The sequence below is a fragment of the Fictibacillus sp. UD genome, from assembly GCF_043558025.1.
Lineage (GTDB): Bacteria > Bacillota > Bacilli > Bacillales > Fictibacillaceae > Fictibacillus.
Map to the genome: position 1 here is coordinate 1 of NZ_JARUHH010000009.1, position 57671 is coordinate 57671.

General features: G+C 38.6%; 60 protein-coding genes, 2 pseudogenes and 2 riboswitches (1 of these 64 running past the window's edge). Of the genes and pseudogenes, 29 read left to right on the forward strand and 33 right to left on the reverse strand.

What is annotated here, in order from left to right; translation table 11 throughout:
• Together P8610_RS14035 and P8610_RS14040 are read right to left on the reverse strand one after the other, a co-directional pair.
• Window positions 1–175 (reverse strand): annotated as a pseudogene (locus tag P8610_RS14035) (hypothetical protein); the annotation flags it as partial.
• Window positions 176–196: 21 nt separating this feature from the next.
• Window positions 197–802 carry a polysaccharide deacetylase family protein gene (locus P8610_RS14040; protein WP_394604918.1) on the reverse strand — a complete coding sequence of 202 codons (606 nt, stop codon included), beginning with the start codon at window positions 800–802 and terminating at the stop codon, window positions 197–199.
• 131 nt (window positions 803–933) lie between these two features.
• Between P8610_RS14040 and P8610_RS14045 the strand changes: the two genes are divergently transcribed.
• The 4 genes from P8610_RS14045 (at window position 934) to P8610_RS14060 (ending at window position 4940) form a co-directional block, all read left to right on the forward strand.
• Entirely contained in the window at window positions 934–1824 is an 891-nt protein-coding gene (locus P8610_RS14045; protein WP_394604919.1) for a PucR family transcriptional regulator, read from the forward strand.
• Window positions 1825–2143: 319 nt separating this feature from the next.
• Window positions 2144–3241: an ABC transporter ATP-binding protein gene (locus P8610_RS14050; RefSeq protein WP_394604920.1), complete on the forward strand. Its 1098-nt coding sequence runs from the start codon at window positions 2144–2146 to the stop codon at window positions 3239–3241.
• 270 nt (window positions 3242–3511) lie between these two features.
• A complete protein-coding gene (locus P8610_RS14055; RefSeq protein ID WP_394604921.1) occupies window positions 3512–4294 on the forward strand; it encodes a transporter substrate-binding domain-containing protein in 783 nt (260 codons plus the stop codon).
• Window positions 4287–4940: an amino acid ABC transporter permease gene (locus P8610_RS14060; protein WP_394604922.1), complete on the forward strand. Its 654-nt coding sequence runs from the start codon at window positions 4287–4289 to the stop codon at window positions 4938–4940. Before P8610_RS14055 ends, P8610_RS14060 begins: the two co-directional genes overlap by 8 nt.
• 33 nt (window positions 4941–4973) lie before the next feature.
• On the opposite strand, the gene P8610_RS14065 is transcribed toward P8610_RS14060, so the two are convergent.
• Window positions 4974–5225, reverse strand: a complete 252-nt coding sequence (locus P8610_RS14065) for a hypothetical protein (RefSeq protein WP_289496950.1) — start codon at window positions 5223–5225, stop codon at window positions 4974–4976.
• A 68-nt stretch (window positions 5226–5293) separates the two neighbouring features.
• The gene (locus P8610_RS14070) at window positions 5294–5488 is read right to left on the reverse strand and encodes an alpha/beta-type small acid-soluble spore protein (RefSeq protein WP_066239924.1); all 195 of its coding nucleotides are present in this window, start codon (window positions 5486–5488) and stop codon (window positions 5294–5296) included.
• Window positions 5489–5659: 171 nt separating this feature from the next.
• Between P8610_RS14070 and P8610_RS14075 the strand changes: the two are divergent.
• Window positions 5660–5970 (forward strand): annotated as a pseudogene (locus P8610_RS14075) (ArsR/SmtB family transcription factor).
• Window positions 5971–6265: 295 nt separating this feature from the next.
• Here the strand turns inward: P8610_RS14075 and P8610_RS14080 are convergent.
• Window positions 6266–7783, reverse strand: coding sequence for an aldehyde dehydrogenase family protein (locus P8610_RS14080; protein ID WP_394604923.1), 1518 nt, complete (start codon window positions 7781–7783; stop codon window positions 6266–6268).
• Between the two features lie 145 nt (window positions 7784–7928).
• Between P8610_RS14080 and P8610_RS14085 the strand changes: the two genes are divergently transcribed.
• From P8610_RS14085 to P8610_RS14100, 4 genes are all read left to right on the forward strand, one after another.
• Complete coding sequence (locus tag P8610_RS14085; RefSeq protein ID WP_394604924.1) at window positions 7929–8723, forward strand: SDR family NAD(P)-dependent oxidoreductase; 795 nt, start codon at window positions 7929–7931, stop codon at window positions 8721–8723.
• 190 nt (window positions 8724–8913) lie between these two features.
• Window positions 8914–10152, forward strand: a complete 1239-nt coding sequence (locus P8610_RS14090; protein ID WP_394604925.1) for a DUF2157 domain-containing protein — start codon at window positions 8914–8916, stop codon at window positions 10150–10152.
• Window positions 10145–10666, forward strand: a complete 522-nt coding sequence (locus P8610_RS14095) for a GDYXXLXY domain-containing protein (RefSeq protein WP_394604926.1) — start codon at window positions 10145–10147, stop codon at window positions 10664–10666. The genes P8610_RS14090 and P8610_RS14095 overlap by 8 nt, the downstream gene beginning before the upstream one ends.
• Window positions 10667–11035: 369 nt before the next feature.
• On the forward strand, window positions 11036–11368 hold the full coding sequence (locus P8610_RS14100) for a hypothetical protein (protein WP_394604927.1): 333 nt from the start codon (window positions 11036–11038) through the stop codon (window positions 11366–11368).
• A 30-nt stretch (window positions 11369–11398) separates the two neighbouring features.
• Here P8610_RS14100 and P8610_RS14105 read toward each other — a convergent pair whose 3' ends face one another.
• Window positions 11399–12718 carry a protoglobin domain-containing protein gene (locus tag P8610_RS14105; RefSeq protein ID WP_394604928.1) on the reverse strand — a complete coding sequence of 440 codons (1320 nt, stop codon included), beginning with the start codon at window positions 12716–12718 and terminating at the stop codon, window positions 11399–11401.
• 165 nt (window positions 12719–12883) lie between these two features.
• Between P8610_RS14105 and P8610_RS14110 the strand changes: the two genes are divergently transcribed.
• Complete coding sequence (locus P8610_RS14110) at window positions 12884–13036, forward strand: hypothetical protein (protein ID WP_197468147.1); 153 nt, start codon at window positions 12884–12886, stop codon at window positions 13034–13036.
• A gap of 91 nt (window positions 13037–13127) precedes the next feature.
• Here the strand turns inward: P8610_RS14110 and P8610_RS14115 are convergent, their stop codons facing one another.
• From P8610_RS14115 to P8610_RS14170, 12 genes are all read right to left on the reverse strand, one after another.
• Window positions 13128–15152, reverse strand: a complete 2025-nt coding sequence (locus P8610_RS14115; protein ID WP_394604929.1) for an ABC transporter ATP-binding protein — start codon at window positions 15150–15152, stop codon at window positions 13128–13130.
• A gap of 2 nt (window positions 15153–15154) precedes the next feature.
• Window positions 15155–16912, reverse strand: a complete 1758-nt coding sequence (locus P8610_RS14120; RefSeq protein WP_289496961.1) for an ABC transporter ATP-binding protein — start codon at window positions 16910–16912, stop codon at window positions 15155–15157.
• Window positions 16913–17513: 601 nt separating this feature from the next.
• Window positions 17514–18182 (reverse strand): ABC transporter ATP-binding protein, encoded by a 669-nt coding sequence (locus P8610_RS14125; RefSeq protein ID WP_394604930.1) that lies wholly within the window; start codon window positions 18180–18182, stop codon window positions 17514–17516.
• 7 nt (window positions 18183–18189) lie between these two features.
• Window positions 18190–19224 (reverse strand): ABC transporter permease, encoded by a 1035-nt coding sequence (locus P8610_RS14130; protein WP_394604931.1) that lies wholly within the window; start codon window positions 19222–19224, stop codon window positions 18190–18192.
• A 164-nt stretch (window positions 19225–19388) separates the two neighbouring features.
• The gene (locus P8610_RS14135; RefSeq protein ID WP_394604932.1) at window positions 19389–20768 is read right to left on the reverse strand and encodes a sensor histidine kinase; all 1380 of its coding nucleotides are present in this window, start codon (window positions 20766–20768) and stop codon (window positions 19389–19391) included.
• Window positions 20768–21445 carry a response regulator transcription factor gene (locus tag P8610_RS14140; RefSeq protein ID WP_394604933.1) on the reverse strand — a complete coding sequence of 226 codons (678 nt, stop codon included), beginning with the start codon at window positions 21443–21445 and terminating at the stop codon, window positions 20768–20770. Before P8610_RS14140 ends, P8610_RS14135 begins: the two co-directional genes overlap by 1 nt.
• 441 nt (window positions 21446–21886) lie before the next feature.
• Window positions 21887–22354 carry a 6,7-dimethyl-8-ribityllumazine synthase gene (gene ribH / locus P8610_RS14145; RefSeq protein ID WP_066239884.1) on the reverse strand — a complete coding sequence of 156 codons (468 nt, stop codon included), beginning with the start codon at window positions 22352–22354 and terminating at the stop codon, window positions 21887–21889.
• A gap of 17 nt (window positions 22355–22371) precedes the next feature.
• Entirely contained in the window at window positions 22372–23565 is a 1194-nt protein-coding gene (locus tag P8610_RS14150; protein WP_394604934.1) for a bifunctional 3,4-dihydroxy-2-butanone-4-phosphate synthase/GTP cyclohydrolase II, read from the reverse strand.
• Window positions 23566–23576: 11 nt separating this feature from the next.
• Window positions 23577–24227, reverse strand: a complete 651-nt coding sequence (ribE, locus tag P8610_RS14155; protein ID WP_394604935.1) for a riboflavin synthase — start codon at window positions 24225–24227, stop codon at window positions 23577–23579.
• A 191-nt stretch (window positions 24228–24418) separates the two neighbouring features.
• Window positions 24419–24566: riboswitch (FMN riboswitch) on the reverse strand.
• A 55-nt stretch (window positions 24567–24621) separates the two neighbouring features.
• Window positions 24622–25989, reverse strand: coding sequence for a TrkH family potassium uptake protein (locus P8610_RS14160; protein ID WP_394604936.1), 1368 nt, complete (start codon window positions 25987–25989; stop codon window positions 24622–24624).
• A 113-nt stretch (window positions 25990–26102) separates the two neighbouring features.
• Window positions 26103–27173, reverse strand: a complete 1071-nt coding sequence (locus tag P8610_RS14165) for a hypothetical protein (RefSeq protein WP_394604937.1) — start codon at window positions 27171–27173, stop codon at window positions 26103–26105.
• Between the two features lie 91 nt (window positions 27174–27264).
• A complete protein-coding gene (locus tag P8610_RS14170) occupies window positions 27265–27993 on the reverse strand; it encodes a TIGR02206 family membrane protein (RefSeq protein WP_394604938.1) in 729 nt (242 codons plus the stop codon).
• Between the two features lie 119 nt (window positions 27994–28112).
• Between P8610_RS14170 and P8610_RS14175 the strand changes: the two genes are divergently transcribed.
• Together P8610_RS14175 and P8610_RS14180 are read left to right on the forward strand one after the other, a co-directional pair.
• Window positions 28113–28736 (forward strand): YhbD family protein, encoded by a 624-nt coding sequence (locus P8610_RS14175; protein WP_394605005.1) that lies wholly within the window; start codon window positions 28113–28115, stop codon window positions 28734–28736.
• 21 nt (window positions 28737–28757) lie between these two features.
• Complete coding sequence (locus tag P8610_RS14180; RefSeq protein WP_394604939.1) at window positions 28758–29543, forward strand: polymer-forming cytoskeletal protein; 786 nt, start codon at window positions 28758–28760, stop codon at window positions 29541–29543.
• Between the two features lie 147 nt (window positions 29544–29690).
• Here P8610_RS14180 and sugE read toward each other — a convergent pair whose 3' ends face one another.
• Window positions 29691–30014, reverse strand: coding sequence for a quaternary ammonium compound efflux SMR transporter SugE (gene sugE / locus P8610_RS14185; RefSeq protein ID WP_289496973.1), 324 nt, complete (start codon window positions 30012–30014; stop codon window positions 29691–29693).
• A 50-nt stretch (window positions 30015–30064) separates the two neighbouring features.
• Window positions 30065–30167, reverse strand: a riboswitch (guanidine-I (ykkC/yxkD leader).
• A gap of 117 nt (window positions 30168–30284) precedes the next feature.
• Between sugE and P8610_RS14190 the strand changes: the two genes are divergently transcribed.
• Genes P8610_RS14190 through P8610_RS14205 form a run of 4 tightly spaced genes read left to right on the forward strand, consistent with a single transcriptional unit; the run spans window position 30285 to window position 34320 of the window.
• Complete coding sequence (locus P8610_RS14190) at window positions 30285–31778, forward strand: spore germination protein (protein ID WP_394604940.1); 1494 nt, start codon at window positions 30285–30287, stop codon at window positions 31776–31778.
• Window positions 31779–31807: 29 nt separating this feature from the next.
• Window positions 31808–32953, forward strand: a complete 1146-nt coding sequence (locus tag P8610_RS14195; protein WP_394604941.1) for a Ger(x)C family spore germination protein — start codon at window positions 31808–31810, stop codon at window positions 32951–32953.
• A 17-nt stretch (window positions 32954–32970) separates the two neighbouring features.
• Window positions 32971–33201: a hypothetical protein gene (locus P8610_RS14200; protein WP_394604942.1), complete on the forward strand. Its 231-nt coding sequence runs from the start codon at window positions 32971–32973 to the stop codon at window positions 33199–33201.
• Between the two features lie 15 nt (window positions 33202–33216).
• Window positions 33217–34320, forward strand: a complete 1104-nt coding sequence (locus P8610_RS14205; RefSeq protein ID WP_394604943.1) for a GerAB/ArcD/ProY family transporter — start codon at window positions 33217–33219, stop codon at window positions 34318–34320.
• 4 nt (window positions 34321–34324) lie between these two features.
• On the opposite strand, the gene P8610_RS14210 is transcribed toward P8610_RS14205, so the two are convergent.
• Window positions 34325–35239 carry a LysR family transcriptional regulator gene (locus P8610_RS14210; protein WP_394604944.1) on the reverse strand — a complete coding sequence of 305 codons (915 nt, stop codon included), beginning with the start codon at window positions 35237–35239 and terminating at the stop codon, window positions 34325–34327.
• Window positions 35240–35645: 406 nt separating this feature from the next.
• On the opposite strand from P8610_RS14210, the gene P8610_RS14215 reads away from it, so the two are divergent.
• Window positions 35646–36881, forward strand: a complete 1236-nt coding sequence (locus P8610_RS14215) for an MFS transporter (RefSeq protein ID WP_394604945.1) — start codon at window positions 35646–35648, stop codon at window positions 36879–36881.
• Here P8610_RS14215 and P8610_RS14220 read toward each other — a convergent pair whose 3' ends face one another.
• Together P8610_RS14220 and P8610_RS14225 are read right to left on the reverse strand one after the other, a co-directional pair.
• On the reverse strand, window positions 36882–37247 hold the full coding sequence (locus tag P8610_RS14220; protein WP_394604946.1) for a hypothetical protein: 366 nt from the start codon (window positions 37245–37247) through the stop codon (window positions 36882–36884). It lies immediately after the preceding gene.
• Entirely contained in the window at window positions 37228–38436 is a 1209-nt protein-coding gene (locus tag P8610_RS14225) for an MFS transporter (RefSeq protein WP_394604947.1), read from the reverse strand. The genes P8610_RS14220 and P8610_RS14225 overlap by 20 nt, the downstream gene beginning before the upstream one ends.
• 157 nt (window positions 38437–38593) lie before the next feature.
• Here P8610_RS14225 and P8610_RS14230 point away from each other — a divergent pair, with 157 nt between their 5' ends.
• Window positions 38594–38956, forward strand: coding sequence for a winged helix-turn-helix transcriptional regulator (locus tag P8610_RS14230; protein WP_394604948.1), 363 nt, complete (start codon window positions 38594–38596; stop codon window positions 38954–38956).
• A 118-nt stretch (window positions 38957–39074) separates the two neighbouring features.
• The gene (locus P8610_RS14235; protein ID WP_394604949.1) at window positions 39075–40532 is read left to right on the forward strand and encodes a flavin monoamine oxidase family protein; all 1458 of its coding nucleotides are present in this window, start codon (window positions 39075–39077) and stop codon (window positions 40530–40532) included.
• Between the two features lie 294 nt (window positions 40533–40826).
• Here P8610_RS14235 and P8610_RS14240 read toward each other — a convergent pair whose 3' ends face one another.
• Together P8610_RS14240 and P8610_RS14245 are read right to left on the reverse strand one after the other, a co-directional pair.
• Window positions 40827–41339, reverse strand: coding sequence for a DinB family protein (locus tag P8610_RS14240; protein ID WP_394604950.1), 513 nt, complete (start codon window positions 41337–41339; stop codon window positions 40827–40829).
• Window positions 41340–41465: 126 nt separating this feature from the next.
• Window positions 41466–42956 (reverse strand): LysM peptidoglycan-binding domain-containing protein, encoded by a 1491-nt coding sequence (locus P8610_RS14245; protein ID WP_394604951.1) that lies wholly within the window; start codon window positions 42954–42956, stop codon window positions 41466–41468.
• A 369-nt stretch (window positions 42957–43325) separates the two neighbouring features.
• On the opposite strand from P8610_RS14245, the gene P8610_RS14250 reads away from it, so the two are divergent.
• From P8610_RS14250 to P8610_RS14280, 7 genes are all read left to right on the forward strand, one after another.
• Entirely contained in the window at window positions 43326–44081 is a 756-nt protein-coding gene (locus P8610_RS14250) for a GTP cyclohydrolase II (RefSeq protein WP_394604952.1), read from the forward strand.
• The gene (gene ribD / locus P8610_RS14255; protein ID WP_394604953.1) at window positions 44074–45162 is read left to right on the forward strand and encodes a bifunctional diaminohydroxyphosphoribosylaminopyrimidine deaminase/5-amino-6-(5-phosphoribosylamino)uracil reductase RibD; all 1089 of its coding nucleotides are present in this window, start codon (window positions 44074–44076) and stop codon (window positions 45160–45162) included. Before P8610_RS14250 ends, ribD begins: the two co-directional genes overlap by 8 nt.
• A 12-nt stretch (window positions 45163–45174) precedes the next feature.
• Entirely contained in the window at window positions 45175–45753 is a 579-nt protein-coding gene (locus P8610_RS14260) for a 5' nucleotidase, NT5C type (RefSeq protein WP_394604954.1), read from the forward strand.
• A gap of 70 nt (window positions 45754–45823) precedes the next feature.
• Window positions 45824–46108: a hypothetical protein gene (locus tag P8610_RS14265; protein ID WP_289496991.1), complete on the forward strand. Its 285-nt coding sequence runs from the start codon at window positions 45824–45826 to the stop codon at window positions 46106–46108.
• A gap of 289 nt (window positions 46109–46397) precedes the next feature.
• Window positions 46398–47462 carry a GerAB/ArcD/ProY family transporter gene (locus tag P8610_RS14270; protein WP_394604955.1) on the forward strand — a complete coding sequence of 355 codons (1065 nt, stop codon included), beginning with the start codon at window positions 46398–46400 and terminating at the stop codon, window positions 47460–47462.
• A 10-nt stretch (window positions 47463–47472) separates the two neighbouring features.
• Window positions 47473–48951 (forward strand): spore germination protein, encoded by a 1479-nt coding sequence (locus P8610_RS14275; RefSeq protein WP_394604956.1) that lies wholly within the window; start codon window positions 47473–47475, stop codon window positions 48949–48951.
• Window positions 48952–49051: 100 nt separating this feature from the next.
• On the forward strand, window positions 49052–49921 hold the full coding sequence (locus P8610_RS14280; RefSeq protein ID WP_394604957.1) for a Ger(x)C family spore germination C-terminal domain-containing protein: 870 nt from the start codon (window positions 49052–49054) through the stop codon (window positions 49919–49921).
• 168 nt (window positions 49922–50089) lie between these two features.
• Here P8610_RS14280 and P8610_RS14285 read toward each other — a convergent pair whose 3' ends face one another.
• On the reverse strand, window positions 50090–50908 hold the full coding sequence (locus P8610_RS14285; protein WP_394604958.1) for an STAS domain-containing protein: 819 nt from the start codon (window positions 50906–50908) through the stop codon (window positions 50090–50092).
• 307 nt (window positions 50909–51215) lie between these two features.
• Window positions 51216–51353 carry a hypothetical protein gene (locus tag P8610_RS14290; RefSeq protein WP_394604959.1) on the reverse strand — a complete coding sequence of 46 codons (138 nt, stop codon included), beginning with the start codon at window positions 51351–51353 and terminating at the stop codon, window positions 51216–51218.
• A 206-nt stretch (window positions 51354–51559) separates the two neighbouring features.
• Here P8610_RS14290 and P8610_RS14295 point away from each other — a divergent pair, with 206 nt between their 5' ends.
• Together P8610_RS14295 and P8610_RS14300 are read left to right on the forward strand one after the other, a co-directional pair.
• Window positions 51560–51868 (forward strand): PadR family transcriptional regulator, encoded by a 309-nt coding sequence (locus tag P8610_RS14295; protein WP_394604960.1) that lies wholly within the window; start codon window positions 51560–51562, stop codon window positions 51866–51868.
• A 13-nt stretch (window positions 51869–51881) separates the two neighbouring features.
• Window positions 51882–53069 (forward strand): chromate transporter, encoded by a 1188-nt coding sequence (locus P8610_RS14300; RefSeq protein ID WP_394604961.1) that lies wholly within the window; start codon window positions 51882–51884, stop codon window positions 53067–53069.
• 69 nt (window positions 53070–53138) lie between these two features.
• Here P8610_RS14300 and P8610_RS14305 read toward each other — a convergent pair whose 3' ends face one another.
• The 4 genes from P8610_RS14305 to P8610_RS14320 form a co-directional block, all read right to left on the reverse strand.
• Window positions 53139–53276, reverse strand: coding sequence for a hypothetical protein (locus tag P8610_RS14305; RefSeq protein ID WP_394604962.1), 138 nt, complete (start codon window positions 53274–53276; stop codon window positions 53139–53141).
• A gap of 28 nt (window positions 53277–53304) precedes the next feature.
• The gene (locus P8610_RS14310; protein ID WP_394604963.1) at window positions 53305–54171 is read right to left on the reverse strand and encodes a permease; all 867 of its coding nucleotides are present in this window, start codon (window positions 54169–54171) and stop codon (window positions 53305–53307) included.
• Window positions 54172–54192: 21 nt separating this feature from the next.
• Entirely contained in the window at window positions 54193–54369 is a 177-nt protein-coding gene (locus P8610_RS14315; RefSeq protein ID WP_394604964.1) for a hypothetical protein, read from the reverse strand.
• Between the two features lie 98 nt (window positions 54370–54467).
• Complete coding sequence (locus P8610_RS14320) at window positions 54468–54770, reverse strand: ArsR/SmtB family transcription factor (protein ID WP_394605006.1); 303 nt, start codon at window positions 54768–54770, stop codon at window positions 54468–54470.
• A gap of 231 nt (window positions 54771–55001) precedes the next feature.
• On the opposite strand from P8610_RS14320, the gene P8610_RS14325 reads away from it, so the two are divergent.
• Entirely contained in the window at window positions 55002–55571 is a 570-nt protein-coding gene (locus P8610_RS14325) for a YdhK family protein (RefSeq protein WP_394604965.1), read from the forward strand.
• A gap of 214 nt (window positions 55572–55785) precedes the next feature.
• Here P8610_RS14325 and P8610_RS14330 read toward each other — a convergent pair whose 3' ends face one another.
• The 3 genes from P8610_RS14330 to P8610_RS14340 all read right to left on the reverse strand — a co-directional run.
• Window positions 55786–56871 (reverse strand): sensor histidine kinase, encoded by a 1086-nt coding sequence (locus P8610_RS14330; RefSeq protein ID WP_394604966.1) that lies wholly within the window; start codon window positions 56869–56871, stop codon window positions 55786–55788.
• Window positions 56864–57559: a response regulator transcription factor gene (locus P8610_RS14335; RefSeq protein ID WP_394604967.1), complete on the reverse strand. Its 696-nt coding sequence runs from the start codon at window positions 57557–57559 to the stop codon at window positions 56864–56866. Before P8610_RS14335 ends, P8610_RS14330 begins: the two co-directional genes overlap by 8 nt.
• Before the next feature lie 108 nt (window positions 57560–57667).
• Window positions 57668–57671 carry the end of an SDR family NAD(P)-dependent oxidoreductase gene (locus P8610_RS14340; protein ID WP_394604968.1) on the reverse strand. 812 nt of this gene lie beyond the right edge of the window, so 4 of the gene's 816 nt are visible here — the last part of the coding sequence; its start codon lies off the right edge, out of view; the stop codon is at window positions 57668–57670.

Below are 57671 nucleotides of genomic sequence, written 5' to 3' on the forward strand. Positions count from 1 at the left end.
CAGCTTGCAGCTTCAATAATTCATGTCGAACACCATGCATCGTCGTTCGCTCATAGTCTTCGGTCAAAGTCGTGAGCGGGGAATCGATCTCCCATTTTCCTGATGTTTGCAATCTATGCAGAGCTAAAATGGAATCTTTTCCTCCACTAAAAGATACAACAATTCTTTTCCTCATCCTTTTCCTCCAACCTCATCCTTATTTAGGAGGCAGTATAAACTGATAGCCCTCTTTTTTAAGTTCATATATTAAGTCATCCATTATCATAAGAGTTTGCTTTAGCTCGTGAAGCAAAATTACTGACCCATCTTCTGCATGATTCACGATGTTATGAACAATTTGATTCGGGTTGTTCTTAAGTTCCCAATCCAGTCCAGCTACCTCCCATAAAAAAGGAACCACATCTAATTCTTTTAGAACGTGCAATGTATCTTCGTTAAACTGGCCGAATGGCGGACGAAAGTATTTTATCTTTTGTCCGGTCAGGCTCTCTAAATGTTTTATATTGTTTTGAATATCTTGATGCTGGTCATAACGGCTAAGTCTCGTAAGGTCTCGATGACGCAGTGAATGGCCGCCTATCATATGCCCTTCTTCTAACACCCGTTTGCATGGCCGGTTTTTGTGCAGCAACCGTGACTGCCAAAAGAACAACGCCTGAACATCGTGTTTCTTTAATATATCTAGCAAAGGAACGAGTACCGAAGACGGTCCATCATCAAAGGTTAGGATAATAGACTTTGAACGCTGCTTGTCCCATTTATGTTTATTCGTCCATATCTCTTTATGCTCCCAGTCGTACACGACCGTAGAAGAAGTTACTCAAGGACACTTTTTCATGGTGTCTCCTCCCTTTTGTGAATCTGTTTGTTTAGTAAACCACTTAACATTGCTATAATGATAGCAAGCTTTTCCTTGAAAGGATATGAAAAAGGATGCTCGATAAGTTAAAGAAACATTACAGAAATTCTATAACAACGGACACCTCTCAGCAGTCAGGCTTTCTCTGGTTCATTACAGATGATGGAGCACCATTTGGCATTTCTCAATCTGCCATTTCCGATTCAGAGAGCCGTTTACTTCGGTCCATGTTTAATATATATGAAAATGATACAATACCTGCTTATTCTTCTGCACAGTTAAAATGGGAATCTATCTTACTCGGAAACGAATCAACTGATGAAGAAAGTTTCTACCGTTTTGTGCACTTTTTTAGCAAGCAGCCTATAACCGATTTCATTTCTTTTTCAGAAGCGGTTAACGGACTTTTTCCTGAAGATGCCGTCCTGCTGTTAAATAAAGACCACAAAGGCGGAGTCATTATTGAAACGTCCAAGCAGGAGTTTACCGACACGCCTTATGAAGCGCTTAAAGACATGCTTTCAACTGACTTTTATATCGATATTTCCGTATACATAGGTTCCTATCATCACCAGTTAGCTCATGCGAAAGAATCCTTCGAGCGTGAACAGCAGCAATTTATAGAAGTAAAAAATCAGCTGCTTCCAAAATCGGTGTATACGATAGCGGATGTGGTCCCTCAATTGCTTCTTCAATCCGCAAACCCCGTAGCAGAGAAAACCTTACATGCTTTATTAGCAGAGTGGGATGAGGAAGATCAAGAAACATTAAAAAGCATTAAAGTGTTTGCAGAATGCAACATGAATGTTTCGTTAGCAGCGAAAAAGCTATATATTCACAGGAATAGTTTACAATACCGAGTGGACAAGTTTTATGAAAAAACAGGAATTGATGTTAAACAGTTTAAAAATGCACTGACTGTTTATATGGCGATATTGTCTTATGAACACCATAGAAATTTATAACTTCTCTAAAGATTGTTGCTTTTAGTGGCATTCTGTTTCAATACCTTCTATGAAATTTGATTGGAGCGCAAGGTGCGAGACTCCTGCGGGATGAGTGGGACAGGTGAGACTCCTAATAGCGCAAAGCGCTAGGAGGCTCACCGCACACCCCGCGGAAAGCGAGCACCCTGGAGCGGAAATCAACACTTCCAAACCCTCTTTGTGCACATTGCATAAAGAGGTGTTTTTATTTTAGGCATGTCGTCCATTTACGATTGTGGTTATGAAAGCGTAAACTTAAAACATTAAGAAAACGTTTACATCGGAAGGGGATTTTACAATGGCAGAAATTAAATTAAATAACATCGTAAAACGATATGATAACAAAGTAACAGCTGTACATGATTTCAACCTTGATATTTCGGATAAAGAATTTATCGTATTCGTAGGTCCATCAGGTTGCGGTAAATCTACGACTCTTCGTATGATCGCGGGTCTTGAAGAAATCTCTGAAGGCGAACTTGTAATCGACGACCGTGTTGTAAACGATGTTGCTCCAAAAGATCGCGACATCGCAATGGTTTTCCAAAACTATGCACTTTACCCTCACATGAACGTATATGACAACATGGCGTTCGGACTTAAGCTTCGTAAATTCAGCAAAGAAGAAATTGATAAGCGTGTGAAAGAGGCTGCTCGTATTCTTGGCCTTGAGCAATACTTAGACCGTAAACCAAAAGCTCTTTCAGGTGGTCAGCGTCAGCGTGTTGCACTAGGACGTGCGATCGTTCGTGATGCAAAAGTATTCTTGATGGATGAGCCGTTATCCAACCTTGATGCAAAACTTCGTGTTCAAATGCGTGCAGAGATTACAAAGCTTCACCAACGTCTGCAAACGACTACAATCTACGTAACGCATGACCAAACAGAAGCGATGACAATGGCAACTCGTATCGTTGTTATGAAAGACGGACATATCCAGCAAGTAGGATCTCCAAAAGAAGTATACGACACTCCAGAAAACATTTTCGTTGGTGGATTTATCGGAAGCCCAGCAATGAACTTCTTGAACGGAACGCTTGAAGATGGCTTCTTTAAAGTGGGAGACACGAAGATTGCAGTTCCTGGTGGAAAAATGAAGATTTTACAAGAAAAAGGCTATAACAACAAAGAAGTTGTTCTTGGTATCCGTCCTGAAGACATCCATGATGAGCCTCTATTCTTAGAGTCTTCTTCTAACACGAAGATCCAAGCGAAAATTGACGTTGCTGAATTGATGGGTGCTGAAACGTTCCTATACTCTACAGTGAGCGGACAAGATTTCATCGCACGTGTTGATTCTCGTACTGATATTCAAAACGGACAAAGCATCTCTCTTGCTTTTGACATGAACAAATCACATTTCTTCGACAAAGAAACTGAAATTCGCATTCGCTAATTTTTATGTTAAGCTCTGCCCTAATAGGCAGAGCTTTTTTTATGTGATACATTGATATTTTTATGTGATAACTCGTGATTTTTATATGATAATGCTTCAAAATTATGTGATCATCCCCCTTTTTTATGTGATCGTGTATACACACCTAAAAATCCCCTGTTAATTTTTACTTTATCGGGAAAAATGTTAAATGATTGACGAAACAGCAACTGGTTTATACAATTAATTCTATAAAAATTGTCGGGATTATCTCGATTAGGAGGACTTCATTTGAAAAAGACATTTAAATTTCTGTCAGCACTCGCCCTATCGGCTGTTCTGCTATCAGCTTGCGGAACATCTGATCAATCTCAAGATACAGGTTCAGATGCAGATAAAAAAGAACTAACAATCGGTACGGAAGCTACATATCCCCCATTCTCATACCGTGATAAAAAAACAAATGAAATCACGGGTTATGACGTAGAAGTTGCGAAAGAAGTAGCGAAACGTCTTGATATGAAACCTAAGTTCGTAGCTACCGAATGGAAAAACATGTTTACTTCACTTGATTCTAAACGCTTTGATCTTGTAGCAAACCAAGTAACCGTTACAGATGAAAGAAAACAAAAGTACGATTTTTCAACACCTTACACCGTTTCTGGCGGACAAGTAATCGTTAATAAAGACAACAAAGACATAAAAGGTATTGAAGACCTTAAAGGCAAAGTTGTTGGTACAACACAAGGAAGCAACTATGCGGCCGAAGCTGAAAAAGCCGGTGCAAAAACAAAGTTCTATAAAGGGGCTGCACAAGTTTTAACAGACCTTGATGTGAACCGCGTTGATGCTGCTATGAACGATCAGCTTTTTATTCTTACTGAGTTAAAGAAAACAGACTACAACGTTAAAGCAGTTGGCGAACCTTTCAACGAAAACGAAATGGCATTCGCATTCCGAAAAGATGATAAGAAACTTAGAGAAGACGTAGACAAAGCGCTTGAAGAAATGAAAAAAGACGGCACGTTGAAAAAACTCTCTGAAAAATACTTTGGAGAAGATGTAAGTGAATAACTTATCAGAAATACTGATCAACTCCCTCCCCTATCTTTTGGAGGGAGCTGTTTTTACTGTTGTTATCAGCCTTGTTTCTATATTAGGAGCGCTTATTTTCGGATTAGTTATCGCGTTATGCAGAATGTCATCGAATAAATTTTTATCGGGGTTTGCAAAGGGGTATATATCTTTCTTTAGAGGTACGCCATTATTAATTCAATTATTGATCCTTTATAACGGTTTTACTTTTATTTATGTACCAGAAGGATGGCAGGCAGCTCTCGCTGGACTCATTCTTCATTTTAGCGCTTATATCGCAGAATCTTATCGAGGAGCTATTCAATCGATTGAAAAAGGACAATGGGAAGCTGCTTTTTCTTTAGGAATGAACAAGTATCTTACGTATAAAGAAGTAATCCTTCCTCAAGCATGGAGAATTTCGATTCCATCTGTTTGGAACTCACTGATCGATATTGTAAAAGCATCATCATTAGCTTCTGTCATTACCGTACCAGAACTGACATTGATGGCCGACCAGATAAGTGCCTCACAGCTGATCGTCCTACCCGTGTTATTAGAAGCTGCAGTCCTGTACTGGATTTTAACCTCTTTACTTGACGGTCTTAGGGTATTAATTGAAAAACGAATCAGAGTAAGCCAATAAACTTCATGTCCTGCCACAAGGATATGAAGTTTTTTATTCCCATTCACCAATAAAGAAAAGCACCTCTTGATGACACGAATCACAATAAAAGACATGCGGGCACTGACTATCTTTAAAATCTGTAGGATATCCATCTTCCAGTTTAAGTTCATCTACTTCCATATATGGGCTATAATCATCAAAAAAATCACTTACTTTTCCTTGATCTTGAACAGCCCTCCCGCATTCGGGACATCGAACGTTTATCGTTTGAAAGTTATTGCATATCGGACACATCGCCATCATTTATCAGCTCCTAAAATCTTTAAAAAGGAGTGGATTCCTCCACCCCTTTAACCATCTTTTGACTTGGTTTAGCGATTTCCGCCGCTTAATTGCTGCTGTCCCATCGCTACCAAACGTTTTGTCATTTCCCCGCCAACCGAGCCATTCGCACGTGCAGTCGTATCTGGGCCAAGTGTAACACCGAACTCAGATGCGATCTCATATTTCATTTGATCGATTGCCTGCTGCGCTCCTGGGACTACTAATTTGTTTCTTCTTGCCATGTGTTTCACCCCCTTATACCTATTTTGTATCTCAGAGGTTTCTATATGCGCTTTGAATCCTGGCAATTTATAGCGTTGTTCCCACTCAAAATTTAAAAATGATTGGACCAATAGTTTATACTGATTTATAGTAAAGAAAATAAAACGGATGATATTGAAGAAGTTGGTGAAATGATGTCAAACGAATATGCCGTAGAAATGTTTAGAAAAACGATCCCTTTGTTTCAAGCACTAGGTGACCCTGTCCGGCAAGATCTTGTTTTGCTGTTAGCTGAAACAGATAAAATGAATGTCACAGACATAGCTAGTCAATCTCCTATGTCCCGCCCAACAGTTTCCCACCATCTAAAAATTTTGCGTGAAGCAGGACTTGTTGGAACTGAAAAAAAGGAAAAGAGATCTTTTATTTTTTAACGCTTGACCAAACCGTTGTACAGCTTAAACAGTTGATCAGCATTATTGAAGATGAATGTATTCTTTAATGGAATAAGAAGTTATTTTACAGGTATAAATTCCTATTTATAAAATGCTCTTCTCTAAAAAATGCTTGCTTTTGGTTTATCCTTTATCTCTTCCTTGGTAAGTTGATTGTAGTGCAAGGTGCGAGACTCCTGGGGGATTAGCGGGACAGGTGAGACACCTATGGGCGCAAAGCGGCGAGGTGGCTCACCGCACGCCCCCCGGAAAGCGAGCATCCTGAAACGGAAATCAGCTACTCACAAGAGCATCTTAGATCTGCTTTAAAATATAAGCGATTCAGCATGAGCTGAACCGCTTTTATTTTTTCCGAAGCTGCTTTATACCTGAACGCATAAGGGCAGCTAACTGTTTTTTATTTGAAAAGTATGCTTTAATTAGCGTTCTTACTTTCCCGTATTTATGCTCATACGGATACCAATTGATTTCTCGCTGCTTAATTCCTGTATCCTTCATCACTGACATTTGACGCGAAAATGTGTAAAGCCCTTCATCTCCATGATATCTGCCTGTTCCACTGCTTTTCACCCCGCCAAACGGCAAGTGTGGATTTGCAACAGATACTAATACATCATTGATGACCGCACTGCCTGTAACCAGTTTTGATGTTACGCGATTAGCTTTTGCTGAATCCTTCGTCCAAACACTCGCATTCAAACCAAACTCTGTGGAGTTCGCTTTTTCAATTACCTCTTCTTCTTTTAAGAATGTGATCACTGGCATAACAGGGCCAAAGGTTTCTTCAGTCACAACCTTCATATCGTCAGTGATATTCGTTAGAATCATTGGCTCGATATACATACTATCTCCCCAATGATCAGGATGCTTCCCGGTTAGCAATAGAGCACCTTTTTCAAGCGCATCTAACACATGATATCTGATGATCTCTTTTTGATGCGGAAAGGTTAAAGAACCTATGTCTTCACCCATTTTGAGTTTTTTCGTTTCTTCAACAAGTCTGTCAATAAATTCTCCGGAAATGCTTTGCTCCACATATACCCGTTCAATAGACATACAAACCTGCCCAGCATTCGTAAACGCACCCCAAACTGCGCCGTTTACCGCCCGTTTTATCGCGGCATCTTCAAATACGATCATCGGGTCCTTGCCGCCAAGTTCAAGCGTATGCGGAATAAACCGCTTGCTCGCTTCTACTCCGATCTTACGCCCTGTCTCAACAGATCCTGTAAAGAATATGCTGTCAGGTGTCCCTGAAACAAGTGCCTGTCCCAGCTCTTTTCCACCATGGGCCACCTGCAGAACATTCTTAGGAAGATTAACTTCCCTCGCAATTTTTTCAATTAAAAGCCCTATTGTCGGCGTTATTTCAGAGGGCTTTAAAATGACCGAGTTACCCGCGATTAAAGCTGAGATAACAGGTGTCATCGAAAGCTGAAATGGGTAGTTCCATGGGGAGATGACTAACACCGTTCCTAAAGGAAAATAATCCACATAAGAAGATTTCCCGACAAACAGAAGCGGTGTTGACACTCTTTTACGCTTTAATATTTTTGGTGCGCGCTTCTCATAATGCTGGATGATATCAATAACGGGCATTAAATCAGCAGTTAGAGCTTCTGTCTTAACCTTACCTGTCGCAGAACATATTTCATCCACGATTTCGTCCATGTTTTCTAAAAGGTGTTGCTTAATTTTCTTTAAAAAAGACATTCGTGTTTCCAATGAGCGAGTGGACCAAAATTGAAAGGCCGCTGACGATTTTTCGTACATTTCCGGGACCTGCATTTCTTCTGTCTCCAGCCACTGATCGATCGTTTCACCTGTTGCTGGATGCTTGGCCACTAATACATTTTTCATGGTGCGCACCTCCTTTTTCTAAATATTCATATATCTTTCATCATACCTTTTTTTACGCAAGTGTTGTTTATTTATTTTTTTGGATGTGTTATCATGTTGATATTCTTAAACATATAAACACGAAATATGAAGGGACGTTTTCCTTATGATAAATAACAATTCAGCTTTAAAAACAGCACTAATCACTGGAGCTTCAAGCGGAATAGGATTAGAGTTTGCGAACCTGCTCGCAAAAGATGGTTATCATGTCGTACTGACGGCAAGAAATGAGAAAAGACTTAGTGAGATTGCCAACGAGCTAAAAGCGAAACATGGTGTTGACGTAACGGTTTTAGCAAAAGATTTAAGTCTGACTGATGCTGCCGAAGAACTGACTGCAGAAATTTTGGCAAAGGGTTTAGAAGTCGATATTTTAATCAACAATGCAGGGTTCGCAGCATACGGACCCTTTGACGAAACATCATGGAAAGACGAAAAAGATATGATTCAAGTGAACATTACAGCCTTAACCACTTTAACAAAACACCTTCTGCCAGGCATGATTAGGCGCAACAGAGGTAAGATTTTAAACGTTGCCTCTACAGCTGCTTTTCAGCCAGGTCCGTTAATGGCCGTCTATTATGCAACGAAAGCATACGTGCTCTCTTTCTCAGAGGCGATTGATTACGAACTTCGCCATACAAACGTCAGCGTAACAGCGCTCTGCCCTGGAGCAACAGCGACTAATTTTGAAAAAAGAGCAAGCCTTGAGTCATCTCGATTGTTTCAATCAGGTGCAATGAATGCCCATGATGTAGCCTTATCCGGTTATAACGCACTATTGAAAGAAAAAGCTGTAGACGTTCCTGGATTTAAAAACAAAGCACTAGCTAACATCGTTCGTTTCTTGCCTCGAAAGACCGTCTTGAAAGTCGTACACTATGTACAAGATAAAAAATAAAATAGAAAATTTTAGGGAACAGCTCTATACAAGCTGTTCCTTTTTTCTATAACAAAAGGTTCGAATAAAATATTCATTTTATTTCTTGATATAGAAAATAACAGAGTGTAATATTACACTTAAAGAGAATATGATTAAAAGGACCTGTTTTTCATTAACCATACATATACATGAAATGAGGTGGGATAAAATGAACAAAAAATGGATGAGAAGCGAAGGACAAAAGTGGGTTGAAGACAATATCATCACGGATGATCAGCTTAATTTAATTGTTGCACGTTATCCTGATACAAATGACAAACGAAGAATAACAGGCATCTTACCCGTTTTAGCTAGTATTTTGATTGGAATTGGCATCTTATCTTTCATTGCATCAAACTGGGGTGAAATTCCCCCTCTTGCCAGACTGTCATTGCTCATCGTAATTATGCTCGGTTTTTACTACACAGGTGATCGCAGCTTAAAAGCCGGCAACGAAACTTTGGGGACTTCTCTTAACATTCTCGGTATCATCTCTTTTGGTTCCAGCATCATTTTACTTGGCCAGACGTTTCATCTAAATGCCGTTGATGCCCGTTTATTTGTTTTTTGGAGCTTACCTGCCGTATATTATTTGTTTAGAGATCGCAACAAATTATATTTCTTCCTCCTTTCTGTATTAACAGTCGGTGGACAGCTTTATGGCTTAAGTGAATTCCAAAGCTTTAGTTTTCTATTATTTGTGATTTTCCTAATTGGTGTTGGCGGTTTTGTTTTCCTTTATCCTACTAATAAAAAGTCGTGGATTTTCACTATCGGACTAAGTATTCAAGCTCTAATATTTATTATGGTTGAGGAGATCAACTTCCTCTGGTTCTTTCTATTCGGGTTCACGTTATTTACAGCCGGATTATGGGTCGAAAAGAGAGTGTTTAAACAGCCGTTTAATCGTATAGGGACACTGATTGGTTTTGGTTTTGCTTACGGATTGTATTTCATGCTAACAAATGACTTCTCATCTGATTTTGAACTGCCCGCTCCTTATGTGTTTCTTCCGTTATTGATTGTGATACTAGCCCTTTCAATTATAGGTAAACGCAAGGAGAACCTTTACATGCACGCATGGGAACTACTAATTTTCGTTCCATTTTTCTATCTTGTAAAAGTAGCGGATCCACTAGTGGTAGGTCTCGTTTATTTGATTGTTATGTTTGTCTATTCCGGTTTCAAGCTGGCTGAAGGTTATCGAAACGAGAACAGATCACAGATCAATTTTGGAATTGTACTGTTCTTGCTTGTTTGTCTAATGGGATACTTTAACCTAGCCTGGTCATTCATGCCAAAATCCGTTTTCTTCTTACTCGGTGGAATTCTGTTATTTATTCTTAATGCGTTTCTTCAGCGTAAGAAAATGCAGATTTTGGAGAACGGAGGACCGCATCATGACTAAAAGACGAGGCTGGATGATTGCTGCCCTTCTACAAGTTTTGTTTCTTGTGTTTATTGCTGGGAGTTATTACAGCATTGATTATTTTGGAAAAGATATAAAAATTAAAACTGTACCTGTCGATCCAAGAGATATTTTATATGGAGATTATGTAACGCTCCGCTTTGAAATCAGCAGGGTTCCCCTCTCAAGCTATAAGGGTGATTTAACTGAACTTGACCGTGGAGAACGGCATGCATATGTTGTACTTCAACCTGATAAAGAAGGATATTATGCTGTAAAGAAAGTGTATCCAGAAAAACCTGAAGTAAAGGATAACGAGGTTATCTTAACAGCAAAAGCTGAAAAGATCTGGGGTGAAAATTCCTTTGATCAGATTGAGCTTACTTATGGATTTGAGCGCTATTATGTTCAAGAAAATACCGGTAAGGAACTTGAAAAGCAAGCCAATGATATGGATGTTATTATAAGTGTTGCCCCTTGGGGAGCTCATAAGATAGTGGAATTAAACCCATAAAATGAGGAGACTCACAAAGTACTGAAAAGTCTTTGTGAGTCTTTTTTTGGAGTTCTGGGATGAGAATGTTGAATTATGTCGAAAATCGGATAAATAATTTTATACACGGAATTATCGTGGATTACCTCGTATAAAAGGATGATTACCTCGTAAAAAACTATGATTACCTCGTATAAATATTTTCGTGCACCACCCATATGGACAATGTAAAAAAACGTCTTTTCCAAATGCACATCCTCCCTTCTAAAGATTAAGGAAGCGACTTTCAAGATCAACAATGAATAAGAAAACAGCCATTATTAAAGAGCAATCATTTTTCCTCGGTTTAAGTTTACCGATTACGGGAAGATTGATAATGAGGTGAAAACTATGTCTGACACAAAAATTATCGATCTAAAAGATGTACTCAACGGGTGGACTGGCAGCCAGATCTCCATTCGCAAAGAAGAAACAGGCGATATTGATCAAATCAGAATCTCACTTACAGAAGCAACCTTTGAACAAAGAGACGCACACGATGACTATCTAGGAGATCACATATTATTTTTGCACGGAACAGCCTATGCAGCTGAAGATGGCGCCCAAGTCGAACTTCCTACAGTTACGTATGAGATTCCGATCGAGGGCATTAAAGACATTCGAACAGATGATGATATTGTTTCCTTTGAAACAAGCAGAGCTCAATATGTAATTAATAAATAAAAGAACTGATCCACTTGGATCAGTTCCTTTTTATTGCTGCATGCTTTTCGTCACGTCGGTAAGTGAATCAGCTGATACCGCAATCTGACCTACGGCATGACTCAATTCTTCAATTACTTCAGCCATCACTTCTACTTCTTTTTCCAGCTTACCGCTTCTGTCCGTACTCTCATCCATTTTCGAAAGAATGGCAACAAAGAAATCCGAAATTTCAGTTGCCTCTGATACACTATCGTTAATGTAGTGATGAATACTTTCAACAGATTGTGAAACGGCCTCTATTCTCTTATGTGTGTTCTTTACAAGTTCCGAAACGCCTGAAACAGACGTCTTCGTTTGATCCGCTAACTTTCGAACTTCATGAGCAACGACTGAGAATCCCTTCCCTGCTTCACCAGCTCTAGCCGCTTCAATTGCCGCATTAAGAGACAAAAGGTTTGTTTGTTCAGCAATTGCCGTTACGATATCTACCACATCATTAATCTTCACAGTGGCTTGTTCCAAGTTAATTAACTCTGCAGAGATTTGCTGTGATTGCTCTTTTACTTTTAGTATCATATTCTGATGGCCATCCAGTTTGCTCTTACCTGCTAAAGAGTTTTTGGAAACATCCGCTGCTGACTCTGCTGTATCTTTTGCAAAAACGACTACTTCATCTGCTTTAGACGTTAATTCTTGGAGTGCAGCACTCGTTTGTTCTGAGATGCTTGCCAATTCTTCTACTGAATCGCCAACAGATAAAGCAATCTGCTGTTTTTGTTCTTCATGTTTAGCTCTTTCTTTGATCTGCTCGAACTCGAATGCTTCAAGCACGATCTGCTGCTCAAAATTCAATAGCTTCGTTACTGCTTTAACAGCTAGCTGATAGTCATTTCGGTTTTCAATATGTTGATCCAATATAGACAAAAATGAAAGCAGCATGTCCTGAAACGAGCAAATATACCATTTAGGCTGTAAACCAATTTTAAAATGGATATGCGCAATCACTCTTCTTTGTTCAATGTATTCCAAATCAATGACTCCATCGAACATTTCTTGTATATGTTTGATTAACGTAACTTGCAGACGCTTAACCGAGCTGTGCTTCTGGATGATATCCATCAACCCTGGTACATGTTCAATGTTTCTATAAAATTGATTTACGATATTCGCTATGTTTTCAGAGATCAACGGCTTTAAAGAACGAATAATTGCCAAATCATCCGTCGTTAATGAAATCATATCCAGCTGTTTCTGCCACTCACTATCTGGTGACAATAAAATCTTAACCTCATCTTTATACCGGTCTGCTGAATTCTGAACAGCAGTTGCATTACTCTTTTTCGTAAGAATACTTAAAATCGAAGCCATGGTGGTTTCCTTCTCCCTGTTTTTCACTTGTTTTCATCCAAAATGAAGCAATTACATGCGACTTTACTCACATTTTGCATACTCATATGTTTTATCGACGTTATTAAGGGAATCTTTCACTAAACCAAAATAAATTCAAAAAAAATGATACGAGGAGTGGTTCACATGTGGAAAAAGAGATGGGCAGCTGGAACATTAGCAGCAATGTTAACATTAGGTGGATTAACTGCTTGCGGTGACGGCGTAGACCAAGACAACGGCGTTGATGACGGTCAACAAAATGACGAAATGGATGAGAAAAATAAAGAAGAAGGTTAAGATTAAAACACCCGTCTATCCAGTAAAGCTGGATAGCTCAGACTGAAATACAACTAATGAAAAAAGGAGCCAATCGGCTCCTTTTCTTCGTTTAGCTTACTGCTCGTGTTTCGGTCTTTCCTTGTTGAAGCTGATACATCTGGAAGTAACGTCCTTTTGTCTCCATTAATTCGTCGTGACTTCCACGTTCAACGATCACACCGCGATCAAGTACGAGAATCTGATCCGCACTCTTAATCGTAGAAAGTCTGTGCGCGATAATGAAAGTAGTTCTTCCGCGTTTCAATACATCCAGTGCGTCTTGAATCACTGCTTCTGTTTCTGTATCGATACTCGCCGTTGCTTCGTCTAGAATCAGGATTGCTGGGTTATAAGCAAGCGCTCTTGCAAAAGAAATCAATTGTCGCTGGCCGGATGAAAGTGTGCTTCCTTTTTCAATAACCGGTTCATCCAATCCTTTTGGCAAGTTATTAATAAAAGGCATGGCTCCTACATCTGTAAGTGCCTTTTCAACTTGTTCTCTCGTGATCTCAGGATTATCTAGGCTAACATTGGATGCGATCGTTCCTGAAAACAAGAATGGATCTTGCAGAACGATTCCCATATGCTGACGCAATTCCTGTTTAGAAAGTTCCATAATATCTTTTCCGTCAATGACGATCTTGCCTTGCTTAATATCATAGAAACGGAATAGCAAGTTCATGATTGAGCTTTTCCCGGAACCCGTATGTCCGACAAGGGCCACTGTTTCTCCTTGGTTCGCTTCAAATGAAATATTCTTTAACACAGGCTCTCCTTCTACGTAGCTGAAGGTAACATCCTGAAACTCTACATTTCCTTTGTAACGGTCGATCTCCGTTTCCGTAACTTTCTGTCCTTGCTCATCCATCAGCACGAATACTCTTTCAGCTGATACGAGTGCCTGTTCAAGCTGTGCAAGCTGGTTGACCATACCTGTTACAGGGTGGAACATACGGTTCAAATAATCAACAAAGGCATAAAGAACACCAATAGAAATGACAGAACCTACTCCCAGTGCCTGACCTCCAAAGTGCCAGATGAATGCCATAAATGCGAGGTTTTTCAAAAACAGTACAAGGTTGTGCCCTGTCATCGCATTTAAACTTAATAGCTTATTTTGAAAGGTAAAGTATTCTTTGTTCATCGTTTCAAATTCTTCAGTTGTTTCTTTTTGTCTCTTGAATGCTTGAATAATCGTCATACCGTTAATCGATTCGTTGATCATTCCATTTATATCACTTAAAGTGGAACGAATTTTATGATTGTATTTGGATGCAAACTTACGATATACGATGATCCATACAACAAGGATCGGTACAAGAATGAGACAGATCGTCGCCAGCTTTACATCAAGCAAGAACAACGCAATAAAAATACCCGTCAAATAGATGATTCCTGTAAAGAAGTTTGCTAGTACGTTGATAAAGAGCTCCTTAATCGCTTCTGTATCGTTCGTAATACGAGAAACGATCTTACCTGCTGGCTGATTATCAAAATAGGTGATGGCTACACGCTGTACGTGCGCGAACACATCTTGACGAATTTTTTTAATGACTAGATTAGAAGAACGCTGCAGCATATAGCGCTGTCCGTATTGAAAGAATGATGCAAATACCAGCAGTCCTAAATAAATCATTGTCAGCTTCATAATTCCTGCAATTTCAGGTTTATAAAAAGCAAATGTCTCGTTTGTACTTAATTCATCTGCTGGATACGTTTCTGATTTCCCTTTAAACGAAATCGTTACTTCTCCGTTTTTCGCTGTTCGTTCCCCGTCAAATGAAATTGGCTGTGGAACAACGTAATAATCGCGTTTTACTTGAATGACTCTTATTTCTTTTCCTTTATTTTCTCCTGAATCAAAATGATCGCTTCGTTTATACCAGTTCCCATCGTAATTCACTGCTGTTTTTTCTTCTTTATCCACTTGGTACCACGGTCTTTCAATCCCAAGAATATGGTCATCGATCATGGTCTTTGCGATAAATGGTCCTGTCAGCTCCGCTCCGATTGCAACGGTCAGCATCAGAAGTCCTAGAATAAAGTTCTTTTTAAAGTGAAGTGCGTATTGAAACAGGCGCTTTCCAACGTTCATGGCTACACCGCCTTATTATCATTTAAGTTTTGTTCGATTTGCTGGCGTTCGTGCTGCTCTTTATACCAGCCATCTCTTGCTATTAAGTCCTCATGTCTTCCTTCGTCTACAATCGCTCCATCATCAATAACGATGATCCAGTCTGCGTGTTCAACAGCTGACAATCGGTGTGTTGTAATAAATGTCGTCTTTCCGGCACGTTCTTTACGAATATTTCCGATAATCGCCGTCTCCGTTTTCGCATCAACAGCAGAAAGCGCATCGTCTAAAATTAAGATTTCAGGGTCTACGCACAGCGCTCGTGCAATGGATACACGCTGCTTCTGTCCGCCTGATAATGCCACACCTTTTTCACCAACAAGTGTGTTCAATCCTTCTGGCAGATATTGAACGTCTTTTCTAAAAGAAGCCATCTCCATCACATGGTTCAGTTTATCCTCATCTGCTAAACTATTGCCGAAAAGAATGTTTTCTTGAACCGTTTTGGAAAATAGAATAGCGTCCTGCGGCACATAGCCAATCCATCCTTGTAGATTTTCTAGCGCAATGTCTTCAATTCCAACACCTGAGAACGAGATCTTACCTTCTCCAGCTGGATACTCCCTTAGAAGCTGCTTGAGCAAAGTCGTTTTCCCGCTTCCCGTACGTCCTACAATTCCCAGGGTTCCCCCTTTTTTGACCGTAACATTGATGTTCTTTAAGTTATCAACTTCTGAAGACGGATATCGGAACGTTACATTTTCAAATGCAATCGTGCCTGGATCTTTTAGCGGAACAAGATCTTCTGCATTCTTAACGTCTGGTTCATATGACAGCGTCTCGTTTACTCGATCGAGTGACGCACTTCCGCGTTCCATAATATTGATTAGTTCCCCAATTGCAATCATCGGCCAAATCAGCATCCCGAGATACACGTTAAACGTTACAAGTTCACCGAGTGTAATCGTTTTGTGAAACACCATGTAAGCACCGTAACCTAAACCAATCAAGTAACTCATTCCTACTAGGACCTTTATAGTCGGTTCAAAAAGTGCGTCTATTCTGGAAACAGCCAAGTTCTTTTCAAATACATCATCTGTCACTTTATTGAAACGCTCTACATCTGCTTCTTCCTGTACATAAGCACGGATTACACGCACACCTTGAACGCTTTCTAAGACAGAATCGTTCATCTCACCAAAGGCATCTTGTGCAACGGTAAAACGCTGATGTACTTTTTTACCGTACTTTTTAATGATAAACGCGATAACTGGCAGTGGAATAAGTGCTGCAAACGTCAATTTCCAGCTGATCATGAACCCCATAACGAACAATATCGTCAGCATGAACAAACTTGAATCAACGAGCGTTAATATTCCGAATCCTGCAGTCATTGAGATCGCCTTCAGATCATTCGTTGCTCGAGCCATCAAATCTCCTGTTCTATTTTTTTCAAAAAAAGTAGGAGTCATCTTTAACAAGTGACGCATGAAGCTAGAACGCATCGTACGTTCAATAATAAAAGCGCCTCCAAAAAGCTGGTACATCCAGATATACATCGTGACGTACATCGAAATTAGAACTGCAACAAAGATTCCGAGCGTCTTCATCATATCTTCTCTTGTGATCGTACCCATATGAATGGAATCAATGATATTCCCAATAAGCTTTGGAGGGATGATCTCGATGATTCCTACTCCAGTGAGCAGCACCACGGCAATTGTGTACCGAATCCAATGCTTCTTAAAAAACCAAGCTAACTTACCTAAAACTGAAAACATAAATGTCTCTCCTCTCAATCTCTGTTACTTTTAAACAATCGTTTAACTGAGCTACCCAAAAAGTGTATGATCCTTGCGTTCTAACCACACGTTTAGCACTTCTTTTTTCATCTGTTTTCCTCCTAATTGTTAGTGATCTATTGCAAAAGAAGAGTGATTCTTCTAAGCAAACAAAAATAAAAAAGCATACCACTCGAAAGGCGATATGCTTTAATAACCATAAAAAAACACACGTCACGACTGGGGTGACCTGCGTACGAATATGTATGTAGATACGAAAAATGAATAGAAAGGAATCTTACATCTCTTCCGGCAGGCCATGATATGAAGTTGTAGAGTTGTTATCTAATACAATAGAGACCGCAATTTGAGTAACAATCATTACTTTCACCATGACACAACCATCCTTTCCATAATTTTGTAGTTTGTAACTTTGGTAATCTTAACACTATTCTAATAACTATGTCAATTGCTTTTCGATATGCATAAAAAAATTTAATTTGCTGTTTAATATATGCCTTTTGATGAAGAGTGGTGTGTCCAAATTTTTGAGTCAAGCTAATCACTAAAAAAGCAGCCATCACTAGACGGCTGCTGTAGTCTACAAAACCTTTCCATCACTCATTTTTATTATATGATCAACATAACAAAGCATTTCCTCGTCATGGGTAACCATTAGGGTAGTAATGTTCAATCTTTTTGTTAAATCTCGTATTAACGACATAACCTCTTTTGACTTTTTTGAATCTAAACTTGCAGTTGGTTCATCTGCAAAGAGAACTTTAGGTTTATGAATGATTGCACGAGCAATTGCAACCCTTTGTTTTTCCCCACCAGACAATGAAGAAGGATAAGCATTTTTACGATGTTGTAATCCAACTAACTTTAGAATGTTGTCAATTTCTTGTTGTTGTTCATGTTTCTTAATTTTAGATTCAGCAACATCCAGCATTAGTATTAGTTGTTCTACTACTGTGAGAAAAGGAACAAGATGTGCAGATTGAAAAACAAAACCAAACATTTTTGCTCGTATATTCCGCACTTGTTCAGAACTCATAGTAGTTATGTTTTTGCCTTCAAATATGACGTGTCCATCTGTTGCAGATTGAAGTCCTGCAGCTATTGTAAGAAGTGTACTCTTACCCGATCCTGATGGACCTACTAAAGCTGTTATCTCTCCTTCTTTAAGAGAGAGGTTGATTCCTTTTAATATTTCTTCCTTCACGTCACCATTAGTAAATGTTTTTCTAACGTTATCAATTGTAAACATTCCCCTATTAAACCTCCCCTTGTTGAATCGCTTGTAATGGTTCTACTCTTTTTATTTGTAAACCAGATAGTGTAGCTCCAATGAATCCAATGATTAGGAAGACAATAGACAATTGCACGGTGGTATCAGTCGTTAAACGAAAAGGCATGTCCTTAGGTGCAACCCTATTAAAGAATTGGCTAATAGTAACAGATAGAGAAAGTGCAATAAGTGTAATAAACAACATTTGAGTCCACATCATTTTATACAAATCACTTGTTTTTACCCCTATAGCTTTTAAAATTCCAAATAGCCCTATTTTTTGAACGTTCATCATATAGAAAAAGATACCGAACAGCATTCCACTAATTACAACTAAAAACCATACAATCAGATTTAAAGACGTTTGTTCTGCACTGTAGCTAGGAATTGTTTTAAGAAAATCACTATTCGAAAAAGATTGTAGACCATAAAATTGTTGAGAAGATTCTCCTCCTGGTATAAAGACTAGCTGCATTTCTTCAGAAGGGTAAATCTCTTTATAATTCTCCATACTTAGATAAGCTACAGGTGCATGGCTAAATTTCTTTTGATCCACGAAACCTTTTACAGTAAACTTTTCACTAGATTGATTATGAGTTAAGAGATCTCCAACTTTGATGCCATCATTCTCTAATGAACGGTCAAGTACAATTTCCCCGCTGTTTACATTTTCAAATAATTTTGAGTCGGTAGATGTAACAAAAGCCACGCTTCGTTGTTTCCCACTCTCATCGTTTAAAAAGCCCATCTGTATGGATAGTGCAACAGCATCTTTTTGTTGGTTTATTATTTTTTCTTGCATACCGTTGTCTATTCTCGATAAATTATAGGTTTCTTCTGCTTCTTGATTCATATAAAATTGGCCGCTGGGCAAGTCTTTTATTAATGCAGCATTATCTTGTGATAATCCATTTGCCAAACCTGAAATGATAAAAGTTAATAAACTAACTAGAAAAATGATTGAACCTAATATTGTGAACCGAACTTTATTTTTTAATATCTCTTTCCAAGCAACGCTCATAACATCTCCTCCATCTCTTGTTATATTCTTAGTCTATAGGTCGAATATGAACAGACGATGAATAACAAGTTACAAATCATTTGGAGGAAAGAATGCCACAAAAAAATGTCATTCATCACCAATGGATACCATGGGCAATGCCTGACACTTTTAATAGTATTTTTCTAACCAATAGGTAATTCAACAACAAAGGTAGTCCCTTGATTTTCTTTACTATTCACATCCGTATGACCACCATGCAATTCAACAATGGTAGCAACGATTGATAGACCCAGTCCGGTCCCTTCCACAGTTCTCGACCGTGCGATATCTGCACGATAAAAGCGATCAAAAATCCTTTCTAATTCCTTATTATTCATTCCTATTCCTGTATCTTCAAAGGTGATAAATAACGATTTTTCTCTTTCTTCAATCGATATTTCAATACTGCCATTAGGTTTGTTATATTTAATCGCATTCGTTAACAGATTATCCCAGACGGTATTCAATAAAGAAGGGTCACCGATATATTCTGTATCCGGAAGGGAATAGCGTAGCATAATCCCTTTCTCATTTATGAGCCATTGATAATTTCGGACCAGTTCTTTAATTTGCTGTGCAATATTGAATGGTTTTTTCTTTAAAACTTCTTCATCGCGATCTAGTGAGGCAAGAAGTAATAATTGTTTAGTTAGAGTAGAGAGCCTACTAATTTCACCGTTTATTATAGATATATAATGTGTTTTTTCTTTTGAATTCAGTGATTCTTTTTCCAACAGATTAGTGTATCCTTTTATATTTGATAAGGGTGATTGAATGTCATGAGAGATGTTGGATATAAATTCTTTTCTCATCTCATCCGATTGTTCTAACTTTCGCGACATATGTAAAAAGCTATGAGATAACTCCCCTAATTCATCACCACGGTTAATATCAAGTTCAACGTTAAAGTTCCCTTTAGAGAGTGATTTTGTGGCAACCGTTAACTTAGAGATTGGCTTCACTAAATATTTAGCACTGACCACTACCATCACAATACTTAACGTGATCATTAAGGCAAACAGCCAACCGAAAAGAATATGCATTTCATTAAAAAGCAACTTGATATCAGGCCTAATAAAAAGAGCATAGCTTTTTTCATCATGCTTCAACGGCACACCGATTGTGTTCTTTAATTCATTTGCAAAAAAGCCTGTCACAAATGTTTCTTTCGGAAAATGAAGAATACCATGATAAACATTACCGTTTAATACGTGTTCTTTAGTTGAAGCAGGTAGCATTTTATTACGAAAAGATGCTCCGAAATAGGATTCATCTCCAGAATTCTCTAATAAGTATATTTGATAGCCAATGGCTGAAAGGTTTTCAAAGTACTCCTTTAGATTGATACTTGGGTGTTCTTCAACAAAAGACACCATTTCTAGTGCGATTTTTGTGTTTTTTTGATTATTATAGGGTTTTAATTTTTGCTGATAGTATGTATTGGAGATAACAAAAGCTAATATACCACTCAAAATCATGATCCCTATAGTAATAACTACAAATTTTACGTAAAGAGACCTCATCATTTTGCCTCCTCCAGTAAATACCCGACACCACGTACTGTTTTAATTTGAAAATCATCTGTCAATTTAGAAAAACGTTCCCTTAATCTCTTTACATGAACATCTACAGTTCTTTCATCTCCTTCATAATCCAGACCCCAAATCTGTTCAATTAAGTGGTCTCGAGTAAACACTTGCATAGGGTTTGAAAGGAAAAAATACAACAATTCAAATTCCTTTAAAGGTAAAAGTATAGTTAAATCACCAATGTGAACTTCATAGCTCTTTTTGTTAATTACCGTTCGTCCTAAACAAACAACGGATTCATCTAATTGTCTATCGTAACGTCGTAATAAGGCTTTAATTCGAAAGAGTAATTCTTTCGGTTCAAAAGGTTTAACCAGATAGTCATCTGTTCCAGATAGAAAGCCCTTTTCCTTATCCTCAATTTGATTTTTCGCTGTTAATAAGACAATAGGAATGTCATAATTTTTTCGTATCTCTCTTGTTAATAGATAACCGTCCATATAAGGCATCATCACGTCCACAACTGCCAAATCACAATTCTTATTACGAAGGATGTTTAAAGCTTCTAAACCGTCTTGTGCTTGAAACACTTTATATCCTGCTTCAGTTAAATGAACATCTACAAGCTTTAAAATATTGATATCATCATCGACAATTAGAATATTAGTCATTATTAAATACTCCTATACTTTATCCGTTTAATTACCTATTACATATATTATGGATTATTCAACCATTAGTTGTAAGCACCATTAGTCTATACGATTTAAAATTTAATCACAAATCCTAGGAGTAAGCTGCCGATAGAAAATTCTACTAACCTTATTCACTCGGAATAAGTAGATTTCTTTTAAACAGAGATGTGCAGCATTTCCTACTAATAAAGCGCATTGTTTGTGCTAGCGGGATGTGCACAACCTAATAATTCTATAAATTTCCCACTTATTCCGGCGAGTTTCGCCTATATTACGGCGAGTTCTGCAATAATCCGGCGAATTTCCATCATATAGCGGCGAATCGACAATTATCGACGCTTGTCATCCTATCCCTCGCTTCCCATCCACAACAAAAACCCGCCACAAAAAGTGACGGGCTTCCACACACTAGCTTATTTATCCTAACTGACGAGTCAGATTTGCCATCTCAATCGCAGATACTGCTGCTTCCCAGCCTTTGTTTCCTGCTTTTGTTCCAGCACGCTCAATCGCTTGCTCGATAGAATCTACTGTTAGCACCCCAAAGATTACTGGAACGCCGCTTGTCATTGATGCTTGCGCAACTCCTTTAGCAGCTTCATTACAAACGTAATCAAAGTGCGGAGTGGATCCCCGGATAACCGCTCCTAACGTAATCACAGCGTCATAGTTCCCGCTGTCTGCCATCTTTTTAGCGATTAATGGAATCTCAAATGCACCTGGAACCCATGCGATATCTACATCATCTTCGGAAATTCCGTGTCTTTTAAATGCATCCTGTGCCCCAGATACTAACTTATCCGAAATAAAATCATTAAAACGCCCTGCAACGATTCCTACTTTTAATCCTGTACCAACTAAATGTCCTTCAAATAATTTTGCCATTTAACGTTCCTCCTGTATTAGAAATGAAGCATGTGCCCCAATTTGCTCTTTTTTGTTTTTAAATACTCTTCGTTGTTTTCGTTATGAGGCATCTGAAGTGCCACACGGTCTGTTACTTCCAAGTCATAGCCTTTTAATCCCGCGATCTTTCTTGGGTTATTGGTTAAAAGTTTCATTTTGCTGATGCCAAGCTCTTTAAGAATTTGAGCACCTATACCGTAATCACGCAAATCTGGTGCGAATCCTAGCTGCTCATTGGCTTCAACTGTATCGAGTCCTTCTTCTTGAAGCTTATAAGCTTTCATTTTATTAATAAGACCGATGCCGCGTCCTTCTTGTCTCATGTACAATAAAACACCAGAGCCTTCTTTTTCAATCTGAGAAAGAGCGGCATGAAGCTGTGGACCGCAATCACAGCGAGCTGATCCAAACACGTCACCTGTCAAACATTCAGAGTGAACACGAACCAGCACAGGTTCTTCACTGTTGATTTCACCTTTTACAAGGGCCACATGTTCTTTCTCATCCAGCACATTTGAGAACCCAATTGCTTTAAAATCACCAAACTCAGTTGGTAGATTGATTTCGACTTCACGCTTCACCATCTGTTCTGTTTTGTTTCGGTACGTGATAAGGTCTTTAATCGTAATTAGTTTCATATTGTGCTGTTTTGCCAGTTCAACGAGTTCAGGAACACGAGCCATCGTTCCGTCCTCTTTCATAATTTCGCAGATTACACCAGCAGATTGGCTGCCAGCCATTTTCGCTAAGTCAATTGCGGCTTCTGTGTGCCCCGCTCGTCTCAACACGCCGCCCTTTTTTCCGATCAACGGAAAGATATGTCCTGGCCGCTTAAAGTCAGATGGCACAGAATCATTATTCACAAGCTCCCGAACAGTAGCTGCTCGTTCTTGAGCTGAAATCCCGGTTGTTGTTGATTTGTGATCGACGCTAATCGTAAAAGCGGTGCCGTGTGAATCGGTATTGGCTGCTACCATCGGTGAAAGATCCAGCTTTAACGCAATTTCTTCAGAGATCGGTGTACAAACGAGACCACGTCCGTGAGTCACCATAAAATTGATGGCTTCAGGTGTAATTCCTTCAGCTAACGCAACAAAATCTCCTTCGTTTTCACGATCTTCATCATCCACAACGATAACAATTTTTCCTTCTCTTAAATCTGCAACTGCTTCTTCTATGGAGTGAAACATGAACTCTCCTCCTAAAATCCGTGCTCTTGTAAGAAATCAAGAGACAGCTTCGACTTTTGTTTTTGGTCTTCTTTTTCGGGAGCTAACATTCTGTAAACGTATTTTGCGAGCATATCACATTCGATATTCACAACGTCTCCCGCTCCTTTTATTCCTAAAATCGTATGTTCTGCGGTATGTGGAATCAAGGAGACTGTTATCGTATTATTCGTAACGTCAAAAACGGTAAGACTTGTCCCATCTACACAAACGGAGCCTTTTAGCATAAAGTAGCGCATCAGTTGATCTGGAAGTGCAATCGTATAATAGATCGCATTTTTTTCTGGCCGCTTCTCTACAATGTCTCCTGTACCATCAACATGCCCAGAAACGAAGTGTCCGCCAAACCTTCCTCCTGCTGCCATAGCTCGTTCCAAATTTACTTTGTCCCGATTGTTTAAAAGTTTCAAAGTTGAAGACTTGAACGTTTCTGGCATCACATCTACTGTGAACTGATTTTTGCCGAAAGAAGTAACGGTTAGACATACCCCGTTTACCGCAATACTGTCTCCAAGGTGCACGTCTTTCAACACCTCTTCTGCGGAAATAGTAAGTACGATTGTTTCATCGCCTTTTGAAATTGCCTTAATCGTTCCTTTTTCCTCAATGATGCCTGTAAACAAAGAACTTTCCCTCCCTTGTAACTTGTTCTTTTATAAGAAAAATAATCATCGTAAATATGCAAAGCGGGAGTCTTGATTCTCTTAAATAAAAATAACCCCGGAAACAGATTGCTTCCGGGGTTTGTGTTAAAAGTATAACGAAATAAACCTTTAATCTACCTTTTTTAAAATACAGGCAATTAAAAGCGTTCACGTTCCTTCTCCCATCCAGACTATACTGTCGGCTTCGGATTTGCACCGAATCCACCGTTTTCACGAATCGCAAAACCGGGTCACGGACTAAGAGGCCACTGCCTCATCACCGCCGGTTGGGAATTTCACCCGACCCCGAAGGACACTATTTACTTATGTTCATTATAAGTAAACAATAGACTGAATTCAAACATGATTGCTTTTATTGGCCAATAATTAATTTTTCTTTAGGATAATGAATGTGTTCTGTTACTACTTTCCCTCGGATGATAAAGAGGAATGACAGTACGCCAATTCTTCCGATAAACATCAACAGCATAAGAATAACTTTTCCGATCGAGCTCAAATCACCAGTAATTCCAGTTGAGAGCCCTGTTGTTCCGAATGCAGAGCACACTTCAAAAAAGAGATACTCAATCGGCATCGGATCTGTAATTGCTAGGATAATTGTAGAAGTCGTACAAAGCACCATAGCAACGATAATAACAATAAACGACTTTTGTATATCTTCTGGATAAATTTCACGCTTAAAGATCTTAATTGTGTTTCTACCTTTAGCGTAAAAGAGAATAGCTAATAAGGCTACAGCAAAAGTTGTTGTTCGGATACCACCACCGACAGAACTCGGTGATGCTCCAATAAACATCATCACTCCTAAATAAAGAAGGGTTGGCACTGTGAATTCAGAGACATCCATGGTGGATAAACCGCCGCTTCGTGTTGTAACGGACTGGAATAAAGAATAAAATAACGTTTCATGCCAAGATTTACCCTCAAAAAAAGCATTCATCTCCAAAACATAAATTCCGATTGCGCCAGTAACAACCAATAATGCAAAGGTAGTCGTAGTAACCTTCGTGAAGAGGGTAAACGTATAGCGCTCTAAATACTTTCTTTCTTTGATAAAGTTATTGATTTCTACAAGTACAGGAAATCCAATGGCACCTGCTGTAATCAAGCACATCGTAACGATTTGAACAAGATAATCGTTGCGGAACGGGATCAGCGAGCTTCCCGTAATATCGAATCCAGCATTCGTCGTTGCTGTAACAGAGGCGAAGAATGCGTGATACAACACTTCTACTTCCGTATCGTAATAGGGTTGAAACAGGATAAAGAATAAAACGGTTCCGACAACCTCAATCCCTATTATTAGTGTTAAGATTTGCTTCATCAGCTGCACAAGACCTGCAAGCGTGGATTGGTTTTGATCCGTCATTATCAATTGGCGCTCTCTCATCCCTATGCGCTTGCCGATTAAAAGCCAAATCGCTGTTCCTAGCGTCATAACGCCAATCCCACCGATTTGCACGATGATTGCCAGAAGGACAACACCTATATGGTTGAATGTTTCAGAGATATTGACAGCGGTCAGACCTGTAACACTTACAGCACTGACTGCAGTAAATAATGCATCGATAAACTTCAGTTCTACGCCCTTGTTATGTCCGACCGGCAAACTTAATAAAATGGTCGCTACTAAAACAGACAATAAATAAAAAATAACGATAAGTTGAACAGAAGTTAAAAAAGTCTTTTTTTGTTGTGTTGTTGCTGTATTTTTAAACATATATTTTTTCACCTGTCGAGGGAATTTTTCTGTAACCTTCTGAAATCTTAACAATAGCATTTCCATTTAACAAGGTGAAATTGAACATTTGTTAAAAAAAGACTGCAGAACTTTTAATTAAGCTCATTTTTAGAATTCATTCTCTTTTCAATTAATCTCATCAATTCAACAGAATCATCCACTTTTATAACGACTCTTGTAACATTCTTTTTAAATCCATAGATGATATCTGCTTTCACCGTTTCTTTCAACAATAGCTCGATTACTGGCTTTTCAGGAATAAAATCACTTACTCTTGCTTCAAATGTATATTTCTTTTCAGATGCAGGAATCTCATCTGGTCCTTCATATGTTTTCAATTCCTGTATCACGCTAAACGGGAGTTCTAATCCTTTCATAAACCCTATATTCATAATCAGCGTTTGATCTGAAACGATAAGTGGCACTTTCTTAACAGCCTGCATCTGAGCGATAAGAAAAAGAATTGAATAGATGTTAAGGAAAAGTAAGATAAGTGAGACCGTATGATTGATCTGACTGAAGAAGTAGTGAAGCCCTACAGATTCTATGATAAGTGCGTGGATGAGCATCAGTTGAAGAGCAACATAGCTCGTATTCTTATGGTAGGTAAAGGTGTCAGTACCAGTCATAGGTGCTATACGCCAGGAAAACAGAGCATAATATAGCATCGTAACTTCACTAACCACAGCATCAATCAACCTGCTTTGAACAAAGTGAACGCTAACCGCCTGTCTTATTTTAATTAAAAATGGGGTCTCGGCTGGCAGTTCCATATATGTCTTTTTAACTTGAGGGAACTTTTTACACACCACTATTAATAAATAGAGTTCAATTGAGATAAAGCCCGCTTCTAAAAGCAAGAGCGCTTTTGGAACTGCAGAAAAGTTATCCAATAAAAAATCAGGAATGATGTACGAAGCGAAACCATAGCTTATAAGCGCAACAAGTAATGTCAGTTTCCAAGAATATCTTTTACGGATGATAAAATAATAGGTAAGCAGCGGGATTACGAGAAGAAAGTCAATTATAGAGCCAATTACTATGGCATCCGGAACAGGTTGGAAGTATGAAGTCTGGTACAATATTACGTTGCTTCCGATCACTAAGAAACTTAGTACAAGAAAAGGTACCCATCTTATAGGTTTGATTAGTGTTTCATTCATAAAATCCCTCCTCACCTTTAGTATACATTAAATTCCAATTAATTCTTATAATTCCATATAAAGTCACAAAAACTTCAATAAAATAAGGCCACTACGCTTTAAACAGCGGGTGGCCTTTTCTAATTACGTGAGACTTTTCTTTTACCGGGATAAAAACAAGCAGACAAAGGCACAGAGCTACTAGTTCAAGAGCGAGAATATACCACGGATGCGGTCCTAAATAATCCATTAAAGAAGCATTGTCTGGTTTTTTCATCAAAAATAGATAATTTGCGCCTATCGCGGTATTTATCAAGTATACTCCGAGTGCGTATACATTCAGCCAAAGAAAGGACATAAAAAACTGAGCCCAGCTTATTCTAAAGGTTTTTACGATACCGTAATATAATGCTGTCCAAACGATAAATGCATGTGCAATAAAATATTGAAGAAATCGAAAATGCCAAGGCTCTTGGTATAACTCAGGTGTCAGCAACCCTTGAATAGCCCCTGTTAAACCAAAAAGATAAACAAACGCAAACAGTTTTCGATTATCTGTTAACAATAAAACGATACTTAGTAGAATATTTAGACTGCAAAGCTGCAATGGCAGAAAAAACTGCATGGTCCATATATTGTTATAGACCGCCCATAAGTGATAAGAGATTTCAGAGAGCAACAAGCCGGCAAGCAGAATCCTCTTAACCCCACCCTTTCCCATCAAACGAGAACGAAGGACATACATGGTTACACTCACCATGACTATCAGTATGAGTATTAATACATGCTCCGAGCCAAACATATTAAATCCCGAAGTACCTGGACCAAACCAACTCTCCATTTATTCCCCTCCATCTTATATTTATTGATATTCAAAATCTCATTATACTTTTCCTTGTTAGAAAATATTTTATTTGCACAACGTAACAGTGTTATGTTACATTGTTATCAAGGAGGTTAATCATGGAAAATCTAATCTCAAAAAAAGATCTGCTTGAAGCAGCTAATATCTCTTATGGTCAACTATACCGTTGGAAAAGAAAGAACTTAATTCCTGAAAATTGGTTCATTCGGAAATCTACGTTTACAGGTCAAGAAACTTTCTTTCCTAAAGATGATATGTTACTGCGAATTGAAAAAATCAAATCGTTAAAAGATGATTTATCACTCGATGAACTGGCTGATATGTTTTCTCCCTCCCCCACCCTAACTACATTATCAGTGGAAGAACTCACCAAACGTAACATTGTTTCAAATACATCGTTAGACATGTACATTAATCACCATGGAACCACAACTTCTTATACATTCAATCAATTATTGACCTTATATGTTCTAGACAAATTGCTACAAACTGGCGAAGTAAATCGTTCTGAAGGTATGGATTTATTAAAAGTGCTTGATGAAAATTCAAAGAATCTGAAAAGCAATGAAAGTGAACTAATCTTTATCCGCAAAATGGGTGTGTCCTTTTTTATCCTTACACCTGAACCCGCTAAGCTGTTCGTAGAATCTCAAGCAAAAATCATCGCTCATTATAAACTCAATCAGTTTACAGAAGAACTAAAATTAAAACTTTCCTAAACGTGGAGGAGGAATTAAAAAATGGAGAAAACAGCAACTAAAAACATTAGTATTTCTGGATCAGGAACTTCTTCTGGCGGCGAGTATAACCAAGTAAAAGTGAACGGATCAGCTCATATCAATGGTGATCTAAAATGTGAAGAATTTAAATGCAATGGCAGTGCTCATATTGAAGGGAACATTACTACAGGAACTGCAAAAATCAACGGCTCTACTCATATTGAAGGTGATGTAGAAGCGAAAGAGATGACGATTAACGGAAGTACCGACATTGATGGAAACCTTTCTTGTCAGGAATTAAAGGTGCAAGGCTCATCTTCAGTTAAAGGAGATTTGAAAGGTAAAGAAATCATTGTACGCGGTTCAGCTTCTGTTCAAGGAAATCTAACAGGTGATGAAATAGATGTAAAAGGGCAAGTGAAGATTAAAGGTGATTGCGAAGCCGAATCGTTTGATGCGCGCGGCAATTTTAAAATTGATGGTCTCTTAAATGCAGGTACAATAGATGTGGAACTTCTACGCCATTGTGAAGCAAAAGAAATTGGCGGGGAAAATATAACTGTGAAAAAAACAAGAGATTCCTCAGGCTTTAAAAAACTGATCAAATTTTTTATGAGTAATCATAATGATCAACTCACAGCAGAAGTGATCGAAGGCGATCATCTTTACCTGGAATACACACACGCTGAAGTAGTGCGTGGAAACACCATCGAAATTGGTCCTGGGTGTGTAATAAAGAGAATCGAATACAAAACGAGTCTTGAAGTCGATGAAAGCGCAAAAGTTGGTGCACAGGAAAAGATTTGAATTCAGATGCGGAATTGGCGAGCGCTCGTATTTCTGCTTTCCTAAAAAAATTTTAAACTACACAAAAGCTGCCCTTCACAGGTCTTGTTAAACACCTGTTTAAGGCAGCTTTCCCATTTCCTCATCCATTTTCAGTTCCATCTCTACTCACTGACTTCCTGCCGTTACCTTCAAACCGATGATCCCCGTAATAACAAACGCTAAAAATACAAAACGAAGCAACGTTTTCGGCTCTCCAAAAAGTATGATTCCTAAGATAACTGCACCAGCTGCGCCAATTCCTGTCCAGATGGTATACGCCGTTCCGATCGGCAGCACTTTTGTAGCTTGTGACAAATAATAAAAACTTACAATCATTCCAATAACGGTTACTACCGAAGGCCAAAGTCGAGTAAAGCCATTCGTATATTTTAATCCAATTGCCCACACGATCTCAAAAATGCCTGCAATAAATAAATAGACCCACGCCATTCTAACAACCTCCTAAAATAAATAAAGCCCGGGAAGATATAGTATCTATATCCTCCCAGGCTTTTATCCTTCCGTGTACACCGTGTATCCACCGTGCGCTTTCTCTCGGACCAGTCTAGTGAATCTCACTACGGAACCCTAGAAAGCTTTCTGTCTATATTATCGAGAAAAGTGTAATTCGTGTCAAGAAACTACTCTAATTTCGTCCAACATCATGGTAAATAATGTATAGATTCTTCTTCTTCATCAAACATTAAAGGATAAAGGCAGGTGAAGACAGTCGTGGATACACTAAAAGTGGGCGTTTCAATCTACAAAGATCTCCAGGCAAATGATGAATACATACGGAATCTTTATAAAAACTGTGATGATATTAAGATCAGGCATTTTCAATTCGGTGAGAACTACAAACAAGAAGCTTTGGTTGTACACTGCGATTCTCTTGTTCAAGAAGAAAAATCAAACCTGCTATATCAAATTATTAAAGACATGCCTGACTTTGAGGCTGCTCTTTCGCTTTCTGTTTCCGTTCAACAAATCAAAAACTTTTTCGAGAATAAAGGTGTTTCATCAAGACCTGTAATACTCGTGAAAAATTACAACGAATTAAATGCGAATGTTGTGAATGGCCATATCGTTCTACTCTTTGATAAATGGGATCTTGCCATAAGCATCGATGCATCAGCTGTTGAAAAAAGAAGTGTTGCAGAACCTCAAAACGAGGTAGTTGTAGTCGGACCAAGAGAAGGAACCATTGAGAACCTCCAGAAAAATCTTGGTTTGATTCGCTCCAGGCTGAAATCACCAGACTTGAAATTTGTATTTAAACAAACAGAAAGTAAATCGAATACTAAATTTGTTTATGGCTATTTAAACGGAACCGTAAAAAAGGAAATGTTAGAAGAATTTGAGGCACGAATTAACAAAATAAATAAAGAGGAAATCCTTGAAACTTCCTATATCGCTGAACTAATAGAAGACTCAACTATTACCCCCTTTCCTCAATATCGATTTACAGAAAGACCGGACGTTGCTGCTGCATCTCTATTAGAAGGCAAAATCATCATCTTGATGGAAGGGACAGGTACTATTGTTATTTGTCCAGGATTGTTTAATGAGTTCTTTCAATCTGCTTCAGACTATTATCAACGGTCGATATTTTCATCGATTATCAGGATGGTAAGGTTTGTTGGATTTATTTTAAGTTTGGCGTTACCGAGCATCTATATTGCATTAACGACATTTCACTCAGAGCTAATACCAACAGTGCTTCTTATAGCGTTATTAGATACGAGGGAAGGGATACCCTTTCCAGCGATAATTGAAGCATTGATCATGCTCTTTTTCTTTGAACTTTTACAAGAAGCTGGTGTAAGACTGCCAAAACCGATTGGATCAACCGTCAGTATTGTTGGAGCATTAATCATCGGTGAAGCATCCATTAATGCAGGGCTCGCTTCTCCCATCATGATTGTGGTAATTGGACTTACAGGAATTGCTTCTTTTTCCATTCCTTATTACGATTTTGGATTCGCAGCACGATTATTGCGGATACCTTTAATGTTTCTTGCAGCTGTTATGGGAGGATTCGGTCTTTTCATCGGGTTTATACTGATATTCCTCCATCTGTCCAAATTAAAAGTACTTAACGAACCGTACCTAGGTACATTCACACTTAACAGCACTTCATTATTAAAAGATGGCTTCATTCGCTTGTCATTGAAAAAATTGCTCCGTCATCGAAGCACTGGAAAAGGAATCTAATGCACGAAATAAGAAAAGGCGGGATTAAGATGAAGAAGTTAATTAAATACATCGTTGCTTCCTCCCTTCTTTTTTTATCAGGCTGTTGGGATCACGCGGAACTTACTGAATATGTCTTTGTCCAATCACTTGCGATTGATCAAAATAAAGATGGCACTGTAAAAATTACAACCCAATTCTACAAACCTGCACCTAAAATCGCTTCAGCTGGTAGCGGTGGTGAATCTTTTTTCAATATTGAGACCGAAGCAAAATCTGTCTTTGACGCCATTCGAGATGTAACGATTCATGTAGGAAGAAAAGCAAACTGGGGACATGTTCGATTCATTGTTATCAGTGAAGATGTTGCTAAAAAACTTAATCTTGGCTCGGCTCTAGATTTCTTCTATCGTGATCATGAACCAAGGCTTTTAACAGGTATTGCTGTGACAGAAGGTGTTGCAGCTGACTATTTAAAAGAAAAACCGCATGTTGAAAATACTGTAAGTGAGCAATTGAATGAAGCAACTAAAACGGGAAGTAAGTTTAGTGCAAAAACATATCCTGCTAATTTATTTACGATTGGAAAGCAGCTTCATAGCGAAGTGGATACAGCATACGCTCCCTTTCTAAAGAAACAAAAATCGAAAGAGAACAGTATTTTTGTAGATGGCCTTGCGATCTTTCAAAAAGGAAAATTGAAAACTATACTATCGAACAAAGACACCAAATCCCTAATGTTAGCCACTAATGAATTTCAATTCGGTATTATTGAAGTTTCTTGTAAAGGGAATAAGCTGAGAGAAACGTTCGAAGTGACTGAATCTCATACTAAAACATCCGTTTCCATAAAAAAAGAGGCTATTCATTACTACATTAAGCCAAAACTACAGGCAAGTATGGGAGAGTTAGAATGTACAACGATCAAAAAAGGGTCTCAAGTAGAAGAGCTTAACGAGAAGATTGAAAAGCAAATTAACGCTAACCTAACCGCCTTATTAAAACATTCTCAAAAGAAAAATCTAGATATCATCGGTTTAGGCAACTATATCTACAGATCGAACCCTCAAGAATGGGCAAAGATAAAAAAAGAAAAAATACCTTATTATAAAAATGCGGTTTTTCATGTAGATGCGACTATGAATGTTACGAACACAGGCACTGATATAGGAAGAGCTTTTCACAAAAAGAATTAGAATGACGAGGAATCACGATGACAGAAAAACTGATTATTTTCATCTTGGTTGCACTACTTTATTCCGATTTCAAAACTGTAAAACAAGATAAAAAATCAAAAAAAGTTTATTTGATTATTTCGATCCCAGCTGTTTATTTGCTTTTTTCATATGTTACTGGGATGAACTTACCAAACTTAGACGAGATATTTTATTTCATTCTCGGTCCAGCTGCTGAAGCCGTTCTCTCATGGCTGCAAGTAAAATAACAAGGGGTAACTACTATGCATGCAGGTAAAATCAGTTATTGGCAAATGGCTGTCTTATTTCAAGTGTATATAACAGGGTCTGCCTTGATCAATATTCAGGGACCTTTATTAGCTGCTGCCCAAAATGGTGCATGGATCTCCTTGCTTCTTGCAAACATAGCTGGGTTTTTCATCTTATTTCTTGTGCTTACGCTGCACAATCAGTTTCCAAATGAGTGCTATGTAAATCAAGTTCGCATCACATTAGGAAGCGGATGGACTTATATCATCATCATCCCTCTTATCCTTGTGATCTTATATATTAACTCAAACATCGTATACGGAATGGGCCAATATTTTACCACTTCTATGATGAGAGAAACCCCACTTTTCATCTTTCATTGTCTCATATTAATAACCGCAGGGTTAACGGCCAAAGCAGGGATAGAAGTGATGGCTCGTATGTTTCACCTGCTTATGTATGTTTTGTTATTTATCGTCGTAATCATGCTCATCCTGCCTTATAACGTATACGAATTAGGCAATTTACTCCCCCTTGCACCCATGGGTTTTAAACCAATCTTACATGGAGTCTATGTAGGGTTCGGATTTCCTTATATGGATATCCTCTTTTTTGCTATGATTCTTTATTTTGTAAAGCCTAAACAAGGACAAACCATCAATAAATGGCTGTATCTAGGATTGTTTATCAATGGTATCATTCTTGCACTAACGATACTCTGTTCAATCATGGGACTTGGCCCATTAGTGTTTCTAAAAAAATTTCCGCTTCATGTCCTCGCCCAGTTAATCAGTATAGGTGAGATTGTCGAACGTGTTGAAGCGATCTTTGGAATAGCCTTAATCCTGGGATCTTATATGAAAATTGCGTTATTGCTGTTTATCCTAGATCAAGCGATATCAACTCTGTTAAAAGTGAAAGCTTCCCAATTTATTTATATCATTGCGACGATCGTTCTGTTTCTTTCTCTCACTATGTATAAAAACGAGATTGAACTTGGTGAATCAGGTTCTATCATGCAATCAGCTGTAACGTTTTCTTTTGGATTTCTTCCTCTTTTAGTGGTTGCGATTGTGGCTAAAGTTAAAAAGAAAAAAGTACATCAGGCTACTTCGTGAACATTTATTTTGTAGTGATTACTTTAATCTCACAGCTTTGGTAATTTTTTCGTATGGTATCACTCAGTGTTTGGATAAAAGTCTGTTGTGATAATGAAATGTCTGTATCTCTCTTCAACTGAACCAATGCGCATTCTCTGTAGAGCATAGGAAAGTCTTTTATCGTTAATCTTACAAGTTCCCCACCTTCTATTTCACTAGATACCATTGTTTCAGTCAAAAGTGATACGCCTACTCCGTTTTTGATCATGTCAAGAGCTGTTTGTGGAGGCACTTCTAGATTATGAAAAGGGATCAATTCCTTTTGACTTCTTTTGGTTTCCAGACTCCAGTCCACCAGTAAGTAAGGTTCTGCACACTTTAATTCTGCTAACTCCAGATTTCCCTTTTTCGCTAATGGATGGTTACAGTGAGTCACAAAAACTAAAGGTTCTTTTATATGCAACAGACTTCTTAATTCAGCGTTGAAAAACGGATACGTCATCAGACACAGCTTCACGTAGCCCTCATATAACATTTCTAAAAGTTCCTGGTTATGACCTGTATGAATGATGATCCCTAAATTAGGATACTTTCTCTGTAATGTTGTAAGTGTGGCAGAAAAATAATGGGTCGCAAGTGTAGGGAGTGTTCCAATCGCAAGCGTTCCCCCTTTTCCCTCCTGGGCAAGTCTGGATTGTTCCATTCCTTTATAAAGAGTGGCTAGTGCCTGCTGCGCAAAAGGCAGAAAGGTTCTCCCCAAGACAGTTATTTCAAGCTTGTTGCCTCCCCTTTTGAATAGCTCTCCTCCTATTTCTTCTTCAAGATTTTTTATCCGTATACTTATAGCTGGCTGAGAAATATCCATCATTCGTGCGGCCTTGCTGAAACTGCCGTGACGGACCACTTGGTCAAATGCTTGTAATTGATTGATATCCATTCTTTCACCACCTTGTTATTAATATTTTTAATAATGACTATAGTTTATATTATATTGTTAAATAAATAGCATTCAAATACACTTTTCTTATTAAGCAGAGGCTGTTTTCTAAAAGATTGTTGCTTTCAAACTTCATTTTTATTTTTCTTCTGTGACAGTTGATTAGAGTGCAAGGTGTGAGACTCCTCGAAAATTAAACTTCAATTTTTCTTCGTGCGATGCGTCGCTGCCGTAGCCTTCCTTGTCCTGCGGGACAGGCGGGCAGGTGAGACACTTAAAAGTGAAACGTACAAATGTGGCTCACCGTCTGCCCCGTGGAAAGCGAGCACCTGGAACGGAAATTAACCACTTCCAATAACAACAAAGAATACGAAAACAGCTTATGAAAAAGAAAGGGTGTACGAAATTGTCTGTTCAAAATGTCTTTAAATTTCCTCATCTCGTTGTTTTATGGATCAGTCAGTTGTTTTCAGCGATTGGAGATCATCTGTATGTGGTAGCAATTACGTGGATTGCGATTCAAGAGCTAGGTTCCTCTGCAGCTTATGTAATTGGTTCAGGAACATTTTCTTCTTTATTCTTCGGCTTGTTAGGCGGGGTATATGCTGACCGTTGGAATCGTTTTAATATCATGATTGGGACAGATCTACTTAGAGCTTTATTTGTTGCACTTATTCCCCTTATAGAATTGGTGTCAGAGATTCATATATGGCATCTCGTCCTAATTAGTGTAGCTGTATCTGGTTTAGGTACTTTTTTTAATCCTTCTCTTCAATCAAGCTTACCTTCCCTTTGCAAAGACCCGAGATTATTACAGCAAACAAACGCCTTAATGGATACAACACACCGTTTGGCAAGAATATTCGGGCCAGGTTTAACAGGCGTTTTTCTTTTATTTCTTCCATTGCCGCACTTCTTTTCATTGGATTCTTTTACATTTGTGGTTTCTGCTATTGCTCTAACGTTTATTCGGAAATCATTTATGAAGACTAGGTACATACAAAGCAATCCTTCTCAAAAGAGGCAGACGCCATTGAAAGATCTAACCCAAGCTTACCATTTACTTCATAATCACAGACTTCTTGTAGGGGCGTTGATTAGTTTGGGGCTCGTGAACTTGTGCTGGGGTGCCGTTTACATGGTTGGCGTTCCCCTTTTTACTGAAAAAGTCTTAAAAGAAAGTGTAGCTGCTTTTGGACTTATTGGAGGCGCTTATGGTGTAGGTAATATCGTCAGCTTACTTGTTGTAGGCAATATTAAAAGAAACATGAATTATATGTATATCGGGCACCTTATCTTGGGTGTTGGATTTATCGTTATCGCAACAGCCGATACGTTATGGGTCGCACTTCTCGGAGCTGTTATTGCGGCATTCGGCAGTCCGATGGGAGATATTCTCTTGCTTACAATGATTCAGACAGATTTTCCTGAAACCCATATTGGAAAGATCTATAGCTTTCGCGCTCTAATAGGCGGACTTGGCCTTTCATTAGGTACGTTCCTGGCGAGCTTCTTCTATCAACTGTTACCGATTTCGGTTGTTATGTTTATTTTTTCAGCCATCATAATCGGTGTAGGACTAACAGGAATCATGTTTCTAAAAAGAATCAACCTTAAACCTGTTTTCCATGTAAGTAAATAATTAAAGGCAACCATAGAGCGAGAGAGGGCACTGAAAAACAGGTTGAAATTCAAAAGTTTTTCTTTTTAAACAGAAAAAACAAGAGCCTCGCATGTGATTATCATGCGAAGCCCTTATTTTTGGACTGACTAGTTGAATTGATCCTTCCTTTTGGGTTTTGATGCAAACCTGTAGTGATTGGAGCGGAAGGGTGCTGACTCCTGCGGGACGAGTGGGACAGACGCGCAGCGGCATGGGGCTCACCGCCCGCCCCGCGGAAAGCATGTACCCTGGAGCGGAGATCACCGCACCAAATCTTTTATTTAGGACTTTTTCAGTGGACTCAGCAGGCTGCCTTCTTTTTTCTTTATACTGCTCTTTTTTCAAGCGAAGCACTCCATGCTGTTAAAAGTACTGCGCCGAATACCATAACTCCGCCAATCCATGGTGTATGAATGATACCGATTGAATCCACAATGATACCTCCAACAAATGCACCAATCGCGATACCTAAATTAAACGCAGCGATATTGATGGCAGATGCAACATTTACCGCAGACGGTACATATCTTTCGGCAAGTTTCACAACATAAACTTGTAGACCTGGAACATTCATAAATGCTAATAATCCTAACAAGAAAATCGTAATGGTCCCAGCAATTTTAAATGGTGCTGTGAACGTTAATATAACAAGAATGATGGCTTGAACAACGAACATCCAGAACAATGCTTTGATCGGATTTTTATCTGCGGCTTTTCCTCCAACGGTATTACCGATGGCAACCGCAATTCCGTATCCTAAGAGAATCCAGCTAACTGCTTTAGGCGCGTAGCCAGTTACATCTTCTAATATAGGTGCAAGATACGTAAAAGCTACAAATGTTCCACCATATCCTAGAGCTGTAATTGAAAAAGCCAATAATAGACGTCCGTTTTTGATAATCTTCAATTGGTCTTTTAGACTAGAAGGCGGTGCTTCTTTCAAATTCTTTGGAATTAAAAGGGCACTTGCAATGATGGCTACGATACCTAATAATGCTACTGCCCAGAACGTAGCTCTCCAGCCAAAAGTTTGTCCAATAAATGTTCCTAGAGGCACACCTGTTACGGTTGCGACTGTTAAACCAGTAAACATAAAGGCGATAGCACTAGCTCGCTTATGCTCAGGAACGAGATCAGCTGCGATTGTAGCCCCTATCGAAAAGAACACCCCATGTGAAAATGCTGTGATGAATCGTGCGATCAACAATAAGGTAAAACTTGATGAAAGAGCTGCAACACTGTTTCCAGCGATAAATATTACCATTAACAGAAGTAACAACGTCTTTCTGTTCATTTTATTCGTTAAAGCTGTAAGAACTGGTGCTCCAAAAGCAACCCCCATAGCATACCCAGATATGAGTAGACCAGCTAACGTAATGGATATATTTAAATCAGATGCTAATGATGATAAGAGTCCAACGGGTACAAATTCTGTTGTCCCGATGCCAAAAGCCGAAATTGCTAATGCTAATAGTGCGGGAAAACCACCTTTTGATTTCGACGCGGTTTCCACTTTAACTGCTGTTGAATCCATCTATAAATCCCCTCCATTGATTTTAAGTAAGTCATGCACTAGTCATTTGGATGACTCGATGTTATTATGAAACATATACAAACTTAAAGTAAGTACGCACTTTAAAGTAATGTAGGTACTTTTAAGTAACAATTGAATGGTGGAGGTGTTTTAGTCCATGAAAAAATACAATATACCTGTGGAAGCTGCTCTTGAAGTAATCGGCGGAAAGTGGAAAGTGGTGATTTTATGCCACCTTATTAAAGACAAGCGAAGAACCGGTGAATTAAAAAGATTGATGCCCGGAATCACTCAAAAAATGTTAACACAGCAGCTTCGTGAGCTGGAAGAAGACGGCGTAATCCTTCGCGAGGTGTACAATCAAGTCCCCCCTCGTGTTGAATATTCTTTAACCGATTATGGCTGGTCACTTAAAGGGATTTTAGACTCACTTTGCGCCTGGGGCGAGCAGCATATTGAGAAAACCTACCCAAATAAAGAAGAAGTGATCGTTCAGACTGAAGAACTAGAACAGGTATAGATACTGAAAAGGACAGCCACAACGGCTGTCTTTTTTAGTTTTATCAGCAAAATAATATTCTTAAATTTATGTTAATACATTATTAGAAAACATGAACGTTAACACAGGGGGAACTGGCATGAACATGAACCGTCTATCAGATGATGAGATGCTGAATGCTATTAAGAACGGTTTACAGAATACCCTCTCTCCTAAAAGAATTATTATTGTAGGAGCAGGTATGGCAGGCCTTGTCGCAGCTTCCCTTTTAAAAAACGCTGGCCACGATGTTATCCTTCTAGAATCTACTCATCGAGTCGGAGGACGCATTAATACTGTCAGAGCCCCATTTACCCACGGAAATTATTTTGAAGCAGGTGCTATGCGCATTCCTGAAATGCACAAACTCGTATTGGCATACATCAATAAATTTAATCTGGCTACAAATGAATTTATAAATAGCAATCCTCATGACCTTCTTTTTGTAAATGGCATTCGTACAACCAATAACGCATACGAGAAAAATCCTGATATTCTCGGTTTTCCTGTTTTGGAAAGTGAAAAAGGCAAAACCCCAGAACAGCTTATCCAATTTGCCGTTCAGCCCATTGCTGATTTTCTTGAGAAAGATCCTGAAAAGAACTGGCCGATAGTGATTCAAAATTTTCAGCAGTACTCATTAGACAATTATTTGCGTAATAATCCGTTCGGTAGGTCGTTATCTCTTAGTGCTATTGATAGCATCAAAGTTCTGTTATCCCTTGAAGGTCTTCCAGAACTTTCTTTTTTAGAGGTACTGCGTGACATACTCATTATCTTTAAGCCCGAAATTAAATATTACGAAATTACAGGCGGGTACGATCTTTTGCCTAGAGCTTTTCTCAGGGATTTACGGCATCACATATACTTTGGGCAAAAATTAACGAGAATTGTGCAGGATCATTCGAAAGTGAAACTATACACAGAAAGTCCTCAAACGTTGCATCGTTTCTCTTTTGAAGCCGACAAAGTGTTACTGACTCTACCTTTTTCCGTATTAAATTTTGTTCAAATTGAACCTTTTAACTCTCTTTCCTATTTCAAACGAAAAGCAATACGAGAACTTCATTACGTCCCTTCCATTAAAATTGGGCTGGAGTTTAAACACCGATTTTGGGAAAAAAACGGGCTGACAGGCGGTAAATCGGTTACCGATCTAGCAACACGCTTTACCCATTATCCTAGCCGAAGCAGACAAGATACATCCTCAGGCGTGGTAATAGGAAGTTATACGTGGGAAGATGATACGTTTCCTTGGAGAAGCTCATCGAACGAGATGAAGGTTAAAGAAACGCTAAAATTTCTTGCACAGTTTCACGGTGAACAAGTTTATCAGCATTTTGTTACGGGCTCTAGCCATGATTGGTCTACCGATCCGAATGCTGGAGGCTGCTTTACAATGTTTAAACCCTACCAGGAGTTAGAGTTGTATGAACCGATTAAAGCGCCTGAAGGAAGATTGTATTTTGCCGGTGAACATACTACCCTTAAGCATGGCTGGGTTGAAGGCGCTGTTGAGTCGGGGATTCGTGCAGCTTTTGAGATGAATGGAATCTGAAAAAGAGCTTGTGGCAGCTGCGATTAGAGATATATCGAAGTTGGACGGTAAATCAGCTGAATGCTATTATCGTGGATTTATTGGAAATAGCGTGGAATTATTCAAATTAACGTGGATATATTGGAATTAACGTGGAATTATTCGAATTAACGTGAATATAAATTTACGTGTTCGCTTGAAACAAACAATTCACATAATGTCTTTCATAAAAAGACACATATGCCAAGCCGGAATCCTAATGCATGAAGAAGAGCCGCTCTCCATTTACTAGTCGGCTCTTTCTTAACCAATTGTTTAATTTTTGGCGACATATCGCTCCAAAATGATATTTCGATGGTGCAGTTCATGCCCTGCAATAATCATCATAAGCGCTGAAACCGAAACTTCATGACCATTTGCTGTTCCAGTTCTCGTCAGAGCCTCTTCACTCAAACTTTTGATCAGCTGAATCGTTGCTTGGCGAACGGCAACAAAGTTTTCTAACAAAGTTTTCATCGAACTGCTATCAAAATCCGCTTCCTCAACATAAGCATTTTCATCATATCCAGGCAGTGAAACTTTTTCGCCCCGCGCAATGGACAGCAGTCTGTAGCTCATGATTCTTTCTGTATCCACTACATGACCTATTACCTCTTTTATACTCCACTTGCCTGGTGCATATCGATATTCGCTTTTTTCTTCGCTCAACATGCTCATTATTCCAACTGTTTCACGCATTTGTTCACTAAGAATTTGAACAATATCCCCTTCTGGAACTAGCTTCACATACGTTTTGTAATAATCAGCGTACTTATATTTTTCTGGCATATACTAATTCACCCTCTCACGTTTTCTCAAGTATCAAACCCTATAATTGTATTTTTCTACTATTACTATGAAAATGCAAGAAGAGAGCTAGCCCATTTCATGCGGCTAGCTCTTTTGTACTCACATTTATTTCAATGCATCCCAAATTCCCTCTGGTCCACCGCCAACATACCAGGCTGCAGTTCCACGCAAATGATACTTCTTCACAAGATCATAACGCAGCTTCATTGAAGTTTCGTCTTCAACCCAAATCTGATGTTTCTCGCCATTTTCCATAAACGCTACATAGTTTTGCGATGTGCTGTGATCCCACTTTTTTGTTAATCCCTTTTCTTGAATCAACTTTTCTGTTTCCGTGATGGTTCTATCTACACTTCTGACTTTTCCACTTTTATCTGTGATCCATTCTCTCGTGTAAAAAGGGACGCCAAGAAGAACTTTATGTGCAGGCACTTCGCGTAACAGCAACTTAATCCCTTCATCTGTCCAAGGAAGGGATGCAACCGAACCTGCTTTTGGAGAACTTCCCCAATGTTCGTCATAGCCCATCAACACGATATAATCCGCTGCTTTACCTAGCCCTGCCCGATCCAGGCTGCCTGACCAGAACGGATCATCATTTTCTCGGCTAACATCCACTGAGACTTCAATTCCATATGGACTAAGTTCCTTTTTTAATTCCTGAATAAAAGTAACATAATCCTTCTTATTCTTAGGATCAATGTTTTCAAAATCCACATTAATTCCTTGACTCTTGGTTTTCACTAAAGATTTTTTTATAGCACGAATAACCTTCTGGCGGTTTCCGGCGTCAGAAAGAATAAAGTCGGTAAGCTCTGGATCAAACCTGTTACCAAATAGAGGCCATACATGTTTACCTGCTTTAGCAGCAGAAACTGCATAATTGTCATCCTCATTTAAGCTGATCAAGTTCTCATAACTCAGTGTATACCACCTAGGTGATACCACATCTAACCCATCGATGTGGAGTTGTTTTTGATACGAATCTTGCTTACCATTATACTTCCAGCCAAGATTGAAACGATTCAGCTTACTCTCTTTAACAGCTGATTGCTGAACCCAGCCCGTTTTGCCGCCTAATAGCTGTACCTGATAAAACCCTTCAGGAATTTTCAATTCTGTACCTGGCTGAAGTACAATAGCATCTAAATCGTTATTCTTAATAAGACGATCTATAGAAACGTTATACGTCCTTGCGATTTTCCACAGTGAATCTTTCTTTTTTATCCGATGATTAACTAAATCATTCGGTATGATTAGACGCTGACCTACATATAGCCGTGAACCAATAATCCTATTAGCTCTTTTCATTTGGTTCACACTTACTCCATACTGCTTGGCAACTAGATAAAGCGTATCCCCTGTTGCAACCGTATGAATAAGCTCTGAATCTATTGCCTCTTTCCTTTTTAGGATAGGAAATTCTTCACCTCGTACCAACGTTGTTACGATCGGTGAATGTAATTCTGATGACGTGAAAGCAGCCGTATTTGACGCTGAAACTGTGCCAACTGAAACTGGTTCAGCTCCGTCTGCCTGTTTAGAATGACAGAGACTTGCAAATAATGCTGCAATAATTAAAGTGAATTTATACAAAGTTCCCCTCCAGTTTACCCTTTTTCTCTACATTTCCAGGGTACATGCTGCATGCAGCGGACTGAACAGGTACTTAGTGGAAAATCAAGAATCTAGTTATAATGGATCTATTAGAATAGGTGTCTTTTTCATCTTGCTAGTCAAACATACAGTCATTTACAAGTGGTTTACATAGGATGAAGGACTAGTACACTTCTATATTTTTAAATGACACAGATCCTAGAGTCTTGGACCATAATCATAATGGTTTCAATGCTTTTTTTTCCAATGAGAGCAAAACACTACTTTCCATTCATTTATCTAGTATAAAATATACGTATTCACTGAAATAACCAAAAAAATCGTTTGTTCTACAAAGGGGTACTTATGATGATACAAAGCAAAAACGTAAAGGAAAAAGTTCTTTCCATCCTTGAAGATAAAATACAAATTATTAAAAAAGACGAAGGCGCAATCTATTTAGTAGGTCCGATCCGACTGCCTGTTAATTTATATGGAGAAACTGTTGTGTTCAACTGGTATTGCTGGCTAGAAGGCTGTGAACAAACGGATAACTTTGAAGAAGTGATCGACAAGCTCTCTTCGGCAAATTTGGCTGAATATCAGCAGTCCAGCGTTTTAGTTTATGGAGACTTTGAATACAACGAAGAAGCGCTCATTCGCATGCACTCGATCTGTCACACCGGAGATATTTTTGGCAGCAAGCGATGTGACTGTGGCTATCAGCTAAAACAGTCCATGAAAATGATCGTAGAACATGGAACTGGAGCCCTCTTTTATTTAGCAAACCATGAAGGCCGCGGTATTGGTCTATTTAGTAAGGCTATGGCTTATCTTCTGCAGGAAAATGGACAAGACACAGTGGAAGCCAATGAAAGTCTTGGATTTGTGGACGATTCCCGTAACTATGAAGATGCTATTGAAGTACTGAGAGCCTTACGTACAAAGCCGGTAACTCTCATTACCAACAATCCGAAAAAATTAGAAGCGCTTCACGATGCTGGACTCTCAGTTTCTGCAAGAGCTCCGATTTGGGGGGATGTTTCTGAATACAACGAGAAATACTTACAAACGAAGATCAACCGATCCGGTCATTTAGACGAAGGAGTATTCACGAATGAGTAGCCATGAATTTTATATGAAGCTTGCCCTAAACAATGCTCAGGCGATGAAAGGCCAAACAGACCCAAACCCGTTAGTTGGGTCTGTTATTGTTAATCATAATGAAATCGTCGGTGTCGGTACGCACCTTAAAGCTGGCGAACCTCATGCTGAAATTCATGCCCTTCGAATGGCTGGTGAAAAAGCGAAAGGCGGAACGATCTATGTTACACTAGAGCCCTGCTCCCATCATGGCAGAACTGGGCCATGTGCTGAAGCAGTCGTTGAAGCCGGAATCAATAAAGTGGTTATTGCTGCACTCGATCCTAACCCTCTCGTTTCAGGCAGAGGCGTTCAGATCTTAAAAGATGCTGGAATCGAAGTGGAGACAGGCGTTCTTCAAGAGGAATCAGAAAAGATGAATGAAGTGTTCAACAAGTTTATCGTTAAAAAGATTCCTTTTGTAACGTTGAAGTCAGGTATTACACTCGATGGAAAAATCGCGAGCCATACAAATAACAGCAAGTGGATTACGTCACCTGAAGCTCGCTTGGATGTGCACAGACTTAGAAACGAAAATCAGGCTATACTTGTTGGAGTAAACACTGTAATACATGATGATCCTGAGCTAACTACAAGAATTCCTAACGGACGTAACCCTATACGGGTTATCATGGATTCAACACTTAAAATCCCGTTGGATTCAAAAGTTGTAACTGACCGTCAAGCAGAAACATGGGTTTTCACTTCAGAAAATTACAATGAACAAAAGAAACTACAGCTTGAAGCTTATGGTGTAAAAGTATTTGTTTCAGGTGAGGATCGTGTAAGTCCAGTACAGGTTTTGAAAATTCTAGGTGACAACCTAATTTCTTCACTCTTAATTGAAGGCGGTGGAACCATCAATGCCGCTTTTTTAGAAGACAAGCTCGTTGATAAAGCTGTATTCTACATCGCACCCAAGTTAATCGGCGGCCAAAGTTCCCCTTCGTTTTTCGGAGGTACAGGAATTGAAAAGATGGCAGATGCCATTCAGCTGCAAAATATGACGGTAACACAAATAGGACCAGACTTTAAGTTCACCAGTTATCCTAAATACGAATAAGAGGTAATGATAATGAGATTTGGCTTTGATATTGATGATACGTTAATCAACTTACGACAGCATGCTTTTCATATCTACAATAAAAAACTGAAGCAAGATATTCCTTTGGATGTTTTTCATACGATTGAAACGCTTGAGATTCATGAGCCGTTTGGTCTTTCTACAAAAGAAGGCAATCAGCTATGGATCGATTCTATGGAAGAAATCTATTTTACAGACTGTCCTGCCTACCCTGATGCGATAGAAGTTCTGCAAGAGCTCGACAAACAAGGACACGAAATCTACTACATTACAGCAAGACCTGAAAAGCATTGCGAGCAAACGAAAAAATGGGTTGAAGATGCCGGATTTCCTGTACAAGAAGGACGATTCTTCTGCGGAATGAAAGATGAAGAAAAGATTCACACGATTAAAGACTTAAATCTCGATTTTTACTTCGATGATAAGCCGAACGTATTAAATACTTTGACTGATGAATCTGTTCAGCTATACGTAAGGCACCAGAACTATAATAAACACTTGGACATGCCGCGTTTAACCGATTGGTCAGAGTTAAAAGAAATTATAAAAAAACATAATGACAAGAAATAGTACGCTGAATCAGCGTGCTATTTTTTATGGGATCATTTTGGTATGTTAATAGTGGAGGCTGAGATTATATATGTTACTTTTTTTATTTCTTTGTTTATTGACTGTTGGTTTTTTTATTGAGATTATCCAAAAGCATGTGTTGAAGATAAAAGACCCAGATATCCATGAATTATGGGCAGAGTTAGAAAATGAAGAATGGTTTAAAGAATTGAACGAGGACCCTGAAATCAAGAAGTGGATTGAACTTGATAAACAGAACGGTTTATTAAAAGATCCCTATTATGTACGAAAGATCATTGATCAAGGCGGACATCGTGAAGGTTACATACGCTACATAACAGATAAAGCGAAGTGATGACTCAAACAAAAGACCGATCTTTTGTTTGAGTTTTTTTGTTGGCCTAGAACAATGGCGAATCTAGTCTTTTTAGCAACTCGCGGAAATTTAAATTAAACTCGCGGGATTAAATTATAAATTTATGGAATTCCAGCCTAAACTGGCGGAAAAAACATATGAATTCGCGGGATTCCAATTGTGATGAGATTAAGCACCCATTTCCCCATTTATAGATTTGCTTTCACATTAGAATAATGCACTTAAATTAAAACAATACTAACTCATATTTAAGTGACCGGAGGATCGTATGAGAATTCAATCTGGTGTAGCTCCAATACATATATATTTTCTTTTAATTCTTTCATCCGGCTTGGTAAATCATGTTCTTATCATACCCGTTATACTATCAGCGTCTGGAAGAGACGCTTGGATAAGTATTCTTCTTTCTCTTATTCCTTATATCTTTTTTATACTCCTTATTGGTTCCGTTTTAAAAAAATTAGGAAATCAAAATCTTTTAGATTTTATAAAAAAACAACTAGGTCCTGTCCCTTTCTATCTGCTTAGCGGTGTATTTATCCTTTACTTTTTCTTAAATGCAACGATTACTTTCCGGGATACCATCACATGGACAAAAACAAATTATCTGATGGATAGCCCACCACTTGTCCTTTGTATACTACTCGGATTACTCTGCTTTATTGGGACTTATAAAGGGATTCAGGAGTTAAGCATAGTCGCTATGATTGTCTTACCGCTCGTTGTGACTTTTGGCTTTTTCATTGCGATCGGTAACATTCAGCATAAAGACTATTCGATGCTGTTGCCCATTGCAGAAAATGGCTGGTCTCCTGTTCTGAAAGGTGGCGTGTATGTTTTATCCGGGTTAACAGAGTTAAGTACGCTTCTATTCCTTGTCCATTACACACACAAAACTCTGAAATGGACACACATCTTTTTTGTGAGTTTTGTTTTAATGGGACTAATGTTAGGACCAACTATGGCAGCCATAGCAGAGTTTGGCCCTTATGAAGCAAATAAATTAAGATATCCTGCTTTTGAGCAATGGAAGCTTCTAACGATCAGTAAAGAGATCACAAGGATGGACTTCCTTTCCATCTTCCAATGGATTTCTGGTGCTTTTATCAGAGTGAGTTTATTGATGTTTTTAGTTACAAAACTGATTTATGTAAAGAAACACAGGATTTGGGTAGTTGCTTCCCTATATCTGCTTGCAGTTGCTTATACCCTTGCTCCTATTTCAAACATTTCTATTTTTAACTTTTTGTATCATTACTTCTTTCCGATACAGCTCTATGTGATGCTGCCCATTATTTCGATTATCTGTCTCTATGTTCTCGTTAAGAAATGAGGTATCTGTGATGAAGTTTATCCACCGTAAAGAAAATACTAAAATTACTGAACTTCTTAGCTGGTTTACACATTCAACAGATGTTGTAGTAAAAAAAGATTTGTTTGCAGAAAAAGCGAAATCCACTGATTACACCCTTATGTTCTGTAAAGGGCTAGTGGATGTCCCTCTTTTAGAAAAAATCCTGCTCCCCTTCTTAAATGACGTATTTGAGCAAGGTGATGCAAATCTGTTTCATTCTTTAGAAAAGCGGTTTGTGGTTCACGAAATCAAAATTGATGCTGCAAACAAATTAAAGATTGAGCATAGCTTATTTTCAGGACAAGTATTGTTAATCGGTTCTGAAAACCATTCTCTATATGCCATCAATCTTGCAAATACACCAAAGAGAACACCAGAAGAATCGAATACGGAAATCTCAATACGTGGTGCGAGAGACGGTTTTATTGAAGATATAGAAATTAATTTTGCGTTAATCCGTAAACGTTTAAAAACTTCTTCACTCAACAGCAAGGCTTTTACGATTGGGAAAAGGAGCCAAACGGCTGTCTCCTTACTATTTATTGAAGACATAATCGATCCTGATCTCGTGGTACGTGTCGAACAGCGTCTCTCTAAGATCGATATAGATGCACTCGTTTCAAGCAGTGAACTAGAAGAGGAATTATCTGATTCAGTATTTTCTATTTTCCCCCTGCTTGATAATACAGGTCGTCCCGATTTTGCAGTCCAATCACTCATTCAAGGAAGATTTGTTATTATTGTAGACGGTTCACCTACAGTACTGATCGGACCTTCTTCTCTTGCGATTACATTGAAATCCCCAGAAGACGCACATGCGAGTTTTTACATGGTGTCATTTGAACGGTTTCTTCGATTCACTGGGCTTTTCACAACCGTTACTTTACCTGGGCTTTGGGTTGCATTGACAACCTTTCATCCTGATCAGCTGCCTTATCCTCTCCTAGCAACATTAACACTTTCTCGAACAGGATTACCGTTATCGTTACCACTTGAAATGATGATTATGGTCGTTTTGTTTGAATTGTTTAAAGAAGCAGGCGCAAGACTCCCAAGGGCTGTTGGTCAGACAGTAGCCGTTTTAGGAGGTTTAATCGTTGGGGATGCGGCAATCAGAGCAGGGTTAACCTCTCCTACCACACTTGTTGTTGTGGCCATAACGATGATTGCCAGTTACACGTTCGTGAACCAATCACTGAGTGGGAATCTGCTTTTCTTACGTATATATACTCTTATCATGTGTGCAACGTTTGGATTGTTTGGATTCTTCATTGCCATGCTCAGTATATTTCTGTTGGTAAGTTCCCTTCGTTCCTTTGACTATCCTTATCTAGAATCTTTTGCTTCACCAAATGCAGCTGACACGTTTAAAACATTCTTTAAAGCTCCCTTTACACTTATGAAAAAAAGATCTTCGTACCTGTTTCCAAAAGACTCGACTCGCCAAGGTAATAGCAATGAGAATTAAGACGGTGATGTTGTTCATTTTAACTATAATGTGTCTTATGCTCACAGGTTGCTGGGGCTCTAGAGGGATCAATGAACAGCTCTATATAGAGGCTTTAGGGGTGGATTACAAAGATGGAAAGTATATCGTTTATACAGAATCGGCGATCTTTTCATCTATAGCTAAACAAGAAGGCGGCGGTGCCCAGACAGCTGACTCTCCTGTTTTAGTGGGGAGAGAAGAAGGCGACACTCTCACTATGGCTTTTAGAAAGTTAGAGAAATCTTCTCAATATCCACTATATTATGGACATGTGCAAGTGATTCTGTTTAGCGAGAGGGTTATAAATGAAAAGCTGAAAGACGTTATTTCTCACCTTGGGCATGATCCTCTCATTCGATTTACATCCTGGGTTTACGGTACGTCCGAAGAAATACACGATGTATTGAAAGCGAAGTCTTTTTTTAAGCAAGCACCCACTTACAAAGTATTGTTTCATCCAGAAAATATGTTGAACAGAAATCACTCTGTTAACCCACTATCTATGCAGATGCTGTTACGAGATGGCAGCGAACCGTTCGGGTCAGCTATTATTCCTAATGTAAAATTAGTAAAAGGAAAATGGCGTGAAGATAAAGATAAACCGATGTTGCCTACTATTAACGGAGGCTATGTGCTTAATAGAATGAATTTTAAAGGAAAGCTAAATCATAAGGAACTTTACGGGTTGGAGTGGTTAACACCTCAAGAAAAAGAAAACAAGTTAGAAGTTGCGCTAGGGGGCACTGTTGTAGAGATTGAAGTAAAAAGATACAAAATTCGTCTAAAAGAACCTGTTCAAAACGAGCTTAAATACACAGTCGAAGTCAAAGCTAAAGCAACAATCGATGAGAATTTAGATATTGTCCCACGTAAGGCACTTGAGAAAAAAAATTGTGCAAGAAATAAAGACAGAAATTCAACAAACATACTTAAACGGTATTTCTATTAATAGCGACCTTTACAATCTGACTCGCTCAACTTATCGGAAATCACCATCTTTAGTTAAAAAGTATGCGTTGCAGAGCGATTCATTAGATTCCGTAAAAGTTGCTGTTCAGATCGTTCATGCTGGAAGCCAAAAATATAAAGAATAAACTAGCACGCTTAGCATGCTAGTTTATTTGTTTATTGCACTAATCGCTTGTTTTACATTTGCAAAAGTTTTTATAGATGAAAAATCGATTCCTTCAGAAACCGCACTAATCGCTAGCTCAGGACGCAAACCTGTCACCAGTACGTCTATCCCTAATAAACCTAATACACGGTATATATTAAAAATATGAGAAGCTACTTCAGAATCGATATCAACGATTCCTGAGAAGTCCATTATTAAACGTTCAATTTGAAGCTCAGGGATTTTAGGGAGCACATTATTCATAAGATGCTCTGTTCGATCAGCGTCAATGGTACCGATTAATGGCAAGACAGCCAGTCCATTCTCGATTGGAACGACAGGTGTAGATAGTTCCCGAAGCTCTGTCTTTGTTTTCTCTAAAATCTCTTCTGACTTTCTCTCAAAGGCAAGAACAGTTTCGTTGATGCTCACATCAAGCATATGATGAACACGCTTAAGAATTAAAATCACATCTTCTGTAGATAGCCCAAATTCTGCACTAACATTTAGAATAAAGTCTGCAAACACCATCCGCGTGTCAGGATAACGAATTAATATATCTGAAATTCTGTTATGTTTGGCAGCTGTTTTTTCCCCGTTTTCCCTACTCCATTTCAGGAGTTGCTCAGGTACTGAACCCTCTTCACAATCAATAGATTCACTTAAAAAGGATAAAAATTCAGCATACACTATTATTGCTTGATTGATGTCTTCCTCACTTACCTGAAAGCCAAACTTTTTAATAATATCATCAACGATTTTATTAGCTAGAAGTTCAGCATTTTCTTTTAGATAATGAGCAACCGTTAATGTAGATTTCATTCTGCTTCACTCCATCTCAAAAAAATAGTTTTAATAACGTACCTTCTATGATTGTATCATTAAAAAACCAGTAAATGGCTAACCTGTGAAAATAATAAAAGATTGAAAAAGAAGGGTTCTTGTAATCCTTGAAGGTCTCGGAAGGAGTTGATTTGCGTTACAGGTGCTTCGCTTTCCGCGAGGCAGGTGGTGAGCCACATTCTTAACGTTTCACTTTTAAGTGTCTCACCTGTCTAGTTACAGTGTCTAGCCCCTCGAGGTCAAAAGCTAAATGATCCAGAAGGCAAAGTGCGCCTTCCTAGCTCATTCACCTTTTGCTTGTCGGGGCTGAACGAGCCACTTCCACTTTTCCGACTGCCAGCCTGTCCCGCAGGACAAGGAAGGCTTCGGCAGCGACACATCGCACGAAGAAAATTTGAAGTTCAATTTTCGAGGAGTCTCGCACCTTCCACTCCAATCAACTTGTCAAAGAAGAGAAGGTACAGAAACATTCTTTAACAGACACCCTTTAGACAAGAGATATAAAGATAAATATTAAGATTATGTAAACATTAAAGGTACTCACTTGAAAGACAATGATCCTCATGTTACCATGATTCCGAAACCCGATATAGGTATTCGATATTGGAATTCAACTTAGGCGGTGATTCTATGGAAGAGAAAGTTTTGCGAAAACTGTTTCTTGGCTTTATTCAAATACACATCCTGCACCATGCGCTGGAACACCCCATCTATGGCGTTTGGATGTTAGAGGAGCTGAGAGAACACGGCTACAACATAAGTACCGGTACTCTCTATCCGATTCTTCACTCCATGGAGGCAGACGGTCTTTTGATCAGAGAAGACAAAAAGGTCGAAGGAAAAATAAGAAAGTATTACTCCGCTACTGACAAAGGCAAACTCATCCTAGCAGAAGCCAGAACAAAAGCATATGAGTTATTTAAAGAAATTAAGGATTAAGAGGTGAAATACATTGAAGCGTGACAATAATCGTTTAAAAACATTGTTAGAAATCCTTTTCGTTTCAAGTAGACTTGGCTTGACTTCTTTTGGGGGACCCATCGCACATTTAGGGTACTTTCATGAAGAATATGTTAGAAAAAGAAAATGGATGGATGAAAAAGGCTACGCAGACCTTGTTGCTCTATGTCAATTTCTGCCCGGACCAGCAAGCAGTCAGGTAGGGATAGGAATTGGTGTTATGCGAGGAGGCGTCCTAGGCGGAATCGTATCCTTTATCGGTTTTACCCTCCCTTCAGTTATCGCGCTTATTTTGTTCGCGCTTATCCTTCAAGGTTTGAATGTAGCCGATCTAAGCTGGATTCACGGCTTGAAACTTGTAGCTGTTGCGGTAGTAGCACATGCCATTTTAGGTATGGCTGAAAAATTAACACCGGATCTTAAAAGGAAAACAATCGCCTTATTTGCTTTAGTTGGAACGTTGCTTTGGCAAACCGCTTTTTCACAAGTAGGTGTCATTCTGATTGCTGGAATTTTAGGATTTCTTTTATACCGTGAGCAAACAGATAGCGATGATACGAAGTACGAGTTTCCTATTTCAAAGAAGTTCGCTGTTATTTGCTTAACGTTATTCTTTGCGCTGCTCATTATATTGCCAATTCTAAGAGAAAGCACATCCATCAGCTGGATTGCTATTTTCGATAGCTTTTATCGTTCAGGTTCTTTAGTATTTGGAGGCGGTCATGTTGTACTTCCATTACTAGAGCGTGAATTTGTTCCAACTGGTTGGATAAGTGAGGAAGCTTTCCTAGCTGGTTACGGAGCTGCACAGGCAGTACCTGGTCCATTGTTTACATTTGCGGCTTATATTGGAGCTGTGATGAACGGCTGGCAAGGCGGATTACTCGCAACGTTTGCGATATTTTTACCTGCGTTCCTATTAATCTTAGGTTCCCTTCCGTTTTGGAACATGCTGCGACGCAATCCAAAGATAAAAGGTGCGCTGATGGGCGTAAATGCCGCCGTAGTCGGAATTTTAATCTCTGCCTTCTATAAACCGATCTGGACGAGCACTATCTTAAAACCAATCGACTTTGCATTCGCAGCTATCCTATTTAGCATGCTTGTTTATTGGAAACTGCCTCCTTGGGTAATCGTTGTTACAGGAGCAGTCGGAGGTTTGTTGATGTCGCTTTTTTAAACAATTGTTTAAAAACTGAGAAAGAAACTGCTATTCATGGCAGTTTCTTTCTATCTACAAGCAAAATATTTACTCACAACACTTTGCCTCTTCACGATTATTGCTGCAGCATTCATTCGCTACTACATCGATCTCTTTAATCTCAATTTTGCAGCATCCACTATCTTTTTCCTTTTTACTGCCCATCAGTTTAATGATAAAATTCATCTTTGCTCACCTCCTCTCATCTACTTTTTTAAACGAGGTAGAAAATAAATCCTGATACCGTAGACATAGTAATGACCGAGATAACAAAAGTAATGACAAGCTCCTTTTTGAAAATTGACTTTAAAAGTACGAGCTCTGGTAAGCTAGCTCCCGCAGAACTAATCATAAGGGCCATTACAGGTCCTAAAGCCATTCCTTTCGCGATCAAAACTTGAGAGATTGGAATCATACTAGATAATCTGATGTATAAAGGAATGCCTATAACCGCAGCAAGGGGGATGATCCACCATTTATCACTTCCGAACGTACTTGCAATCCAATCAGTTGGCACAATACCATGAATGACCGCTCCAATTGCAGCACCTGCAATCAGGTAGGGATAAACACTTTTCATCAAGTTAAAGGTTTCAAAAAGAGCTCTTTTCACATTGAATTTTTTAGTTTCCTCTTCATACCCAGTCATCACCACATTTTTCACCGAGCTCTCAAAGCCAAGTGCGTCTAATAAGAAACCTATGATTACAGAGAAGATAGCTGTTACCATTGTGTATATGATCGTTACTTTCCATCCCAGGATCACTCCCATAATGGTTATAATCGTTGGGTCTAGTACAGGTGATGCAAATAGAAAGATCATAACTATTGAAAAAGGCATCTTCTTTTTTAGCATGTTAACAATGACAGGGATAGTTGAGCATGAACAAAATGGTGTGACAAAGGCAAAAATCAAGGCGAAGAGTGCAGCTAAACCTTTATTCTTACCACTTAGATGTTTCTCCACTTTTTCATAAGGGATATACGACTGAAGCAGGTTGATGATAAAAGAAATAGCCACAAACAGAACGGTTAGTTCTAATGCGATACTCAAAAAACTTCTAAATGTTTCCATCCACATGAGTTGTCTTCTCCTTTGTTATCAAGCGCAGCAAACTTGATTCGATTGTTTTGTCTCCTTCTTTGAAAAAAGTGAAGCAGCAAATAGAGCTAAATATTTCTTTTTAATGAAATGAGATCTCGATCTTTCTTTCGCTGCTAATTGCTCCATTTCTCTTTGTTTCATCTCCATCATCTTTTCAAGATAGTAAGTATTCATATTAAAATCTCCTTCTATATTAAAAATTTTTGATCTATACATCAAAAAAAATTGATGTTTTATTGATAATGGAAGTACTACAAATTGTAGTACCTCTTTTAACAACAAGATGGAAGGAACACACAACATAATTGATCTGATAAAAGTCCCTTAAGCTCACTGACATTCAACGAATAGTAATTCCAGGTTCCCCTTTTTTCTTTCTTTATCAAGTCAGCTTCTAACAGTATTTTTAAGTGATAAGAAAGTTTGGATTGAGGCATATCAATAATCGGTGTCAAATCACAAACACAAACACTTTCTTTCAAAGCTAAAATATTAATAATTTGCAATCGCTGTTGATCGGCAAGTGCCTTAAACTTTTGTTCGTATTTTTCAAGGTCACTTTTAGATAAATTCATATTGTTTATTAAAGGTATTTCCTTTTTCACATCATCATCTCCTAACATCAAAAACTTTTGATGTAATTACAGTATATCCTTTATTTTCTAATTTGCAACCATTAAATCAAAATAATTTGATATTACTCTTCACAACTTCTTCACAACTAGTTGTTATGCTCAATATATGAATGTAATAACCTGGTATTTTTTTGAAGTCAGGGAACCCTATTGTAAAAGGAGGATACAAAAATGAAGATTACAAAGAACTTAATTGCCATCCTACTGCTCGCATTCTCACTCGTACTTTCGGCGTGTGGTAATGATCAAACAAAAGAAAAGCCACAAGAAAGCGAAGAAAACCACGGTGGTATGGATCATGGAGACATGAATCACTCTGGATCTGGTGAAGTTCCAGAAGGGTTGAAAAATGCAGATAATCCTACCTTTAAAGTGGACAGCAAAGCCATTATTAAAGCTAACCATATGGAGGGCATGGATGGTGCGGAAGCGACAATCGTAGGAGCTTATGATACAACAGTTTACACGGTAAGCTACACCCCAACAACAGGCGGTAAAAAGGTGACAAACCACAAGTGGGTGATTCATGAGGAAATTAAAGATGCAGGAGATAAACCTCTAGCCGCTGGCACCGAAGTCGTCCTGAATGCAGACCATATGAAAGGTATGAAAGGGGCAAAGGCAGTTATTGATTCTGCGGAACAAACCACAGTCTACATGGTGGATTATACTCCTACTACCGGTGGTGAAAAAGTAACCAATCATAAGTGGGTTACCGAAAGCGAGCTATCAGCTGAATAAGCTGTATAAGGCAAGGCTGTTAAACCTATTTATAGTCCTTGAAAAAAATTTATGGGCTTTCAAAAGCGTTTTTAGGCCCTTAAATAATTTTATAGGCCCTTAAAATAATTTTATGGGCCTTCAAAATATTTTATAGGCTTTTCGACAAAAAACAGAGGCAGCACGTTTGCTACCTAACGCAAATGCAATTGACCAAAAGGCTGGCACTTTAAAGTTAAATGCCAGCCTTTTCCCTATTAAACTTCATATTAACTTCTGTCCCTTTTCCAGACCCACTGTTGATCCAAATTTGCCCATCATGTGCTTCGACAATCCTTTTTACAATGGTTAAGCCTATCCCACTTCCGCCGTGTTCTCTGCTCCTGGATTTTTCTCCACGATAAAAACGTTCAAACACTTGTTTAATCTCTTCTTTTGGAATACCGATTCCAGTATCTTTAACTGAAAGGAAAACAGAGTCCTTATCTGTATGTGAAGAAATAATCACCTGACCCCCAGTTGGTGTATATCTAAGAGCATTACTTAACAAGTTTATTAATACTTGTGCAAATCGTTTTGCATCTATATTAAGTTCTATGTTAGGCTGCAATTCTGAATGAAGTGTTACCTCCTTTTGCACAAACGCTCCTGCAACGGCATCCATACTTTTAGTAATGATAGAATTCAGTTTTTCCTGTTTCTTATTTAATAAGAACTCTGGCGATTCCATGGCTGTTAAATGCTCTAGATCTTGAACTAAAGAAATAAGGCGTTCAATTTCTTCTTTAAGCGAATGTATTCGATCTGAGGTTGGTAGAAAAACACCATCTTCAAAGGCCTCTAAGTGACTTTTAATAGTGGCTAAAGGTGTCCTTAGTTCATGCGCGATATCGGATGTCATATTTTTTCGAGATGTTTCCTGTAATTGAAGTTTAGAAGCTAGCAGGTTTAGGGAATTTCCAAGTTCATTGAGTTCATCATTTCCTAGCGTTTCTATCCTTACTTCGAGCTCACCTTTTGACATCTTTTCAGCCGCTTTTCTCATCTCCACCAGTGGTCTTGATAAGTTTCTCGCCACAAAATAACTTATAATACAAACCAGAATAATGGCACCTATCGAAGTCCAGAGAACAGAACTTAATAAGGCCTTTTCAAAATGATGGGTTAAGGGCTGAATACTTTGAAATTCTGGCACATCTCTTTGAAACATCGTGATGTGGTAATGAACCTCATACATGATAATAAGGCCGGCAATTACGAGTATAGATGACGCGGCTAAAATAAATATAACCGTTAATCTTGCATGCAGTCCTCTAAACATGACCGCCTCCTGTAAACTTGTAACCTACACCAAACACAGTAACAATATAGTTAGGGTTTTTAGGGTCGATCTCCAGCTTATACCTAAGATTTTTCACGTGCTGATCAATGGTCCTGCTATCTCCTTCAAAATCAAAACCCAAAATCTTCTCCACCAACTCTTCCCTAGAAAAAACACGATTAGGATGCCTGCCAAATGTAAGCAACAACTTGTATTCATTAGGCGTAAGATTTACTGGTTCTCCCTTTACGAACACCTCTTGTTTACTAGCATCAATTTTTAGTTCTCCTCCGTTATATGTAATCTGCTCAGCAAGTAATTCCCCATTTCCTGAACGGCGTAAAATCGTCTTAATACGCATCACAAGTTCACGCGGGCTAAAAGGTTTCGCCATGTAATCATCAGCACCGAGAGCCAAGCCGTTTATACGATCTTCTTCCTTAACTTTTGCAGTCAACATCAGTATGGGTAATGTATGTTTCTGCCTGATTCTTTGACAAAGTTCTTCTCCACTCATATCTGGGAGCATAAGATCAAGAACCACAAAATCAATAGAATGATTTTTAATTTGTTTTAATGCATCATTTGCATTTAGAGCTTCAAGTGTATTAAACCCTTCCTTCTTCAAATAAGAAGAGACAACCTCCGATAACTTTGGTTCATCTTCCACAATTAAAATGGTTTTCACAATAACTCCCCCAAAAGGTTTAGTACTTGTATTATAACGGATGATTGGGTGACGAAATAAAAATAAGAACTGACTCATTAGCGAGTGCAGTTCTTGACTATAACTTCTTTAT

Coding starts and splice junctions, on each gene's coding strand:
- P8610_RS14045 (WP_394604919.1), top strand. CDS start 934: ATGCTCGATAAGTTAAAGAAACATTACAGAAATTCTATAACAACGGAC.
- P8610_RS14050 (WP_394604920.1), top strand. CDS start 2,144: ATGGCAGAAATTAAATTAAATAACATCGTAAAACGATATGATAACAAA.
- P8610_RS14065 (WP_289496950.1), bottom strand. CDS start 5,225: ATGATGGCGATGTGTCCGATATGCAATAACTTTCAAACGATAAACGTT.
- P8610_RS14070 (WP_066239924.1), bottom strand. CDS start 5,488: ATGGCAAGAAGAAACAAATTAGTAGTCCCAGGAGCGCAGCAGGCAATC.
- P8610_RS14080 (WP_394604923.1), bottom strand. CDS start 7,783: ATGAAAAATGTATTAGTGGCCAAGCATCCAGCAACAGGTGAAACGATC.
- P8610_RS14085 (WP_394604924.1), top strand. CDS start 7,929: ATGATAAATAACAATTCAGCTTTAAAAACAGCACTAATCACTGGAGCT.
- P8610_RS14090 (WP_394604925.1), top strand. CDS start 8,914: ATGAACAAAAAATGGATGAGAAGCGAAGGACAAAAGTGGGTTGAAGAC.
- P8610_RS14095 (WP_394604926.1), top strand. CDS start 10,145: ATGACTAAAAGACGAGGCTGGATGATTGCTGCCCTTCTACAAGTTTTG.
- P8610_RS14100 (WP_394604927.1), top strand. CDS start 11,036: ATGTCTGACACAAAAATTATCGATCTAAAAGATGTACTCAACGGGTGG.
- P8610_RS14105 (WP_394604928.1), bottom strand. CDS start 12,718: ATGGCTTCGATTTTAAGTATTCTTACGAAAAAGAGTAATGCAACTGCT.
- P8610_RS14110 (WP_197468147.1), top strand. CDS start 12,884: ATGTGGAAAAAGAGATGGGCAGCTGGAACATTAGCAGCAATGTTAACA.
- P8610_RS14115 (WP_394604929.1), bottom strand. CDS start 15,152: ATGAACGTTGGAAAGCGCCTGTTTCAATACGCACTTCACTTTAAAAAG.
- P8610_RS14120 (WP_289496961.1), bottom strand. CDS start 16,912: ATGTTTTCAGTTTTAGGTAAGTTAGCTTGGTTTTTTAAGAAGCATTGG.
- P8610_RS14125 (WP_394604930.1), bottom strand. CDS start 18,182: ATGTTTACAATTGATAACGTTAGAAAAACATTTACTAATGGTGACGTG.
- P8610_RS14130 (WP_394604931.1), bottom strand. CDS start 19,224: ATGAGCGTTGCTTGGAAAGAGATATTAAAAAATAAAGTTCGGTTCACA.
- P8610_RS14135 (WP_394604932.1), bottom strand. CDS start 20,768: ATGAGGTCTCTTTACGTAAAATTTGTAGTTATTACTATAGGGATCATG.
- P8610_RS14140 (WP_394604933.1), bottom strand. CDS start 21,445: ATGACTAATATTCTAATTGTCGATGATGATATCAATATTTTAAAGCTT.
- ribH (WP_066239884.1), bottom strand. CDS start 22,354: ATGGCAAAATTATTTGAAGGACATTTAGTTGGTACAGGATTAAAAGTA.
- P8610_RS14150 (WP_394604934.1), bottom strand. CDS start 23,565: ATGTTTCACTCCATAGAAGAAGCAGTTGCAGATTTAAGAGAAGGAAAA.
- P8610_RS14160 (WP_394604936.1), bottom strand. CDS start 25,989: ATGTTTAAAAATACAGCAACAACACAACAAAAAAAGACTTTTTTAACT.
- P8610_RS14165 (WP_394604937.1), bottom strand. CDS start 27,173: ATGAATGAAACACTAATCAAACCTATAAGATGGGTACCTTTTCTTGTA.
- P8610_RS14170 (WP_394604938.1), bottom strand. CDS start 27,993: ATGGAGAGTTGGTTTGGTCCAGGTACTTCGGGATTTAATATGTTTGGC.
- P8610_RS14180 (WP_394604939.1), top strand. CDS start 28,758: ATGGAGAAAACAGCAACTAAAAACATTAGTATTTCTGGATCAGGAACT.
- sugE (WP_289496973.1), bottom strand. CDS start 30,014: ATGGCGTGGGTCTATTTATTTATTGCAGGCATTTTTGAGATCGTGTGG.
- P8610_RS14195 (WP_394604941.1), top strand. CDS start 31,808: ATGAAGAAGTTAATTAAATACATCGTTGCTTCCTCCCTTCTTTTTTTA.
- P8610_RS14200 (WP_394604942.1), top strand. CDS start 32,971: ATGACAGAAAAACTGATTATTTTCATCTTGGTTGCACTACTTTATTCC.
- P8610_RS14205 (WP_394604943.1), top strand. CDS start 33,217: ATGCATGCAGGTAAAATCAGTTATTGGCAAATGGCTGTCTTATTTCAA.
- P8610_RS14210 (WP_394604944.1), bottom strand. CDS start 35,239: ATGGATATCAATCAATTACAAGCATTTGACCAAGTGGTCCGTCACGGC.
- P8610_RS14225 (WP_394604947.1), bottom strand. CDS start 38,436: ATGGATTCAACAGCAGTTAAAGTGGAAACCGCGTCGAAATCAAAAGGT.
- P8610_RS14230 (WP_394604948.1), top strand. CDS start 38,594: ATGAAAAAATACAATATACCTGTGGAAGCTGCTCTTGAAGTAATCGGC.
- P8610_RS14235 (WP_394604949.1), top strand. CDS start 39,075: ATGAACATGAACCGTCTATCAGATGATGAGATGCTGAATGCTATTAAG.
- P8610_RS14240 (WP_394604950.1), bottom strand. CDS start 41,339: ATGCCAGAAAAATATAAGTACGCTGATTATTACAAAACGTATGTGAAG.
- P8610_RS14250 (WP_394604952.1), top strand. CDS start 43,326: ATGATACAAAGCAAAAACGTAAAGGAAAAAGTTCTTTCCATCCTTGAA.
- ribD (WP_394604953.1), top strand. CDS start 44,074: ATGAGTAGCCATGAATTTTATATGAAGCTTGCCCTAAACAATGCTCAG.
- P8610_RS14260 (WP_394604954.1), top strand. CDS start 45,175: ATGAGATTTGGCTTTGATATTGATGATACGTTAATCAACTTACGACAG.
- P8610_RS14265 (WP_289496991.1), top strand. CDS start 45,824: ATGTTACTTTTTTTATTTCTTTGTTTATTGACTGTTGGTTTTTTTATT.
- P8610_RS14270 (WP_394604955.1), top strand. CDS start 46,398: ATGAGAATTCAATCTGGTGTAGCTCCAATACATATATATTTTCTTTTA.
- P8610_RS14275 (WP_394604956.1), top strand. CDS start 47,473: ATGAAGTTTATCCACCGTAAAGAAAATACTAAAATTACTGAACTTCTT.
- P8610_RS14285 (WP_394604958.1), bottom strand. CDS start 50,908: ATGAAATCTACATTAACGGTTGCTCATTATCTAAAAGAAAATGCTGAA.
- P8610_RS14295 (WP_394604960.1), top strand. CDS start 51,560: ATGGAAGAGAAAGTTTTGCGAAAACTGTTTCTTGGCTTTATTCAAATA.
- P8610_RS14305 (WP_394604962.1), bottom strand. CDS start 53,276: ATGAATTTTATCATTAAACTGATGGGCAGTAAAAAGGAAAAAGATAGT.
- P8610_RS14310 (WP_394604963.1), bottom strand. CDS start 54,171: ATGTGGATGGAAACATTTAGAAGTTTTTTGAGTATCGCATTAGAACTA.
- P8610_RS14315 (WP_394604964.1), bottom strand. CDS start 54,369: ATGAATACTTACTATCTTGAAAAGATGATGGAGATGAAACAAAGAGAA.
- P8610_RS14320 (WP_394605006.1), bottom strand. CDS start 54,770: ATGAATTTATCTAAAAGTGACCTTGAAAAATACGAACAAAAGTTTAAG.
- P8610_RS14325 (WP_394604965.1), top strand. CDS start 55,002: ATGAAGATTACAAAGAACTTAATTGCCATCCTACTGCTCGCATTCTCA.
- P8610_RS14330 (WP_394604966.1), bottom strand. CDS start 56,871: ATGTTTAGAGGACTGCATGCAAGATTAACGGTTATATTTATTTTAGCC.